This is a genomic window from Xanthomarina sp. GH4-25, assembly GCF_045363175.1.
Classification (GTDB): Bacteria; Bacteroidota; Bacteroidia; order Flavobacteriales; family Flavobacteriaceae; genus Xanthomarina.
This window is the reverse complement of the sequence record NZ_JBJFLO010000011.1, coordinates 1-52,866: the sequence shown is the minus strand read 5'-3', so window position 1 is coordinate 52,866 and position 52,866 is coordinate 1. Positions and strand designations below refer to the sequence as shown.

The following is a 52,866-nucleotide window of genomic DNA, read 5'->3' as shown; positions in this document are numbered from 1 at the left end:
GTTTAATAGTGGACCTTGCAAAAAGACTTTCGGATCGATCTTAATCTTCATACTCCCATTGATAAAGCCTTCGGAAACCTGAATGTTTCCAGCACTTAATTCTTGAACGTTCACCTCGCCTATCGTGTAGAGAATTTCTATACCTCCAGCTGTGGCACTGGCACCTCCACTATCGATACTGAATTTTTCGATGGTTTGAGTCATTCCTAAAAAAGGCACCAAAAGGCATAAAATTGCAGAGATTGTTTTCATGATACTACTTGTTTTTATGATTCTTTATAAAAGCAATTCTAATTTTATTAATCAAATATACTTATAAAATTAAATGTTACTTTACTAATTGTTAATTAATTGCAATCAAATTATGATTTATATAGCTAAAATATCTACTGAAGATTGACTAATACCAATACAAAACCTTGTCCAGATGGTAAAGACGACATTGCCTTTCCAACTATGGCTCCTTGTGCTCTTGAATACTCCGTTACTTTCATAGCATAACCAGGAGTTGTAGAGGACGTAAGCAAATCTCCAACTTCAATACTTCCATTAGATGCATCAGCATACACATAAACTTTACCAGTTAAGGCTAATGGATGTTTACCATCGCTAGTTGCATATCTATTCTCTGGACTTAAAGTACTTTCGTCTGAAGTCATTTCTCCTCCCATTAAAATTGCTGGCCGTATGCCATTAGCGCCACTAATAATACCTGCTACTTTTTTATCATAAGGTTGATTAGACACCATCATCTCGCCAGGCTTATTTGGATCTAAACAAAGGATCATGCCTGGTTTTGCTTGTGAAGCATTAGAAACCGCATAAAACTCGGCCAAATCAGCTCCTGTAACTTCAATTTCTTGAGTTATCACTCTTCCAAGACCTAAAAAATCGGCATCTAAAGATATTCCCAATAAACCATCGGCCTTATACATTTGTATTTGCGAGCCAGTATTGGCTGTTTCTGAAGCTTGCAATTCAAGTGTTCTAAATCCACTATTCATATAATATTCCGTTTCTCCACCGGTTCCTGCTCCAGAATATCTTGTTCTTACAGTGGTAGTATCTGCATTTCTAACGTAAAGATCTTTTTGATTCACATTAAGTCCTGTTCGTCCGTGTGAATCAGTTCCAATCATAAGTCGATCGGTAATTTGAGCTCTTCCATTAAAATATGCGGCATATCCCTGTTCACTATTACTATATGTATATATCCCATAACTACCAGGACCAATGGCATATCCATATAGTGCATAATGAGCTCCTGTACCGGCTGAGGATACGTTTGAGTAAATACCGTACATATTACCCGAAGCCCCAGTTGTGTTTAAATAATTATATATTCCGTAAGTTGGAGACGTAGCATTTTGGGAACTCACATTATTGTACAAACCATATTTGACTCCTATTCCATCGGATGTGGTATTATTGTAAATCCCATATTTAGAACCAATACCAGGATAATTGTTTTGAAAGTATGCCGAATATGTTTGGTCATCACTTATAACATGCAATTTTCTTGTAGGATTATTAGTCCCTATACCAACATTACCATTTAATCGGTGAATTCCGTTTCCATTATCTTCCCATTTGGATGTACTTGGTGCAGAGAGTGCATAAGGCACAGCTTTAAATTCGGTAGTACCCATATCTTGCAATCCGTCTCCTGTATTAATCTGCACATTTAAAAAATGGAGATTTCCAGCCCAATCAATATCATTAAAAACACCACTTAAAGGATTTCCTTCTCCTATATTAATTATAATAAGTCCGTTATCATCTGTAGTTGGTGTATGAGATTCTTGGTACGCAGTAGGTCCTACTGCGCTGGTAGAATGAATTGTAAACTCAACAACAATAAGGTCGTTTGCAATAACATTACCACTATTGTCTTTTACAACAGCTTTGTAATTAATGCCATTTTGAGCAAAACTTGTAAATGAAATAATTAAAATAAGTAGTAATAAGGTAGTGTTTTTCATAATTTAATATATTGATTAGCAACTAAATGTAATTGTATCTTGCAAGAAATTCATAAAAAAATGTATTGTTGGTCTATTTCCTTGTATGAATGGTAATAACTTTTTTTTTAATCTATAAAATATCTTTTGCGTTAAGTTATTGTTTTAGCTTTCACCAAATTTCTTTTATTTTTTAAAACTTCTATATAACATATGTAACTAAACATATCACTATTGTAACAATTATGGAGACGTGTTGTTTTCTATACGTTCTACACGTTCTAACAAGGCTTGAAATTGATTTTCTTGTTCTATATTTTTTTGTTTCTCACTAGTAATTAATTTTTGTTGCGCATCAATAACCTCTTGTTGTTCTTGAATGGCTTTTATTAATACAGGAATCAATTCTGTATAACTCACACTTAAAGTTTTATTTTCGTCATCTGCTGTGTGTACAATTTCTTTAATAACTGACTGCACATCTTGAGCAATTAAACCTAAAGATTTATTTTCTTGGTCTGGTTTTGCTATCCAGTTATAAGCTTTTGGTTGTAATTGTAAAACTTGGTCTAAACCATATGGAATGGATTCTATATTGTTTTTTAATCTAATATCACTACTATGTACGACACTTCCATTTACTAACACATTACCATTGCCTAAAATAGACATGATATCTCCAGCAGCTGAATGATAAAAGTTGAGTCTATCTGTTGATGGCGTATCGCTTATACTTCCTGCAATAGTCCAATAACCCGGTATGAATGAAGAATTAGAAAAACTGAGTCTTGCATAATCACCAGAGGTTTCTCTAATATTAATTTGTGGAGAAGTCTGCGAACTGGCATGATCGATATCTAATTTGGCATTTACAAAAGAACTTTTATTAATGCCTATATGACCATTTTTTAGAACAGTAAAGGCGTTACTTTTATTACTATTACTTGTTCCATTTCCTATTATAAACAGAGGGTCTGTTGCTATCCAAGATGTTGCGTTACCACTTCCTGTATTATACCTGCCAATTACTGTTGAAGCATATGCTGTTGCTGTTGTATTGTATCCCATTGCTGTAGAATAATTTCCTGTTGCACCACGTTCTAGACTAAAACCACTACTATAACTTAAATCTATGGCATTATTTCCTATAGTACCATAATAAGCTGGATTTCGCCCTATTATTCTATGACCTGTATTACTACCTTCTGTTAAAACTTCAAGTCCTGAAGATGTTAAATTTGCATCTGCATATTCCTTTGTTATTAAGGCTTTGGCATCAGTAATTTCATTTAAATCAAAACTTGGCGCAGTAATGGTCCCGTTTTTTAAAACCGTTAAGGCGTTACTTCTATTTACGCCACTTGTTCCATTTCCTATTTCAAATAATGGATTTGTTGAAATCCATGATGTTGCGCTTCCTCCTCCAACATTATATCTACCAAAGGCTGTAGAAGTATAAGATTCTGCTTGAGTAACAAATCCCATAGCTGTAGAGTATTTTCCAGATGCTGTTGTAAAAGCACCTGTAGCTGTAGAAAAATCTCCCGAAGCGCCATATACTCCAGATGGATTAGAACTCGAACTTAAATCCACAGCATTTTCTCCTATATTATTATAATTAGCAGGATTTTTATCTTTTAAACGCCATCCTACTCCATTACCTTCATCTATAGCTTCTAGACCCGTGACATTTGCAGCCTTTTCAGCTTGAATAGCATAAGGAACTGCCATAAATTGTGTGGTTCCTAAATCTGTTAAGCCAGAACCCGTATTAATTTGCACATTTAAAAAGTGGTCGTCTGTTCCCCAATCTATATCTGTAAATACATCAGATGTAGTGCCTTCACCTATATTTACAATAATAAGTCCGTTAGCATCGGTCGTTGGTGTATGGGTTTCTTGATAGACGTTAGTAGCTTGTTGGTAAATGATGAATTGAACATCAATAGTTTGATTGGCTACCACATTACCTATATTATCTTTTACAATGGCTTTGTAATTAATGCTTTGTTGGGCATAACTTGTTAATGTGATACAGAATGCGATTAAAAGTGATAGTTTTTTCATAATTGAATTTTATTTAAGCTATAAGCCGATAATATATAAATAATAAAATAACTAGTCACAGATAATGTATAGTTGGTGGAAAATCTCACTTAATTGGTCACTTTTTTATTATAACTAAAATCACTTATACTTAAACATAACTACTTATTTAATTGATTTGAAGTTTTAAGCTACAAGAGTTTGTATAAATTATACCATTATCTCCACAATAGTATATTCTATACCCTAAAACTATTGTAATTATTACTCGTTATTCCAAGATAACACTTTCTTATCTAATTCTTGAAGATGCTTTTTTATTTCACCTAATTCTTTCTTCAAAGATTCATTTTCCTCCTTTAGCATTTGTATGGTGTCGTTAGTTTCATTACTTGTTCTCGATGATGAGCTAGTTGAACCATTAACTACATTATCAAGTTGCGTTAAACCACCTGGTGTTTTGCCATAAAAATGGCCATCGAAATAGAATATCGTTCCATTATCTTCAGCCGCACCATTAGTGTGACCAAGCTTAAGGGTTCCATTGATATATACATTTTGACTTTTTACTTCCATAGTGTTATATAGTGCATTATTGATATTAATACCCCATGAACTAGTAGTCTGGTTATAAAAGGTATAGGCAGCTGGAACACCATTTACACTATATCCATAAAATGGTTTAGAATATAACCCTCCATCAACATCGATATACATTCCTCCAAATGTATTGACCTTTGTTGACTTAATCGTTAGGTCTGTATACTGGTTAAGCTGTGTATTTGTATTAATAGTGACGTCACCGTTAAGTATAGCCCCTTCGTTAACTTTAAGCGTTGTTTTTGCTACCAAGTTATTCAGAACATGTGTAGAATCTGGACTTACTTTTAATTTATCACCTTCAACATATAATCCCCAAAAGTTTTCTATTCCATTGTAATAATGCCAAGACTTTCCTGCATTTCCAACTGCATAACCATAAAATGGTATCGCAGCATTCGTACCCAATGAATTCACGTACATGCCACCATAGCCTTCACTAGGCTGTGTTAATGTAAAACTTGCAGCTCCTATCTGAGGACCAGAATGATTGAGCCTCATGTTTCCAGTGATGTCAATATCACCATTTACTGTTAATAAATTCGTGTCAAAATCACCATGTATTAAAGGGGTGTTTGTATCTGTATTTGCAATGTATAATTTGTTACTGCCTGTTTCATTATATCCAGCACGATATCCTAAAGCGACGTTTCCTTCTCCTGCAGTATTTGAAGACAGGGCTTGATATCCTACTCCAACATTCCTATTAGAGGTGCCGTTATCCTGGGCACCAGCATCTAAACCTAAAAATATGGAGGAACCATTTACGTCAGATTTCCCATCGTCTAAATCGGCTATTTTAGTAGCTGTATTTGCGGCACTTAAAGCATAAGGTACTGTCATAAACTGTGTGGTTCCCATATCTGTTAAACCAGAGCCTGTATCTATTTGTACGTTTAAAAAGTGATCGTCTGCACTCCAATCAATATCTGCAAACACATCTGTGGTTGTACCAGATCCTATTGTTACTATAATAATTCCATTAACATCAGTCGTTGGTGTGTGTGTTTCTGTATAAACAGCACTACCATTTGCGGTGGCTTCACGTATTTGAAACTGCACACCAATAGTCTGGCTGACTAGAATATTGCCTAAATCATCTTTTATAAGAGCTTTGTAGTTAATGCCTTGCTGTGCAAGACTTGATATTGTAATTAAAAATGCAATGATTAGTGTTATTGTGTTCTTCATAATGTTTTAGTTGGATGATTTAGATTCTATAAGTTCAATTCTAGATAATAGTGCTTGGTAATTTTGCTCTATACTTTTTAATTGAGATTTTTGATGACAATTATCTGTATTAAGTGTTTCTATAATACTTTGTTGTTCTTGAATAGCTTTAATGAGTACAGGAATAAGTTCTGAATAGCTAATCCCTAAAGTTTTATCGGCATTGTCTTTAGCAGTTACAATTTCTTTAATAATGGGCTGAACTTCTTGAGCTATTAATCCTAAAGATTTATAAGTTTGCTCTCTGTCTTTCCAGTTATAGGCTTTGGGTTGAAGTTGCATGACCTCATTGAGCCCGTATGCCAGAGTTTCAATATCTTTTTTTAACCTTTTATCTGAAGCATGGATTGTAGCACCATTTTGTCTGATCGCTCCTCCTTCACTCACCGAAAAGACTTCATTACCATCTCCATTTCTAACAATAAAGGAACCCGATTCATTGTCATTATAATCTAACTCTACAATTACACCATCATAGCTTCTAATGTAAAAATCACTACTTCCGTATTGTGGATCGGATGAGATAATCGCGTCATCCTCGGCATTAGCGTTGGAATCTCCACCAAGAATAATATCAGGATTTTGACTATTAGATGATCTAGTATATAGACCAGCATCGTCACCTCTAAATAGTCCTCCATATACACTTGCATTATTCACATAAAAACCCACGGAACTTCCACCACTTACATGAATACCGAAACCACTTCCATTAATTATCTCAAGACCATTTGTGAAGCTATTTAATCTCATTCTACCAGTTTTAAAAACAGTCAAAGCATTAATTCTATCAATATTAGAGGTTCCTCTACCAATTTCAAATACTGCGTCAGAGATGCTCCATTCTGTTGGGTTTCCTCCACCCATATTATAGCGTCCAATAGCAAAAGAACCAAAAGCATCTGCATTATTATTTAATCCAAAAGCCGTGGAGAAATTTCCGTTAGCATCATTTGAAGCTCCAAATGCTGTAGAACTTGTACCGCTTGCAATATTAAATTGTCCAGTAGAAAAGGAATAAGAACCAGAAGCTTCAGATGATACTCCAAAAGCAACAGAAGAACGTCCTGTGGCTCCTCTTACATTACTTTCAATTGGCTGGCGACTAAGATCAATTGCGTATTCGCCTATACTGCCAAAATTATCAGGATTACTATCAATTAGTCTCCAACCATTACCATTTCCCTCATCAATAGCTTCCAATCCTGTAACATTTGCTGCTTTTTCAGCTTGAATAGCATAAGGAACATGCATAAACTGCGTCGTGCCTAAATCGGTCAAACCATCTCCCGTATTCACTTGAACATTTAAAAAATGATCATCGCTTGCCCAATCAATATCTGCAAACACATTTGATGTTGTACCTTCTCCTATATTTACAATAATGAGTCCATTAGCATCTGTGGTTACCGTATGTGATTCTTGATAAACATTGGTTTGTGCTGCACCTTGCTGAATGATAAATTGTACGACTATAAGGTCGTTTGCAATGACGTTACCAGAATCGTCTTTTATAATAGCCTTGTAGTTAATGTTTTGTTGGGCAAAGCTTGACAATAAACTAAATAGAATAATAAATACTGTAATATATGCTTTCATAATATTTGACTTTTAATTAGTTGCCATTTCTAGATTTAACTATTACAGTTTATAAAGAACGAATTGAAAGGTTGTTGGCGTTATAGTGTCCGAACTATTAAAAACACGAACTTCCAGTTTATTATTTAAATAAGTTAATGTTGAAAACCGAGGATTGCCACCATAAGGTACAATGGTACAAGCACTATTAAATACAGTTAAATTTTCGTTATCAACTGTTATTGTAATGACACCAGAACTTATGGTAGCAGAAAAGTTTCCAGTACCACTTAATACATTTGCATTAGACTCAATAGTACCATAAGCAATAGGCATCATATTTGCAGTACCTGTACTTGTATGATTTAATTCGCCATCAAAAATAGCATCACCAGTATCCATTACTTTAAATGCTGTATTCGAATTTGTTTGTGTGCCATTACCAACCATTAATATGGCAGAAGCATCTTCACTATTCCATGCACCTAAAGCAAAAGAGTTGTCTCTAGATGCTACCGTATTATTGCCTACAGCGAAAGAATTATCTCCGACGGCAATTGTTTCCTTTCCCGTTGCAGTTGAATTCTCACCTTGTGCTACTGTGCTCGCTCCCATTGCTGTAGAAGTAATTCCTGAAGCTAAAGTATTATTACCCATAGCAATAGAAGAACTCCCTAGTGTTTCTGTATTATTGCCAATTGCTATTGAAGCAAAACCAGTTGCTACAGAAGCAAAACCTAGCGCAGTTGATCTTTCTCCATTGGCCACATTGCTACTACCAATTGCTGTAGAATATTTGGCATGAGCTTCAGAATATGCTCCCATTACAGTAGAAGATTCACCTAATGCTTTCGTTACAAATCCAGTAGCAAAAGATCTTTTTCCAGTAGCTCCATTTTCAGCAGAGCTAGCACCGGAAATGCTTAAGTCTACAGCATCATCTCCAATTGTTCCATAATAGACCGGATTTCTAGCTGTTAATCGCCAGCCATCATTACCATTTTCAGTAATTTGTTCTAAACCAGAACTTCTTAAATTTACATCTGCATATTCTTTTGTTATTAATGCTTTATCATCTGTAATTTCAGAAAGATCAAAACTTGGTGCAGTTATTGTTCCGTTTTTTTCAACTACAAACGCAGAATTTCTAGAAATATCATTTACACCATTACCTACCATAAATTGTGCTTCTGCATCATCTATATTATAAGCACCAACTGCCATAGATGAAGTGGTTGAAGCGACTGTTCCTGATCCTAAAGCAGTCGAAGCATAGCCTAAAGCATTAGTGTTGTTACCTGCAGCAAAAGATTGTCCACCATAGGCTATTGTTCCTGAGCCAAAGGCTGCAGAATAAAAACCAATATTATCAGAATTCCATTCATCACCTGTCTCAATTGAAACTTTACCAGCTCTAAAAGCACCATATTGTCCACTAAAAAAGAATTTAATATCGTCGTTTTCTGTTGTTGGGTCATCGTTAATTTGATGATTCCCAATAATAAAATCAACAGCATTTCCAAGACCTGCATTTAAGGTTAAAGCATTTTTTCTTTCAGGAACATCGAATCCAGGGGATCCATTTCCAACTGCAAAAATTGTATTTGCATTTTCTACGTTATAGGCTCCAAATGCAGTAGAATTATCCCTTGTGGCTAAAGTATTATTTCCCATGGCAATAGAATAAGAACCAGATGCTTCGGTTTCAAGACCACTAGCTAAAGAAGCAAAACCAGAGGCTCCATTAGTAGTTGAAGGTGAATGTGAATAACTCAAATCAACTGCTTGATTACCAATAGATCCAAACAAAGATAGATCACGCCCTTTTAATCGCCAACCAATACCATTGCCTTCGTCTAGCGCTTCTAGACCAGTTACATTAGCTGCAGATAAGGCATAAGGCACAGCCATAAACTGAGTGGTACCCAAATCTGTTAAACCAGTCCCTGTATCTATCTGAACATTAAGAAAATGGTCGTCTGCACTCCAATTGATACTTGAAAAATCATCAGAAGTAGTACCTTCTCCAATATTTACAATAATGAGTCCATTAACATCTGTGGTTGGTGTATGGGTTTCTTGATAGACATTGGTTTGTGCTTCACCTTCTAAAATACTAAACTGAATTTGAATTAAATCGTTAACAACCACACTGCCAAAGTCATCTTTTATTAAGGCTTTGTAATTAATGCTTTGTTGAGCATATGTTGCTAATGAAATTAATAATGTTAGAAGTGTGAGTTTTCTTTTCATGTGATTCCTTTTTGTATTAATAAACTTGCTGGTTTTTTAGTTTATTTTTTTATCAGTTTTCGATGAGTTGTATGACCATTAGATGTATTAATCAACCTAATGAGATACATACCTTCTTGTAGATTATTCAGATTAGTTATTTTTAATTGTGTGCTTTCTAATGTTTTAATCGTGTTTATGATTTCCTTTCCGTTTAAATCGTATAAGATGATTTGGAATCTGTTATTTAATAATTTGTTTGGAATTACAAACGTTACCTCTTGGTTGAATGGATTTGGAAAACTTGTAATAGCCTCTAATTCATTTTCTACTATTGTTAGAGTTGGATCATCTACAGTTACCGTTGCTGTACATTGTACACTGTTACCATAAAAGTCTGTAATTGTTAATGTTACTGTATTTTCTCCAACATTTGATGAATTAAAACTTGAAGGGCTGACTTCCATAGTATCAATACCACAACTATCATACGATCCATTATCAATATCTGTAGCTAATATGGTTGCATTACCTGTTTCATCCAGTTGAATGGTAATATCTTGAGTTAGACACACTGGACTGATCGTGTCCTTGTCATCTTCCATCCCATTACAATTTTCATCAATGTCATTACATTCAATTTCAGTAGCGTCTGGGTTAATCGCATTATTAGTATCATCACAATCTAAACTATTTTCTACATAACCGGTTGGTGTGGTGCAGTCTTGAATCGGATTATTAAAATCGCCATAGTTATCTCCATCTGAATCAGCATAATAGGTGTTTGTTCCAAAAATTGTGATACTGAAAGTTGTGTTATTTGAATTTCCAGAGTCATCAACGGCTGTTATAATAATTTCCTGAGTTGTTCCATGATTACTAATAACCGTTCCTGCTAGAGGTGATTGAGAAATGGTATTTACTGAACAATTATCGGAAATGGTTACCAAACTGGTATAATCAGGAATTGTGAAATCACATCCAGATGTTGGTGTCACATTAAAATCGGACACGGAAGTTAAACTTGGAGGTTCGTTATCTATAACTGTTATAGTAAAATTATCTGAATACGAATTGTTGCTACCATCAGTCACAACATACGTTATTGTAGTAATTCCTAAAGGAAACGTGCTGCCATTTGTTAAACCTATCGTTTGAACAAAACTCATAACTGAACAGTTATCTGTAGCTGTTGGTTCTGTCCAATTTACTATTGCTCCACAAACTCCTAAATCGTTATTAACAGATATGTTTGAAGGTAATCCTACTATACTAGGGTTTTCGGTGTCTGAAATAGTTATTAATGTTACATCAGATACTGAGTTTCCAGAACCATCCGTATTTGTATAAGTAATAGTAGTTTCGCCTAATGGAAAGGTATAAGTACCTATTTGCCCTGATCCAATATCACTTATAGCTCCTGACATTATCCACGATAAATTACTTTGACAATTGTCAGCTAAAGTTGCATCTGGAATTATTAAAGTAGCGCTACAGTCTCCGTTTGAAGTATCTGTATTTATATTTCCTGCCGAACTAATACTTGGTGCAATAGTATCTTCAACCGTTACAATAGCTGTTTCGGTAGTAGAATTATCACTGCCATCTGTAACGGTTAACACAACTGTATTTTCTCCTAGATGGCTACAATCGAACGTCGTGATATCAGTATCGAAAGTTAAAGGACCACAAGCATCTGTTGAGCCATTATTTACAGCATCTTCAGCTATAGTTGCATTTCCATTAGCATCTAATTGAATGGTTATGTTTTGGGTAATGATAGTTGGTGCTATAGAATCTTCAACTGTTACAATAGCTGTTTCGGTAGCAGAATTATCACTGCCATCTGTAACGGTTAACACAACTGTATTTTCTCCTAGATAGCTACAATCGAACGTCGTGATATCAGTATCGAAAGTTAAAGGACCACAAGCATCTGTTGAGCCATTATTTACAGCATCTTCAGCTATAGTAGCATTCCCATTAACATCTAATTGAATGGTTATGTTTTGGGTGATAACTACAGGTACAGTTTCATCAATAACCGTAACTGTGCTTACACAACTATTTGTATTTCCATAAGAATCGGTTGCAGTAAAAGTAACATCGTTTTCACCTAAATGAGAGCAATCAAACGCACTTATATCAATTTCCGACAGAACGATTCCACAGTTATCCGTTGAAGCCGAACCTACATCATCAGCAGTAATAGACCCATTTCCGTTAGCATCTAACACCACTTGAATGTTTTCGCAAATAACATTTGGAGGAGTAATATCACCTATAAGACCTTGCAAAGGTGTCATATTAAAAATAGGATCTTCCTCCGTACCATTATACTCGTATATATTGACATAATAATTGGTTAATTGTTGCAATAAATTAGGTGGAGCCAATTCTCCTGAACCTTTAAAAACAATAAAACCATTGCCAATAGCATCTCCAAAACCATAATCAAAACTTGCAGTATAATTTGTCGCATTTACTGGTGTCGTGTTTAAAAGCGATTCGCTTAAAATAACGATACGGCCTTCGCCATTTCCACCAATCCAATCTAATATCACATCACTATCACAAGGAGGTGTGTAATTTAAGTCACTACAAATAACTGTTGGTGGATTAGGTGTTGCTTGTGAAGCTGTACTTCCAGGTGTTAGATACAATTCACCATTTTGATTGATGGCATATTCAAAGAAAGCAAAATGATAATTGGTTGATAAATTTAAATCTGATAGCTGAAATTCATCGTCTGTACCATTGTATACCACAAAATTATTTGTGCCTATTTCTTCTCCGACACCAAAACTACCATCAGCCAAATAAGTTGTAAAATCTGATGGTTCTACATCAACTGGCGTGCCTTCTTTAGCAACAACTAAACGTGAAGAACCATTTCCTCTAGTAAATTTAACAAGCATAGAGGTCGCTCCAATATCTTCAAATTCTATATTAGAGACTTGAATGGTTGGTCTTTCTCCATAAGTTTCGGCTTCAAACGTATATCCAGGTCTTAAATAGGCTTTTCCAGAGCTTCCATTATATTCAAAAAGCGCAAAATGATAATTAGTTCCTGGTTGTAAATTATACACATTATCTGAAATGGCTGTTCCACCATACAAAACGTAATTTCCAGTTCCTATTTCATAATTTGAATTTCCATAACCTCCACTAAAGTTGCTATAACTCACTAAATCTTGTGGTTCTACATCAACTGGATTATTTGCACGTGCAATAAGTATACGTCCAGAACCATCGCCATTAGTCCAATTAACATTAAAGGATGTTGTGGTTTTACTATTAATAAAAATATTATTTGTTTGTACTGTTGGATAAGAAACTGTTGCCTGACTTGTTTCGTAAACCGGATCTCCATTAGCATCATTGTTTATTAAATAATAGGTATTTGTACCAGAGCCATTATACTCAAACACTTTAAAATGATAGGTTGTATGTGGTTGTAAATTAGTAAGTGTATGACCTATGTTACCATTACCACTAAATACCACAAACTCATCGGTTGCCAATTCATAACCAGTTCCAAACACTGTATTAGCAGTATATTCAAATCCATCTATGGGAACTGCTGTTACTGGACTTCCTAGTTTAGCAATCACGAGTCTTTTCTCACCATTTCCTCTTTGGCTACCACTTAAATAAAAATTAAACCTATTACCATCTATACCATTAAAAGTCATGATATTAGCATTGATTGTTGGATAGGATTGCGTAATTTGATTAGCAATTGCGCCTGGGATTGGATTGATTGTTGAAGATGAAGTTAAATATAGCTTTCCGTGGCTCCCATTATATTCATAAAGTGCAAAGTGGTAAGTAATGTTGGGTTCTAAATTGAATAAATCAACACTTGTTCCACCTCCAGCATATAATACATAATTACCTGTGCCTATTTCGTAAGTCGAAGTACCAAAACCACCACGATAATTATTATAATTCACTAAATCTTGTGGTTCAATATCTACTGGACTATTGGCTCGTGCAACAAGAATACGACCAGCGCCAGAACCATTGGTCCAACTAACCGTCATACTACTACCTAATACATTGTTAAAAGTAATATTACTAGCTTGTGTGACAGGATAACTAAGGGTGGATTGACTAGTCTCAAAAACAGGATCTCCATTACTATCATTTGTTGTTAAATAATATGTTTCTGTACCGGTCCCATTATACTCATACACTTTAAAATAATAGGTTGTATATGGCTGTAAATTAGTTAGTGTATGACCTATGTTACCAGTACCACTAAATACCACAAACTCATCGGTTGCCAATTCATGGCCGGTTCCAAACGTTGTATTAGCAGTATATTCAAATCCATCTACGGGAACTGCTGTTACTGGGCTTCCTAGTTTAGCTATCACGAGTCTTTTCTCGCCATTGCCTCTTTGGCTGCCACTTGAATAGAAATTAAACCTATTGCCATCTATACCACTAAAAGTCATGGTATTGGAATTAATTGTTGGATAGGCATTTGTTATTTGACTAGACGTGGTTCCAGGAATTGGATTGATTGTTGAAGATGAGGTTAAATATAACTTTCCATTACTTCCATTATATTCAAAAAGTGAGAAATGGTAGGAAATGTTGGGTTCTAAATTGAATAAATCAACACTTGTTCCACCACCAGCATATAATACATAATTACCTGTGCCTATTTCGTAAGTAGAAGTACCAAAACCACCACGATAATTATTATAATTTACTAAATCTTGTGGTTCAATATCTACTGGGTTATTGGCCCGTGCAACAAGAATACGTCCAACACCAGAACCATTGGTCCAGCTAGCTGTCATGCTACTGCCCAATACATTACTAAAAGTGATATTACTTGCTTGAGTGACAGGGTAGCTAAGGGTGGATTGACTTACCTCTAGAACTGGGTCTCCATTACTATCATTTGTTTTCAAATAATAGGTATTTGTTCCTGAACCATTATATTCATATACTTTAAAATAATACGTAGTATATGGATTTAAATTAGTTAGCGTGTGACCAATATTACCTGTACCACTAAATATTACAAATTCATCTGTAGCTAATTCATGACCAGCTCCAAATGAAGTATTCCCTGTATATTCATAACCATCTACTGGAATAGCTGTTACTGGACTTCCAAGTTTAGCTATTACTAGTCTTTTTTCTCCATTTCCTCTTTGACTACCACTAGAATAAAAATTAAACCTATTACCATCTATACCACTAAAAGTCATGGCATTGGTGTTAATTGTTGGATACGCAAGGGTAATTTGGTCAGCAATAGCTCCTTGAGTTGGATTGGTTACAGATGTAGAAGTTAAATAGACTTTTCCGTTACTTCCATTATACTCATAAAGCGCAAAATAATAGGTCGTGTTGGGCTCAATATTAAAGATGTTAACACTTGTTCCCCCACCAGCATATAACACATAATTACCTGTACCTATTTCGTAAGTACCATTCCCGAAACCTCCACCATAACTATTATAATTCACTAAATTTTGTGGTTCAACATCTACAGGGCTATTAGCTCGTGCAATAAGAATACGTCCAGTACCAGAACCATTGGTCCAACTAGCTGTCATGTTACTGCCCAATACATTACTAAAACTAATATTACTAGCTTGAATTGAAGGATTAGTAAGTGTGGCTTGATTACTTTCAAGATAACTGGATGTTAAATATTCCGTTGAAAAATCACTCCCATTAAACTCAAAAATCTTAAAATAATAGGTTATTGAATGTGTTAATCCCGTTATTGTAAAATTATTAGAAGTTCCTTCATAAACAACAAATTCACCTGGTGCAATCTCATTTCCTACACCAAAAGTACCAGCAAGGTAGTCCGTTCCATCAATAGGAATAGCAGTAACTGGAGTATCTGCTTTTACAACCATAATCCTTTTTGCGCCATTCCCTCTTGTAAAATTCACACTAAAACGGTTCCCATCAACACCTGAAATAGACAAATTACTAGAAGGTGTCGTTGGTGCTTGCGCAAAAACACAAGTTGACCATAAACTAAACAAGCTTAATAATACAATAAATGGTATTGATTTTAAAGTGGTTAGTCTTTTCATAATAATTATTTTAAAGTTGTAATAGAAAATGAGTTTATGATGAAAAGTCAGCCAAAACTCTTTCATGTTAATGTTGAAACCTGAAACTTTAATAGGTTTAAATGTTCTTTAAGGTAAAGCTTATAATTAATTGAGTTACAATTAAAATTATTGTCTCACCCATTTCTGGATATTACCTGCTCCACTGTTGTTTACATCAATTCTTAAAGTATCTGCAGGGCCTAATTCCATTTCAGCTGGATAATAATTATCATCACTACCTAATTCTTCATATATAAAACTATTACCATCTAAAGCATAAATATCTTTCCATTTAATATCATCAATATTAAAATCTGATAATGCAGCATCTGTCACTGTTCCTGTAACTTCATCCACTTCAATTACAATTCCGTTATTAACAGGGTTATTGCCTCCAACACGAATCCATTCGCCTTGCAAGACTTCCAAATACACACTTTGAGGTGTGAAATTAGCCTGACGTACCCATTTTTGTATATTTCCTGCTCCTGAATTATTTACATTGACGCGTAAAGTATCGTCCACTCCAAATTTTATAGTTGCAGGATAGTAATTATAGTCGCTTCCAAGCTCTTCATGTGTGTAATTTCCAGAACCTTGCCCGACAATATTATACCATTTAATGTCTCCAATCATAAAACCTGATTGTTGGGGATCTGTAATTTTCCCCAAATCTGTATTGACATTAATTTTCATGCCATTATTGACAGGGTTATTCCCTCCTATTCTAATCCAATCTCCTTGTAAATCATCCAATGGATATGTTTGTTGTTGCTCTTCCTCATTAGGATCAAGAGAATCTGTCGTACAAGACACAGCTAAAATTGATAGTAGTGCCATAAATAATGCTAAATGAGTATTTTTTTGTAATGTTTTCATAAGTGTATTATTTTAATTGTTTACATGAATTTTTTATAATCTTTTGTGTTTAATGAAAAATCAGTTTCATCCAATGCCACACATGTCATTTTTAGTGTTTCTGGTTTCTTTTTTGTGGTTACAGTCATGTCCATTTCAAGCATTAAACCATCCACATCTTTCATCCATTCTTGATTGGGATTGTTTTTATTATCCATATTATAAAAGCCTTTTGGAAACGTAATATCTGCTTCTTTAGTAATCCAAAAACTTCCGTGAAAATCTTTACTAGTAACTTTATATTCTCTACAGGTGTAGTTAAGTATGATTTTAGTATTGTTAGTTTTTTCAATTTTTACATCGTTATTAGACGATTGATCGTCGTCCACAAAGTCGTTTAGATTTAAAGATGTGGACATCAGCATTTTTCTTCCGCCAGCCTCGGTAAACATAAACATGGTTGCTTTATCTAAATCCATAACGTTTACCATGGTGCTGGCATTTTCAATAGTGTTACCAAAATAATTAGCATCTTTAGCTAAGTAATACGTGAAGGTTGTTTTGTATTTATCACTTTCCATTTGCATCACATATTTATGTGAAAAATTATAGATGCTTTCTGGAGTTTTATTATTTGTAGTTTCAGCCTCTTTTTTAGAAGGTTTAGATTTTTTAGAATTATTTCCTTCAAAAACGGAGTCGAAAGCTTTATCTGTTTCTTTTTGGGCCTTTTGCTCTACTTTTCTATCCAAAGCTCGTTCTGCAGAGTTTGCTGCTTTATTAGCCAATCTATCAAAGATTTGCGCCTTTGCTGTAAATACGCAAAAAACACAAATAATGATTGTTAGTATATTTTTCATAATATCTGTTTTTTTTTAATTGTTTCAAGTTTTTTTTATTAATAATAAATGCTACAAGTCCATAGAGAAACTATCTGCCTGTAGCTTTTAAATTGTTGTATTTTCATTTGATAATCTTAACCGATTTAATGACTTTATTATTTAATAAAATCTTAAGTTCATATTGCCCGTTTTTAAGATGGTCGATGTTTAAATAAATTTTATCGTCTTCTTCTTTTTGGCTGTTTGAAATACTTTTCATTCATCTATTCTTTAAGGAGTGATAAATGTATAGGAGAGTTCAACCTTTGAATACCAGATATGTTTCAAAAGTTAGAAGATATGTTTCAGAAGCTTTAAATTTCCTTATTTATTAGGAATTCGAGATGTATTCGCTTGGAGTTGTATTGTATGTGTCCTTAAAACATTTTATAAAATATGAAGGTGTGTTGAATCCAACTTGATAGGCAATTTCAGATACCGTAGCATCCGATTTTTTAAGAAGTTCTACTGCCAGTTTTAATCGTTGAGAACGTATAAACTCACTAGTTGTCATTCCTGTAATGGCTTTTAATTTTCGGTGTAGTTGTGTTCTACTTACATGCATGTATTTGCTAAAAGCATCGCTTGTAAATTCAGAATTGGTAATATGTTTATCTAAAACTAATTGCATTCGTTTTAAAAACTCTGCTTCTGTAGAGGTAATAGCCAATTCTGGATTAATACTTAAGGTTTTACTGAAATGTTTTTGAAGTTGCTGCCTACTTTCTATAAGTTTTTTAACTCTAATTTTTAATTTTTTGCTATTAAAAGGTTTTGTAACATAGGCATCTGCTCCAATTTTAAGTCCTTCAATTTCATTTTCTTCACCTACTTTTGCTGTTAGTAAAATAACTGGAATATGACTGGTAAGTTCGTTAGTTTTAATAGCATGGCATAATGCGATACCATCTTGAACAGGCATCATAATATCGCTAATAATAATATCTGGCAGGTTTTTTTGTGCTTTTTCCTCACCAATTTTACCGTTTGCAGCCTCAATAATTTGATAATCTGTTTTAAAGGTTGAAACGATGAAAGTACGAATATCGGTTTCATCTTCTACAATTAAAACTGTTGGCTTATCTGTATTTATATTTTTATTATTGTCTGAAAATTCAGGACTGTTTGGTTCTTCTGTATTAAGAATTAATTCTGTTTCATTAAAAGCCGTTTTATTAACTGGTAGCGATATGGTAAACTGAATTTTATTATCGTCAATATTATTTGCAATAATGGTACCCTTTGATAATGTAACTAAATCTCTAACTAATGCCAAGCCAACACCTACACCTTCAGATAATGTATTATCCTGATAAAAACGTTGGAATAATTTGCTTAAATCTGTTTTGCTAACATGTTGTGTTTCATTAATTATAGATACAACTAGCATACCTTCTTGTTTATTGGCTTCAAACTGAATAACACTCTCCTTTGGCGCATACTTTACAGCATTAGATAATATGTTTGAAATAACTTTTTCTATAATATCCTTATCGTACCAAACCAGGTCTAAATTCTGAATTTTAGATTTTATTTCCGTTTCATTTTTATTTGCCTTATACTGAAATGCGCTAACTATTTGTTTTAACAATACTCCTAGATTGCCTTGTGAGACTTTTAGTTTAATCTGTCCAGAATCTAACATGGATAAGTCCAGCATCTGATTGACAAGTTTAAGTAGTCTATCTGCATTTTGTTTGATCAATGACAATTCTTTTTTATCGGATTTTGAAAGTTCTGGTTTAGCCAATTGGTTATCAATAGGTCCCGAAATTAATGTTAAAGGCGTTCTAAATTCGTGTGAAATATTCGTGTATAATTTTGTTTTTAATTCGTCTAATTTTTTTAAACGTGCTGTTTCTTCATGCTCTAATCGTAATTGATTTTTAATGTGCCAACGCCACTTCAAATAATTATAAAGACTTAAAATAAAAATTATAAATAATAACAGATAGGTAATTTTAGCCAACGTATTTGCATACCAAGGTTCTAAAATTGTAAAAGAATACGTATCTGGATTGGTGTTCCAAACACCATCATAATTGCTTGATATTACTTGAAATTGATAATTATTGGGTGGTAAATTGGTATAATGCGCTTTATTATTATTTCCAGATGAAATCCACTGTTCGTCGTTATTAATTAATCGGTATTGGTATTGATTTCTTTCTGGTTGCGAAAAATGTAGCGATGAAAACGTAAAAGTAATGGTGTTCTCGTTATATTTTAATTTTAAATGGTCTTCTAATTTTCTTTTTTTGTTATAAACCTCAAAATTAGTAATGACTGTTTTTGGCTTTGTTGGATTAAATTCTAATTGATTTGGGTTAAACCAATTTAAGCCTTCTAAACCACCAAAATATAACGTGCCATTGGCATCTTTAAAATAGGCTCCTGTATTAAATTCAAAAGCTTGCAAACCGTCGTAATTACTATAATTCTCTAATGTTACATCTTGATTTTCAATATGAAATTTTGAGATTCCCTTATTAGAACTCAACCACAAATCCCCTTGATTATCTGGTAAAATACCATAAATAACATTGTTTGGCAACCCTTGTTCTTTGGTATAAGTTGTGACTTTTTTTGTAGAAATTTGATATTTAATTAAACCATTCCCATTGGTGCCTATCCAAAGGATGTCTTTATTAAAATATAAAGATTTTATTGGGTTTAAAACAATCTTAATGTCTTCTATAGAATTTGTATTGGTGTCTAATCTAAATACGCCTGCATCTTCTGTTCCAATCCAAAATGTATTTAAACCTCCTTTTTCAATGGTACGAATGTTATTTGATGTTAAATTTGAGTTTTCCTGATTGAATTGTTTTATAATTCCTTTTTCAGGATCAAATAAAATCAGGCCATTATTCCTAGTACATAACCATAACTTTCCTTCTGAAGCTTCATATATTTTCCAAATAGTAAACGACGCTATTTCTGAAAAAGAAACCATGTCTCCTGTCTGAGTTACTTTTTGAAGTCCATGTGTTTGATGTCCAATCCATAAATCTTTATTATAGTACAACAAGCTCATAATCCGGTTGCCGCTTAAATTCGAATTATCGGTTGTAAACGTAATAGGTTCTTGATTATTAGTGTTTATTTTTGTGAGTCCTTTTCCTGAAGTTCCTAACCAAATATCATCATCATTTACTGCAATAGCACGAATTACATCAACATGAATATCTTTAGGCATTTGATTATTAGTCAACACATTAAATTTCACTAAATATTCATCAAAATAACTTAATCCTGCACCATCTGTGCCCAACCAAATGGTTCCTGTAAAGTCTTTAAACAAACACAAAACATCATTATAATGCAAAGCATATGGATCGTTTTTATTAGCTAAAAAATGCTGTATGGTTTCTTGTTCAAAATCAATAATAAAAAGCCCTTGTCCATAGGTAGCCAACCATAATTTTTGATATTTATCAACTAATACATCTTGTATCATTAGATTCGTAGGCAAAACATCTGTTGAAAAACCTTTAAATTGTTTAAAAGCATCATCCGTTTTATGCTTTACAAATAAACCATCGCTAAAGCTGCCTAAATAAAGTGTTTCATCTATCGATAGAGCCAAGGAGCTAAAATTAGTGTCTTCAAAACCTGGAATTTGTTTAAAGTTATAGGCGTCCCCTTCAATGGTTAAAACACCTTTTGAAGTTGCTGCTAATTGATGCTCCCCATATTGAATAATATCGTAAGTATCTATTGTTTTATCTTTAGTTTGAAGCAACTGGATAGTATCTTTAGATTGATTATCAATCTTAAACAAACCACTTCCATAGGTTCCAATAAAATAATCTAAATTCTTATTTTGAAAAACAATACTTGAATTTTTAAACGTATTAAAAACTTTAAAACTATCTGAAGTTATATCATATTTCTGAAGAATTCCGGAATTACTGATAATCCAAAGTGTACCAGATTTATCTGTGTAAATTTTTCCTAACTTACTAAATGTTGGCCGTGTAACATCTTCAAATTGAATGTTGTAATGTGTAAACTCTCTCCCATCATATTTATTTAATCCATCTTGTGTAGCAAACCACATAAAACCCAAACTATCTTGAGCTATACTAACAACACTATTTTGTGAAAGACCTTGAGCAACTGTTAACTCCCTAAACGCTACTTGCTTATTACTTTGCGCAAAAGCAACACAAGAAAAACAACATATAAAAAGTATTCTAAAGTAATTCATCAATTAAGAGTTAATTACTTAAACATACTAAAAAAACTGTTGATAAAAAAAGTTATAAAACAGAAGTGAATATAGCAGTCATTAATTGTGTATTATTTTTCATTTTTATAGAGGCTAAAAAAATTTTATTATGTAGAGAACATTCCAGCTTTTAAAATGATTTGTTAGAACAATATTAAATACTTTACTATTAATCATGTACATTAAAAACTTTAAATAAGCCTTTACTTTTTGAGTTAGGAACCTCTGAAATAAATGCATATTTACCTGGTTTTAGATCGGCATAAAAATAACCTGTACTTCCTGCAGGCATGTCGTTAACACCTCCTAAAAAGATCACCCCTTTAGGAACTGGTGTTATTAACCCTTTTGGGTCTGACCAATCCAGCCATGCTTCTAAAGTATCTTCATTGGCAGTTTCTTCTAACTTTACTAGATTGACATCGTGCCAAATAAAATTTTCATGTGGTTTTTGGTCTTTTACAAAAACAGAAAAAATGTGTTTCCCTTTAGTTATAGGCTTATCATAACTGATACCATCTTCACCAGAAAGTGTTATGTTAATGTTTGCTTCTGGAGGTAAGTGATCATTCACTTCATCAGTTACAATAATAGGTTTTGCCATTCCCATGGCTGAATGAAATGTGCCATTTGGCATTTTTACATAACATTCCATGATATAATAGCCAGGCTCTAACTTAATTGTTGTTATAGCAGTATGTTTAGGCGCTATTAAACCAACACCTCCACTAAAAACAATATTAAAATACCATTGTGGCAATGCGCTAAAAGCAGCAAACCCTTCTTCAGATTTCCCTTGATTTATTAAATCCATGCCTTTTACAAATACTGGCACAACATCAGTAATCGTGTTTTCTATCGTTTTGCCTTCAGGGTATTTATCTAATAAAAAGAAATGTGTTTCGTTAGAGAGATTTTGGTACTTAAACGTATTCCACCCTGAAGAAATGGTATCTACCGACTGAAATTCCATGCTTCTAGTAATGACATCGATAACAATTGAAGCTTCAGTTACAACTTCTTTTATCTCAACCTGAGGCTCTAAAATAGATTCTACTTTTTTTTCGTTTTTGCAATTGTAAACAAAAAGAACTACTAGTAAAAAAAGGAGTTTTAATATATTTTTTTTCATTTTTACTCTATTTTTTAGTTTTTAACTAATTTCAAATGAGTATTTGAGGTGTTTTTCTCTAAAGCTTCTACTCTATCTAAAAGTGTTTGTAAAACTACCGCTTGGTCTGTACTAGCTTGGTTTTGGTTTGCTAGTAAAGTTTTTAGTTTTATATTTTCTTCTGATAGTGATTTGACTTCCTTCTTTAATTCTTGTATGGCTTTTATAGCTACCACTCCAAATCCTGAATAATTAAGTTGATAAAGGTCAACTTCTTTATTGTAATTCACCAATTCTGGGTAAATTGACTCTACATCTTGGGCAACAAAACCAATTTGTGATTGGTTATTTTTATCGGTATTATAATGATAGGTTAAGGGCTTTAACTGCATAAAATTTTGCCAGTTAAAATACAGGTCTTTAAAATTGTCTTTAACGCGTCTATCAGACAAGGCAGAATACACACCGGAAGTGCTGTTAAAAGAACCTACTGGATTGGTATTACCACCAGCTTTAGAATACAAATAAAGGGAACCGTTACTATTAAGCGTATAAAAACGCCACCAATTTTTGTTAGCACCTTTGTTTAGTAATTTAAACCCATTCTCAGTCCCTCCATTATCATGATATACTTGAAAATCTGTAGTAGGCTCTTCATTATGTTTACCTACAGATGTATAACCATTTTGTAAAACCGTGATTACATTGCTGCGATCTGCTGTACCAGTACCATTTCCTACTTGAAACAATGTTTGAGATGATATATTAGCGTCATTATACCTGCCTATTACTGTAGAATAATAATCGTCTGCTATGGTTCCATATCCAAATGCCATAGAATTACTTGCTGAAGCATTTGCATACACCCCTATAGCTACAGAGTTTTCTCCAGCAGCATCAGAATTAAATCCGAACGCCATTGAACCATATGCTGAAGCATTTGCGTAAGTTCCCATTGCAATTGAACTAATCCCAGTTGCACTTGGCTCATTACCTATTGAAAATGAATTAATTCCCAATGCTCCGTTTGTGTCTGAAGCATAAAAAGAGTAACTTAAATCAACAGCATTCGATCCTATATTTCCATATTTTTCAGGATCTCTACCTTTTAACCTCCAACCTATACCATTACCTTCATCTATAGCTTCTAAACCAGTTGCTGTTGATGCATTTACTTCTAAATACTCTTTAGTAATTAGCGCTTTATCATCAGTAATTTCTGAAATATCTAAACTTGGAGCAGTAATAGCACCATTTGAATCTATGTTAAAAGCATTACTTCTAGTACTCGTACTGCCACCATTACCAACTTGAAATAAAGACGTTGTAGATGTTGTATTATCGTTAAATGTTCCCACAACTGTTGAATATATATCATCTGCTATTGTTCCCCGTCCCATTGCTGTGGCACTTCTACTAGAGGCATTTGTTGTTTCCCCTATTGCTGTTGAATTTATTCCAGAAGCTACTGTAAAAGATCCTATTGCAGTTGAAGTTGAACCAGATGCTAATGTACCGTAACCCATAGCTGTAGAATAACTTTCAGATGCAGTCGTTTGAAAACCCATAGCTGTAGAAACATCATTAGACGCAATTGTTTCTCTTCCCATTGCTGTGGAATAATCTCCAGAAGCATTATTAATCATACCTAATGCTGTTGACGTATTTCCTGAAGCAATAGCTCTTCTTCCAACAGCAAATGAGTTATTACCTGTAGCACCATTAGTTGTAGAATTGATATCGCTAAATGAAACATCAATACTATTCAATCCTATACTACCATAATTGTTAGAATTCCTACCTATCATTCTCCAACCTATGCCATTCCCTTCATCTAAAGCTTCCAAACCTGTAGGATTACTACCAGAACCACCTCCAGAATAGTTAGCATCTGCAAACTCTTTAGTAATTAAAGCTTTATCATCTGTTATTTCTGCTATGTCGAAGCTTGGTGCTGTAATTATCCCATCATTATCAACCACAAAAGCATTAGATCGATTATTGGTATTTGTACCATTCCCTATTTGAAAAAGAGTATTACTTGCTGTTGTGTTATCATTAAAAATTCCCAACACCAAACTATTTTGATCATCGGCTATGGTACTGCTTCCAAATGCTGTTGAGTATGGAGCTGATGCTGTTGTATAAAAACCAGCTGTTGTTGAAAATAACCCCGATGCTGTGGTTACATTTCCCATAGCTGTTGCATATTGTCCAGACGCAGTTGAATTATAGCCCATAGCTACCGATCCATTACCTGCTGAAGTGTATTGACCCATGGCAACTGATCCTGTGCCATAAGCGCCAAGTCCTGCGTCATAACCTGCATCTCCTCCATAACTTAAATCGACTGCTCTATTTCCAATATTATTATAATATGTAGCATCTGTACCTACTATTCGCCAACCAATACCATTACCTTCATCTAGAGCTTCTAAACCAGTAGCATTCCCACCAGAACCCGAAGTTTCGGCATAAAGTGCATAAGGCACTGCCATAAATTGTGTAGATCCTAAATCTACCAAGCCAGAACCTGTATCTATTTGTACGTTTAAGAAATGATCGTCTGTTCCCCAGTTTATAGAAGAAAAGTCATCCGATGTAGTGCCTTCACCAATATTCAGAACGATTAATCCATGAGCATCTGTTGTTGGTGCATGAGTTTCTTGGTAAACGTTTGTTGTTCCTTCTAAAATAGCTAATTGTACGTCTATGGTTTGGTTCGCTATGACATTGCCTAAATTATCTTTTATGATGGCTTTGTAGTTTATAGCCTGTTGTGCAAAACTTATTACTGAAATTAATAAGGTGATGAGTAATGTGATGAGATGTTTCATAACTTTATGTGTTACTTGTAGATGTTATAATTAATTTATTGAATAGATTTATTAATAAAAACCCTCTCTAAGCGGTAATGATTCAAGTAGATATCTAATGTTTAGTAAAAGTAGAGGTAAACAAATAAGAAGTATAACACGTATGTTACAAAAGGTGCAACTATTGTTACATTTAAAATAAAAATTTGAATGTAAGCAGTGACACCTCTATAAAAAAATAATAAAACACGTTTTAGTGCTTTAGTAATTTACGATTGCAAATTCTATTTAAAACACACTGAAATTATGAGGAGAATTTAGTATTAGAATGTTATAAAAAAAACAATTCAATACCATTATATGTAAAAGGTAAAAAATACATGATTCTGTAGTCAGTAGATTAATTGCTAATTTGGAATTTTTAAAGACTGTTCTTAATAGCCTCAACCATCTTTTCCAATCGTACTTTAACTTCTGCTTCGGTCCAAGATAATTTTATTAAACAGGAAATGTTTCTTCCAATATAATGGTCTGATTGTTCAAAAGTTTTCGTTTGAAGATAATCAAGTCCGTCTTTCACCTCTTGAGATAAAGGGTACAACGTTTTTAACTTTTTAAGATGTTGCCACTCACGAATATAATGCCAACTATTATCGTAATAATGAAAACAGGCATCTACTCCAGCTTCTTTTAATGCAGCAGACGCTTTTCTGGTTGTTTCTAAATTTGGCAAAAAGAAACTTAAAAACGAATAACTTTCTTCACCTCCTATTGGAACAGTTCTAAAAGTAACCTCAGGAATTGTCGAAAGTCCTTCACGAAAAATGGTATAGTTTTTCTTTTGAATGGCTACAAACTCATCCAAACGTCTTAATTGAGCTAATCCAACAGCTGCATGCAATTCTGAAATTCTAAAGTTATATCCTAAAAACGGGTGGGTTTCTGCACCACGATCATTGCCTTTATGATCGTGACCATGATCTGAAAAATGGTCTGCATGGGTATGGAATTTTTCATTATTTGTTAAGACTGCTCCTCCTTCACCAGCTGTAATAATTTTCACAAAGTCTAATGATAAACAACCCAAATCACCAATACTACCAAGAGGCTTACCATTGTATGTTGCTCCTGTTGCCTGCGAAGAATCTTCTATCAAAAGCAAATGATGTTCTTTACAAATGGCTTGCAATGCATCCATATTTGCCATACTACCACACATGTGTACTGGCATGATGGCTTTTGTTTTTGGAGTTATTGCTGCCTTTACAGCTTTTGGATCTAATGTTAAGGTATCATCAATATCTACTAAAATAGGGACGGCTCCAAGCATCATGATAGCTTCAAAACTAGCCACAAAAGTAAAGGTTGGCATAATAACTTCATCTCCAGATCCAATACCAGCAGATGCTAATGCTACAGAAACTGCTGCTGTTCCACTAGATACTAACTGAGCATGTTTTACTTGTAATTGATTTTCAAGTTCGAGTTCGAGTTCTTTAGCTTTCCAATGACCATTTCGCATTCCATCAAAACCATAGCGCATTAAAACACCATTGTCTAAAACATCGTTTAATTCGTTTCGTTCTTTATCTCCAAATAATTCAAATCCTGGCATAGTTTCTTTATTAATTTTTAAAATTAAATTAATTATAGTGAATTACAGAGTTTGGTAATTCTTTTCTAACTTTTTTAAAATCGGCAAACATATCATCCTCGTCTCGATAACCAATTGGCAACAATAAAACGGATTTTAATCCTTGTTGTTTTAGCCCTAAAATTTCATCGTATTTTTCAGGAGCAAAACCTTCCATTGGACAAGAATCAATACCTTCCAAAGCACAAACAGTCAACAGATTACCCATAGCTAAATACGCTTGTTTGGTTGCCCATACTTCAATTTCTTCCAAAGGTTTATTTTCAAAATCTGAAATTAAAAAATCTTGAAATGGTTTTAAGATGTTTTTGGGGGTTTGACGTAATTTATGAACCCGATTAAAATATTCTAAAACAAATTCTTCATCTATATTGGTTTCAATACAAAAAACTAGAACATGCGATGCTTGTGCTATTTGTAATTGATTCATGGAATGTTCAACCAACTTTAATTGTATTTTTTTATCTTTTATAACAACCAATTTAATAGGTTGTAACCCATACGAAGTAGCAGTTAAATTAAACGCTTGACAAAGCACACTTAACTTTTCTTCAGGTAAATATTTAGTAGAATTAAATGATTTAGTGGCATATCGCCATTGCAATTGATGTATTATATCCATTTCATTTCAATAATAAGAATAGCAAAAATACTACTTGCATTTTGTTTCAACTAGCAGATAATCAAAATATTCTTTGATCTTTAAAAAATCTTTAAAAATTTTCAGTTTATTTATTTGAAAGAATCAAAAAAGGGTTCTATATTTGCACCCGCAATTAGGGATACCTAATGAGACACTCAAGGAGAAATGGCAGAGTGGTCGAATGCGGCAGTCTTGAAAACTGTTGAGGGTCACACCTCCGGGGGTTCGAATCCCTCTTTCTCCGCTAAAACCCTTGTAAATATTTGATTTACAAGGGTTTGTTTTTTTTGTTACATTTTAGTTGACAGTTTAATTTTAAAAATTAAATCGATTTAGCTGTACAATATTTATCAATCTCTTAATGGTCAATTTTTAAACTTTGTTTACATTTGATGGTTAAATAAATTAATATGAGGAACTCTTTATCATTAATTAGCAAAACAACTTGTGTACTTTTGTTCTTTCTTGTTTATAATCCTGTATTTTCTCAAGATATTGAACCAAGACGTTGGACATCCATGCCTTTAGGTAGCAATGCTATTGGTGGTGGGTTTGGCCATGTCTTTGGCGATATTGCATTTGATCCTGTTTTACAAGCTGAGAATGCTACAGTAACCGTAAACTCTTTTGCGTTACAATATGTACGCCCTTTTAGAATTGGCAATAAACAAGCGAGAATTGATGTTCTAATTCCTTATACGTTTGCTAAATGGGAAGGCTTATTAAATGGAGAACCTAAAGAAATCTCTAGAAATGGATTTGCGGATCCTCGATTGAGACTATCACTTAATTTTATAGGACCAAAAGCCATGAGTTTAAAAGAATTACAAGAGTTTTTGAAAGACAATCCTACGTATACAACAGTAGGTGCTTCAATTGCTATTAGTTTTCCGTTTGGACAGTACTATGGTGATAAATTATTAAACATAGGATCTAATACCTTTGTTTTTAGACCACAAATTGGAATGACGCATAATTGGGGAGCTTGGTCTTACGAACTATCTACCTCAGTCTTTTTGTATACTAATAACAACGATTTCTATATTGATAAAACAAGAAAACAAGAACCTCTTTTTGCCATGCAAACACATCTTACACGAAAATTCAAAAAACGCATATGGACAACTGTTAGTTTTGGTTATGGATTGGGAGGTAATTCTATCGTGAATAGACAACATAAAGACGATGAACGTGGAAATTTTCTTGGAGGTCTTTCTGCCGGAATGCCTATTACTAAAAAGCAATCAATTAAATTTGCTTACGGCACAACACTTACCTTAAAAGATGTTGGAGCAAATACAAATGGTTTTATTTTAGGATGGTCTGCCATTTTCTAAAATAAGAATAATTATTTTCGGCACAATAAATGATAATACCTACGTTATAAAAAAAACATATATCTAAATGCAAAAATCCTATTTCATTTTAGCCTTAATTATTTCCACAATTGGCTATTCACAAAACAATGCTTTTAAAGCTGGTGAAAACTTAACATTTACAGCTTCATATAATATGTCTGGTGTTCTTACAGAACTTGCTCAAGTAAATATGGTAACTAGCGAGGTTAAAACTTCAAAAGCCACTTTATTGCGTTTGAAATGTACAGCTACAACGTATAGCAAATGGGACAGCTTCTTTAAGATTAGAGATTTATACGAAAGTTATGTTAGTCCTACTTCTGTTAGACCTTATCTTTATAAAAGAGATATTTATGAAGGTGGTTATTCAAAATTTGTTCAGTACAAATACAGTCATTCCAATGGAACTGTTGCTAGTTTAATAAAAAAGAAAAAGAAATCTGGAGGAACTTACGACCAAAATAAAACCTTAAACATATCGAGTAATACCAAAGATATTGTTTCAACTATTTATTATTTAAGAACTTTAGATTTAAAGAATTATTCTGTTGGGTCTTCAAAAACATTAACTGTATTATTCGACAACAAACCTACAGAAGTTGTTTTTAATTATTTAGGCAAAGAATCGATTTCCACTAATATAGGAAGCCAAACGTGTTATAAATTATCTATTTCTATAAAAAATAGCAATGTTTTAAAAGGTAATAACGATAACATTCTTTGGTTGACAGCAGATGAAAACAAAATCCCAGTTTATGCAAAATTTAAAGTAGCTGTTGGTAATGGAGAATTAAAAATTAAATCTGCAACGGGTCTTAAAAATTAAATATTATGAAAAAATTATGTATCGTTTTAGGTCTTATTGCAGCAGTATTAGCACTAATATTATCCGTTTTACCCGTTTCTAATTTGGCGTTTTTCCCTGCCATTGTAGCTTTTATTTTTGCATTAGGTGCTTTCTATTTTTCTAATAAAGAGAATAGCTCAAAAAAAACCGTTCAACTTATCTTTTTATTAACTATCATATCGCTTTCAATCTCAACTTATAAATCCTTATTTAATACTGTTGAAGTTGGTAATACGGAAGAACTACAAGAAAGAGAGCAGAAATCTGAAGAGAATGCCATTGAGGAACTTGAAGGATTAGATTTTGATGAAATGGACCTCGAAGATGTTCCTGTAGATGAAATTGATATTGAAGAAGCTGGTCTTGAAGAACTTGAAATAGAATAAAACTAAAAATAACTTTTCTTTATCAATATTTTTTTAGTTTATTTGAATGATAAGTAAGCTATTTATTAATGAAAGTTTTATTAATTGTTACCGTATTCTCACTTGTAGGTTCTTGTGCTACGTCTAAGTACAGCACAAAAATTGAAACACTTAATAATAATATTAAGATAAACGATAGTACCACTATTAGCAGATATGCTAACACCATTACTGTACCAGAACTAAGAAAACATTTATACAAATATGCAAGTGATGAATTTCAAGGTAGAGGAACTGGAGAAATAGGACAAAAAAAAGCTGCCGAATTTTTAAAAAATTATTATATTTCTGAAGACATCACTTCACCGATTAATGATTCTATCTATTTTCAAATCATTCCAAAATCTTATTTTCTTGATGAAACAAAAGCTTCAGAAAATGTTTTAGCATTTATTAAAGGAAATGAAAAACCAGAAGAAGTTGTTATAGTATCTGCCCATTATGATCATCTTGGAATAAAAGACTCCATAATCTATTATGGAGCAGACGATGATGGCTCTGGAACTGTTGCTCTAATGGAAATTGCTCAAGCTTTTAAGTTAGCTTCAATTGAAGGGCATAGACCAAAACGTTCAGTTTTATTTCTTCATTTAACTGCTGAGGAAATTGGTTTAGAAGGCTCAAGATTTTATACAGAAAACCCTATTTTTCCTTTAAATAAAACCATGGCCAATTTAAATATTGATATGATTGGAAGAGTAGATAAACATCATGAAGATATAAATCAAGAAAACTATATCTATCTTATAGGAGCAGATAGATTAAGTAAAGAATTACATTTAATATCTGAAAAAGTAAACAATGCATTTGTAAATTTAGAATTAGATTACAAGTATAATGCAGAAACAGATAAAAATCATTACTACTCTAGAAGCGACCATTATAATTTTGCCCAACATAATATTCCAGTCATTTTTTATTTTAATGGCGTTCATGAAGACTATCATAAGCCCACAGATACACCAGATAAAATAAACTACAACTTACTTCAACAAAGAACCAAGTTAATTTTTGCAACCGCTTGGCAATTAGCAAATCGGGAGAACCGATTAATTTTAAATGAAAACTTGTAAAATACCATATTTTGGTGTTAAAGTTTGTTAAATACTCCAAACCAACCTACTTGGTTTGATTATTTTTGTCTGAATACATAACTAAATAGAATTTCAATGAAAAAAGCTTTATTAATTATTTGTTGTACTGGGCTTATTTTTGCTTGTGGTACTCAAAAGAGCGACACAACATCTCAAACAAGCTCAACCGTAGCATCAAAACAATTAGATGTTACTGAATATGCAGAAACGATTACTTCTGAACAGCTCAAAACGGACTTATACATTTATGCTTCAGATGAATTTGAAGGAAGAGGAACTGGAGATCCAGGACAGAAAAAAGCAGTTAATTTCTTAAAAGAAAGATACATCGCATTGGGTATCCCTGCAGCTCAGTCTAATAACGATTACTTCCAAAATGTTCCATTAGAAAAATTAGGAGCACCAGATGTTTCTTTTTCTGTAAACAATAAAGATTATAAAACTGTTGATGATTTTGTTTCAATATCATCTCCAAAAGATGGTTCATTAAATACTAATGAAATAATATATGCAGGATACGGAATTGAAGACGATGCATATTCAAGCTATACAGATTTAGATATCAAAGGTAAAATTGTTTTCATTAAATCTGGAGAGCCTATAGATGCAGATGGAAATTATGTTATTACAGGAACAAAAGAAGGCTCGAAATGGTCTAACTTTAGACAAGCTTATGCTTCTAAAAGAGACATAGCTAAAGAAAAAGGAGCAGCAGCTTTATTAGTATATTATCCTGAAATTTATGCTATGGCAACAGCTCGTTTTGGAGGAGCTAGTGGCGCTATATCTTTAAAAGGGAATGCAGACGACATGTATTACTTTTTAGTCAACACCGATTTAGCAAAAAACATCTTACCAAGCATTGAAACAGAAGAAAAAAATCAGACTATCAAGATGCCTGTACGTTTAGAATATAAAAATGTTTCTGAACAAATTAGTTCAGAAAACGTTGCAGCCATAATTAAAGGTTCAGAAAAACCAGAAGAATACATAGTTATTTCTGCCCATTTAGATCACGAAGGAATTAAAAATGGAGAAATATACAATGGTGCCGACGATGACGGTTCTGGTTCGGTTGCGTTGTTAGAAATAGCAGATGCTTTTAAAACAGCAGTTAAAAACGGACAAGGACCAAAGAGATCCATTGTGTTTTTACATGTTACTGGAGAAGAAAAAGGCCTTTTAGGTTCTCGTTACTACACAGATATTGATCCTATTTTTCCATTAGCAAATACGGTTGCAAATTTAAATATTGATATGATTGGTCGTGTAGATCCAAAACATGAAGATGGTGATGGGAATTATGTATATTTAATTGGAAGTGATAAATTAAGTTCTGAATTGCATACGATTTCAGAAGAAGTAAACAATAAGTATATGCAAATGGAATTTGATTATACATTTAATGCAGATGATGATCCAAATCGTTTTTACTACAGAAGTGATCATTATAACTTTGCTAAAAACAATATTCCTGTTATCTTCTATTTCAATGGAACTCATGCAGATTATCATAAACCGACAGATACACCAGATAAGATTAGATATGACTTATTACAAAACAGAACAAGATTAATATTCTATACAGCGTGGGAACTAGCAAATAGAGACAATAGAATTGTTGTAGATAAAGCAACTGAATAACAATATTTAGTAGAATAAACCTTAAAAGCTGTTTAAAAAGTATTCTTTTTAAACAGCTTTTTCTTTTAAAAAAATAAATGAATGCTCTTTAGAAGTAGTTGAAATTATAAAAATAAATTACTTTTACAAGTATATTAAACGTACACACTAATCTTATAGAAAAGAATTATAAATGCACATACCCTTATTACAAGACATACTCATTTTATTAGGTTTTTCAGTAGTTATAGTTTTTCTATTGCAACGTGCCAAACTCCCATCTATTTTAGGCTTTTTAATTACTGGAGTTATTATTGGACCTTATGGTTTAAGTCTTGTTAAAGCTGTTGAAGAAGTTGAAATTATTTCTGAAATAGGTGTAATATTATTACTGTTTGTTATTGGCATGGAACTTTCTATAAAAAAATTAGCTTCTATGAAAAAAACAGTTTTCATTGGAGGCTCTTTACAGGTTGGGGTAACTGTTTTAATTGCTGGAAGTTGCTATTATTTTTTAGGGAATACTTGGAACGAATCTGTATTTATTGGTTTCTTGTTTTCACTTTCCAGTACAGCAATTGTTTTAAAAGTGTTTCAAGATAGAAACGAAATGTCTACACTCCATGGTAGAAATGCTTTGGCTGTTCTAATTTTTCAAGATATTATTGTGGTACCCATGATGCTCTTTACTCCTATTATTGCTGGAGAAAGCACCAATGTAACAGCTAGTATATTAACTTTATTATTAAAATCGGTTGTGGTTATTGTTATTACTATTTTAAGTGCTCGTTATGTGGTTCCAAAACTTATGTATGCTATTGCTAAAACTAATAATAAGGAGTTGTTTTTATTAACAACCATAACCATCTGTTTTGCAGTTGCCTTTTTAACCTCTCAGGCTGGATTATCATTAGCATTGGGAGCATTTATGGCAGGACTGATTATTTCAGAATCCGAATATAGCCATCAAGCAACAAGCATCATTTTACCCTTTAGAGAGTTATTTATTAGTTTCTTCTTTATTTCAGTTGGAATGTTACTAGATTTAGATTTCTTTATTCACCATGTTGGTGTTATTATGCTACTGGTTTTGGTGGTTTTAATTGTCAAATCGTCCATTACAGCATTGGCAATTGCTGTATTAAAATACCCATCCAGAACCGTTTTAATAACAGGTTTGTCTTTATTTCAAGTAGGTGAATTTGCGTTTATACTTTCAAAAGTAGGTATCGAATATAACTTATTATCAGCTGAAACCAATCAATACTTTTTAGCTGTTTCTATTGTTACCATGTTGCTCACACCTTTTGTAATCATTTTTTCTGAAAATATTTCAGACCGGTTTTTAAATTCCAAAATAGCTAAAGCTTTAGCTTCAAATTCAAAAGAAAACACTGAAGATGTAAACGCTAATGTAGAAATCGATTTAAGCAATCATCTAGTAATTATTGGTTTTGGAATTAATGGTTCCAATCTAGCAAAAGCATCGCAATTTAGTAACATTCCATATGTAGTGATCGAATTTAATGCTGAAACTGTAAAACGAGAAAAAGCTAATGGCATTCCCATTTTATATGGAGACGCCACGCAACCTCACATGCTGGAAACTGTCAATTTATCGAAAGCACGTTCTGTGGTGGTAGCCATTTCAGATGCCGAAGCAACAAGGACTATAATAAGAAATATTAGAGACATCAGCCACTCGGTGTATCTGGTTGTAAGAACACGCTATGTCAAGGAAATCCCAGATCTTATAGCTTATGGTGCAGACGATGTTATTCCAGAAGAATTTGAAACTTCTATAGAAATATTTTCTCGTGTTTTACACGATTTTTTAGTGCCAGAAAATGATATTTCCGAATTTATTGAACGAATTAGAGCCGATAACTATGGGATATTTAACTCTAAAAAGAAACTCCCAAACACCTTTACTTCTAATAAAATTCCTAATATAAATATTACTTGTTTACGAGTAAACATCGATAGTGGACGAATAATAGGAAAAACACTTCAGGAGTTAAATATTAGAAAAAAATATGGTATTAACATCTTAGCAATTGAGCGTAAAGATGATGTTATTGAACACATTGAACCTAACGAAAAACTATATCAAAATGATAGGTTATATGTAAGTGGAAGACAAGAAGCTATTGAAGAATTTCATAGAATTCTAAATTAAAATACGCAATAATAAGCTTGAACAAAATAAACCACATAACAGTAAACACACTAGATGGCGAAGCAACAGACTTAATAAAAGCATACAAAGGTAAACCCATTTTAATTCTGTTTTATAACAACCAGTGTTTGGGTTGTACTGGTCGTGCCATTCCATTAGCTTATCAATTCTCAAAAGAATATCCAGAACTTTCAGTACTTGCCATTCATAGCACCTTTGGAAATCAAACAATAAGTAAGCAAGATATATTAGATGTTTTTACGTCAAAAGAAATACCTTTTCCTATTTACTTGGATCAACATCATAAATGGTTTGATTTTTTTAAATGCGAAGGCACACCACATTGGATTATATTGAATGTCGAGGCCAAAGTATTTAAATCCTTTTATGGCTCTCAGGAAAACTCTCAAAACAGATTGTATTACGCTCTTGAAGAGCTTTTAAACAGTTAGGAAAAAAAGGTTGTTAGTCTAGTAATACAAACAAAAAAAGCTCCACATTTCTGTGAAGCTTTTGTTTTTTGGGTGGAAGACGGGATTCGAACCCGCGACCCTTGGTACCACAAACCAATGCTCTAACCAACTGAGCTACAACCACCATTTTAAATTGGACTGCAAATGTAATTTATTTCCCTTTTTCTACAAAGACTTTTATAAATATTATTTTTTTATTTTTTTACTTCAAATCAAACAGACTGTTAACCACAGGATAACGCTCTACAGTAAATCCTTCTCCATATGCTACTCCAACTATTCTGCCTATATCTTTTGCTCTATATTCTATACTATCGGTAAAATTTTTGCTTGAGATAGGCGTTTCAGGAGCCTTACTACCTGGATTATAAAATTGTGTTTTATAAGCCATAACACACTCTATCTTTTTAGACATAAAATCTGATACATCTACAACAAAGTCGGGTTCTATATTTTGCCATTGAATATAATGATAAACTTGTTTAGGTCTCCAAGGGGCTTGCCATTCAGTATCATGGTCATCAAACTTGGTGTCTATTTTAATCAACCCACTTAAAAAACAGGCATCACTTACTAATTTGCTGCCTTTACCATGATCAATATGCCTATCTACAATAGCATTACAAAGCACAATCTCGGGCTTATATTTTCTTAACATTTTAATGATTTCCAATTGATGTATCTTGTCATTTACAAAAAACCCATCAGCAAATTCTAAATTATGGCGTATGGAAGCTCCTAGAATTTTTGAAGCTGCTGCAGACTCTTCATCTCTAGTTTTTGCAGTACCTCTAGTACCAAGCTCTCCTCTAGTTAAATCTATTAAGCCCACCTTTTTACCAGCAGCTATCTCTTTCGCTAAAGTAGCTCCACAGCCTAATTCCACATCGTCTGGATGTGCTCCAAACGCAAGTATATCTAATTTCATTTTTTTATTTTTTCTGTTCTTTAATTGCTTTTTCAATTCTCATGTCAGGAATCAACCAGATGATTGCAACTAATATATAAATAGCACCACTAATCCATGCGTTAACAAAAGCAAAAACAATTCCTAAAACATATAACACAGGTGAGATTTTACCTTTAACATCATTCCCTAATGCTTTTGCTAAAATAGCATCTTTGCCATGACTTTCAATAATGAATTTTTGAAGTATAAAATATGCTATTGCCGCTCCTAGTAATACTACTCCATATAAAGATAGAGTGGCATTAGTGAAATGATTTTCTCCCATCCAACCAGTTACAAATGGAATTAAAGATAACCAAAATAAAAGATGCATGTTTGCCCACAAGATTCTACCAGAAACATGATTAACAGTTTGCATCATATGGTGATGATTGTTCCAATATATAGCAATATAAATAAAGCTTAAAACGTAGCTTCCAAAAACAGGAAGTAAAGGTTTTAAACTTTCGAAATCTCCACCATGTGGCACTTTTAGTTCTAGTACCATAATGGTAATAATAATTGCTAAAACTCCGTCTGTAAATGCTTCTAATCTATTTTTAAACATGTATTTAGTGTCTTATTTTATTTAATGCTTGTTCTATATCTTTTATTAAATCTTTTTTAGATTCTATTCCAAGTGAAAAACGAATCAGACCATTACTAATTCCTAATTTATCTCTTTCTTCTTGGCTTAATAACGCATGAGATGTTAGTGCTGGAAGCAACATGGTGCTTTCTACTCCTGCTAAACTCATCGATGGTTTAATTAACTCTAAAGAGTTTAAGAATTCAGAAGCATTTAAGTTATTGTTCAACTCAAAAGACAACATAGCTCCATAACTTTTCATTTGAGATTTTGCCAATTCATGCTCTGGATGGTCTTTTAAGCCTGGATAATAAACATGTTCTACATCTGGGTGATTTTGTAAAAATTTTGCCAGTTTCTTTGCGTTTTTACTTTGAGCCTTTACTCGTAAGCCAAGTGTTTTCATGCTTCTTTCTAACATCCAAACCATAAAATCACTCAAACTACCTCCTAAGTTAATACCAACTTCCCAAATTTGATGAATATGTTCTTTAGATGCAGCTACAGCTCCTGCTAAAATATCACTATGACCTCCTAAATATTTAGTAGCAGAATGAATCACAATATCTATTCCTAGATCAATTGGGTTTTGTAATATTGGACTTGCAAACGTATTATCAATTGAAGCAACAATGTTATTTGATTTTGCTAAACTTGCAACAGCTCTAATGTCTGTAATAGTTAATAGTGGATTTGATGGCGTTTCTAAATGAATTAATTTTGTGTTTGACTGAATGGCTTTTTCAAAATCAGAAACCTGATAACCATCAGTAAACGTGTATTCTATACCATATTTTGGAAATTCTTTTCTAATAAAATTACTGGTTCCACCATATAACGGATTTTGGATCACCAAATGATCACCGGATTTTAAAAAGGCTAGAAATGTCGTACTTACTGCTGCCATTCCAGAGCCAAAAATCAGAGCTGATTCGGCATGTTCTAAGGCTGCAATCTTTTTGGAAAGATATTCTTGATTTGGAGTATTATAATATCTTGGATATCTTTTAACTTCTACATCTTCAAATTGATAGGATGTGGACATGTAAATTGGCGAAACGGCACCTTTAAACTGCTCGTCTTTAATTTCTCCTGTATGTGTACAGATAGTATTTAGCCCTAATTTTCCTTTTGACATGATATGTATTTAAGTGTACATAAAATTAAGAAAATAAGGGCTAAAAACTACTTTAATAATGTATTAAAGTTTTATTATTTTTTTAATATCTACTCCTTCATCTGTTGAAATTCTAAAGAAATACATTCCGGATGCTAGTTCATCTAAACGAATTGTTTCCTTAATTACATTATTAAATCTGAAGGTTTTAATTGTTTTTCCTTGCGTGTTTAAAACTTGAATTTCATTTAGTTTTAATCCGTTTGCTAAAGAAATTGTCATTTGATTATTAGTAGGATTAGGATACATAGATATGTTAGACGCTAAGCTTACTTCATTTGTTGAAAGGACGTCACTTTCATATAATTTTACATTTCTAAAAAATGACGTAGCATCGTTATACCTTCCTCCTCCTGGATAATACAAACCATTATACCATACTTCACTATAGATATCATTTCCTGCTGTAAAGAATAAATAAGGTGCATTTCCATTAAACAAATCACCAATAGGAATGGAATAATGTTTATATGTAAATAAATCGGCATCTTGATAGGTGTCGTAATCTACATTGTAATTAACTGTGGGAGTTATAGATTCAGTTCCATAAAGTTTAAAAGCTAAAATGGGATCTAGTTGTAAATCGTTATCTATACCAATATAATGAGTCTCTCCATCTATAGTACTTTTAAAATCGAATTCTAATATGGTATTTGGAGTGATATTGTAATTTAAAGGTATGGCTTTCCATGCATTTACAGACACATGAATGGTAGCTCCTTGGTTATAATTTATGGTGACACCCCGATCTTCAGAAACATCGTAAGGTAAAACAGTTTCTGTATTGAAATTTATAATTGGCAATAATGGATCGCAGGCATCTGAAGCTGCAGGATTTGCATCAAGGTTCACATCTGTAAACCCATGACATTCATCTACATCATCGCAAATACCATCTTCATCGCTATCATTATAATAATCATTAGGACAAGTATCGCAAGCATCTGGAATCATATCTAAATCTGAATCTACACCACCAGAACAGCCATATAATGTTTCTAAAACATTGCTAACAGACCATAAATTATTTCTATCTGCCACAGAAGAGTTTAAAGTAGCTTCCATTCGTGCTTTTTGACCTTCAGTAAACATCGCATAAGTAGAAGATGTATAATCCATCATATTCGTATAATTATCTTTGGTCCCACAAGTAGAAACAGCACCTACACCAGGAAAATAATCTAAATCGCTTAACGAATTTCCTTGTGTATTTGGCGTGTCTGCAACAGCATCGTCAAAATTACAATAATATGGATCTCCATTACCACCAGCATTAGCCCAAATATGATACACATTTAACCAATGCCCTACTTCATGAGATAAATTATGATACCAAGTTTGCCACATTTCTCCATGTTCTCCAAAAGCCCATGCAGACATAACATGTCCATCTAAATAAGCATTAGCAGGGCTATCGACACTTGGAGGAAATGTTGCAAATCCCGAGCTTGTACTATTGGTCCAAGATTGCGCAACAACATAAATATTGAAATATTTTTCTCTAGGCCAATGGTATAACAATCTCATATTGCTATTATCTCCTTGATATGTATAGGTTGCATCTACTTGCCGATCGATACCATTTGTAGGGTTTCCATCTGGATCAAATTTAGCCAATACAAATTTTAATTTTTTAGCTGTAAAGGCGCCACGAACTGGAACAAAATCTGGATCTATATTTTGATCGAAAGCAGATTCTCCAGCATAAAACACATTTAAAAGTTCAAGAGCTCTTTCAACTGCTTGATCTGAAATATTTTCTACTCCGTTATTATGAATAATATGAACAACGACTGGAATAATGTAATCTGATCCAATTTCAAGACCTCCTATATTTGAATTTCTTTCATATGAAGATGAAGGTATAAAGTTTTTAGTGAATTCTTCTAACTCTTGATAAGCTGGATTGTTTTCAGGTCTTAATGAAGGGTTTTCATTATAAATTTTTTGCTGATATTCTTCTTGAGCACATTGTTTTTGTGCAGAAACACCATAGCAGACTAAAACACTAAATAATAGTAATAGTTTTTTCAAAATAGCTGGTTTTAAATTAATAATTCGTTTAAATAATACTATTGTATTTCAGTAAAAAATAGATTCTTACAGAAATATTATTATGGAATAAAGCTATAGCATTACATCTATAACAAAAAACGCTATTAATTTGAAAATGGAGAAAATTAATTATTAAGAGGATTTCAAATATACTAAATTCATTTAAATACCACCATTGCTATATAAACAATTATATAAAAACAACAATTTATTGGTTTACATATAAAAAATTATACAGTTTCTAATGTAGAGGACTTTGTGTACATGGACAGTCGCTAATCCCTTGTAAAAAGTCTAAACCAATAGTTACCATATGTGTTCCTGAATTATATCCAGCTAAATCATTGGTTGTAATTTGATATGCATACGCAAAATAGAAATTAGATTTCTTTACTCCAACCATAGGGCCAATATTTAATGGTTTTAACACCTGGTCATTTAGGAAGCGATATGAAATACCTCCCCAAAAATAATCTTCTCTTCTATCGTACTTTCTAATCTTGATATTAATATCTGTACTTGAACGATTGTCACTATCGAAGTATTGAAAAAAGACTGAAGGTTCAAATTCCAGTTTTTTATTGGTTTTACTTTGAATTCTTATTCCTGAATATATTTGATAGTTTAAAAGTAAATCGGGTTCAATTCCTGTAAAATCATCAATATCTTTTGGTAAGAGGTTATTCGCATTTAAACTAAAGTAGAACCCTTTATTTCTATATAAAACACCAACATCAAAATTATTATTTGAGATGGCTCTATCATCCGTAACACGTGGATCAATTATAGGTGTTTCATAAGTTGGTTCAAAGTTATTAATATCAATTCTGAAACTATTTAAATTATATGAAATACCAAAAGACAGATATTGCTTTGAATAATAGTCTAAAATTAAGTGATGCGCAAAAGACACTTTTAATCCTTTCTGAATGGTATTTCCATTCTTATCATTATACAATGAAACTCCAACTCCAGAACGACTAGCTATTCTAAAATCGGCATAAATAGATTGGTTGTCAGGGGCTCCTTTAATACCAACCCATTGTGTTAATCCGTTGGCTCTTATTTTTAAATTGTCGCCAATTCCTGCAAATGTTGGAGAAATTACAAAAGGATTATCTGCTAAGTATTGAGTAAATACCGGTAAATTTAACTCTTGACTATAACTTTGTGTTATAATTAGAAAAAGAGAGTATATAATTAGTTTTTTCATTTTGATTCGTTTTTAATTATAAATATTAACCCGTATTTAAATTATCTGTAAAGTGTAAAGTGACCTACAAAACTTCTATCGTCTTTAGGGTCGTTTAGCCTAACAACATACCAGTAATCTCCAGTAGGGAGTTCTTCTCCGTGATACATCCCATCCCAAGTCTGACCTATTCTTAAGCTTGCAACTTTTCTACCATAACGATCGAAAATATCGAAATCTAAGTTTGGATAATGAATGGTACATCCAGGCGCCCAACCATCTAAAACACCATCGCCATTTGGAGTGAAGTAATTAGGTATACAAACATCTACAAAGTCAAAATGTCTTGAAGCAACAGCCATACAACCATTACTGTCTGTAACCGTTACTGTGTATGTTCCAGATTCAGTAATAACAAAGACATTGGTACTTCCATAATCCTCTCCATTTAATGTGTAAACATAATCGCCAGAACCACCAGCTGCTATTGCTACTATTTCGTTTATTTCACCATCGTTTAATACTAAGGTTACAGGGTCGAAAGTAGTTATGTCGAAAAGAGGAGTTCTTTGTATACAACCATTGGTATGTCTAACATCTATAAAATGTCCAGTTCCAGGAATTACATCCATAAAAATATTACTCGCTTGGTAAGTGCCCCCATTTAATGAATAATCTAAATCGTCAAGATTCACATTACTATCATCAACAGAAACTCTAACAATATTACTAGGTGCATTATTAACACATTCATATTCTATAGTAACCAAAGGATTAATTCTTACAGATTCAGGGAAAGTAATATTCCATTCAGATTCACAACCAGAACTATCACGAACATAAACCATATGATCTCCACCACTTAATCCAGTAAAATCAAACTGAGTTTGTCCTGGAGCACCTGTAGTATAAGGCCCATTATAATCGTCTATACTTACAGAGTAAGGAGGAGTTCCTCCAGCAATATCAATACTAAATTCACCATCTAAATCTCCCTCACAAACTTCTGGAATAATCGTTGAAGGAACGATAGTAATTATTACAGGTGCTGGTTCGTTAATTGTAAAATTAAGTGTTAAGTAGCATCCTAATTCATCTTGAACAATCACATCATAAGTCCCTGGTTCTAAGTTTTCAAAAACATTAGTGTCGAAAAACTGATTCAATTGTGGAGAAATAGCATATTTAATAATACCTGTTCCGCCTGAAGCATTGATTGTTACAGATCCATCATTAGCTCCGAAACATGTAACATCTGTTACTGTAAATGGCGCTATCAAAGGTGCCGAAGGCTCTGTAATTGTAAAAGGAGCTGTCGTCGTTAAACAATCACCACTTACTACTTCTACTTGATATGTTCCTGCAGGAAGTAAGGTAAATACACCTGGGCTATTTTGAGTAGCAGGAATTGGGTTACCTAAGGTGTCTTGTAAAGTATATATATAATTTCCTAAACCACCTTGAGCTGTTGCTACAACAACTCCTGTAGAATCTCCTGCACAATTAATAGTTGCATTAGTTAAAGATAAATTTAAAAGTAAATCTGGTAGTGGATCAATAGTTATTTCATTAGAAACAATCGCCAAACAACCATTCGCATCCTGAACATAATACTCATGTGTTCCTACTGGAACAGAGAATGTTGTTGAAGTTGCAAACGAACCTAAAATTGGTGTAAAACTAGGGTTATCACTATAAGTATATGTACCAGTTCCTCCAGTAGCACTTAATGTAAGTGTCGCTTGTGTAAGACATGTTTGAGATGTTTCACTTACTAAACTAGCTTCTATTGGTGTTGGTTGTGTGATTACTATATCTGCTGAAGTAAAACTACAGCTGAATGCATCTGTAACAACAACTTGATAAATTCCAACTCCTAACCCTCCAAATATTGGTGAGGATTGAGGTCCAGAAGAACTAGTAGTAGGCGAAATCATGTTAAGTGTATATAAATAATCACTACCTGAACCACCTGTTGTAGCTGATACCGTTATAGTTGCATTGGCATCATCAAAACAAGATAATAAAGTGGTACTTGCTGTAGCAGTTGCATCTATAGGATTTGGTATATCTAAGGTCACAGTGTCGGAAGCTATACAACCACCAGCATCCATAACATTTACTGTATAAGTGCCAGCTGCTAAGTTTTCAAACGTGCCATTTGTAGAGTAAGGGACGGTTGCTGCTCCTGTTAATTCATATTGATAAGTTCCCCAACCACCAGTGGCAGTTGCTGTAATGGTTCCTAAATCATTGGTACAGGTCACGTTTGAAGTCTCTAATGCCACAACAGCTAAAGGCTCAATTGGTGACATAATAGTTACAACATTAGTTGTTGTAACACAAAACGGACTCGCTGTTTCTGTAACCTCAACGGTATAATTTCCTGCCAATAATCCTGTAATAGCTTGAGGGTTTGTACTTGTATTAGCTGCAATTGGTCCTAATACTGATGTAGCAGTGTTATCAAAAACTTCATAAGTATAAGCTCCAGAATAACCACTTACATTAATTTCTATGGCACCATTATTATCTCCAAAACAAGTAACAGCATTAGTAGCTGTCGCAACAACATCAACCGTATCGAATGGCGAAACTGTATATGCTGCAGTAGCCATTGTACATCCTGTATCTAAATCGGTTACTAAGAAATAATAATCTCCTGGCATTGTAACGGTAAAGATGTTTGAAGCTTGTGGTGTACCACTTGGCAACATTTGATATTCAAAATTCCCAGAACCTCCAGTAACAATAATTTCAATAGAACCTGTGTTATTACAGTCTATAGGGGTCGATTCAACAACAGTTGCAGCAGTTAAAGTAGGTAAAGGTAAGATAGATACTGTGTTTGTAGCAATACACCCATTGGCATCTTTCACATAAATAGTAATCGTTTGTGTACTTCCTGTATCAATAATATTGAACACATTTGAAGTAAAATAATTCGTTCCATCAATACTATAAGTATAAGTACCTGTTCCTCCAACTTCAGTGATTGTTAAAACAGAGGTGTTTACTGTACCATCGGCAGCACATGCAAAATCGGTTGCTGTTCCCGAAACGGTGAGCATTGTTGGTTCTCCAACTGTAACATCCATAGTATTTGAACAACCTCTACCAGAATTTACTTGAACTGTATAAGTTCCTGCAACTAATCCAGTAAACACATTCGAATTTTGAGGAGCTACAACAATTGGAGCTGTTATTTCATAAGTATAAATAGGGTTGTCGTTTCCAGCATCTAAAGTAACTGTTATCACGCCTTCGTTACTTCCATTACAACTCACATCTGTAACAGATGTCGTAAAAGATACAGGAATTGCAGCATCTAAAGTAATGGTCGCATCCTCAGTACAACCTGTTGTTGCATCAGTAATCGTTACCGTATATGTTCCCGAAGGCACTCCAGAAAACACATTACCTAATAGTGTAATAGAAGCAGGATTTGGACTAATAGAATAAGTATATGCACCTGTTCCTCCTAGAGCTGTCACTGTTATTTCACCATCATCATCAGAACAGGTTGTAATTCCTGTTACTGCTGGAGTAATACCTAATGGTGGCTCAATAACAACACTTACAGCATTTTCACATCCATTCACATCTCTTACTACAATTGTATGACTTCCAGAGTTTAAATTTGAGATTGTAAATGGAGTCGTTTGCGATTGAAATGCGCCCCCATCAATACTAAAAGTATAAGGTGGCATTCCAGCAGTAGCTAACGTAACATCAATTTCAAAATTACCTTCAGAAGTATTACATTGATTATTCACTGTAGCCGAAACAACTGGTGAAGGGTCCATTGGTAATACTAAAACTGGTGTTGTTTTAATACATCCGTAAGCATCCATCGCATGCACATAATAACTATTAGCATCCATATTGAATACATTGGCAGAAGCCCAAGAAGGGTCTGTTGCAACTGGTGGCGTTGCTATGGTTGTGATTTGATACATATATGGTGGTGTTCCATCTGTAGCAATAGCGCTTATAACACCAGAATTTGGATGACAATTCGCATTTTGATCGACTGTAGCAGTCAAGCTTAATTCTATAGCCGACTCAGTAATATTAAAAGGTACTGTTACCACACTACATCCTGTATTAGGTCCAGAGGTTTCACTAATTAATACAAAATAATTCCCAAAAGGTAAAGGCCCTAAATTCGCAACAGGTAAAGTACCATTGGCTGGTACTGTTCCAGTTCCACTAATTCCGGTTGTTACTAATGTAAAAGAATCAAATATCTCATAAGTCACATTAGTAGCTGAAGCATACGTACTATTGATAGTAAATGATACATTACCATCTGCGCTACCAGTACATGTAATATTATTCGCTGTTACAGCTGTTGCTGTTAATGTGGAATTTGTTGGAATTGGACTCGTTGCTGTTTCATAGTAACTACAACCTGTAGAAGCATCAAATACAATAAACGTATAAGTAACTCCCGGTAATAAATTAGAAAAAGTAGCACTTCCTGGAGTCAATTCTGGAATCCATGATCCACCAGGAGGAGTACCAACTGCTGGATAAATACTAAAGTAGAATGGGCCAGGACTAATTAAAGTGGTTCCAATAGTTACAACGGCTTCACCACCTAAAAGACAGTCGGCTGTTGCGGTAATATTAATATCTAAATCATCTGGTGGAGATGCAACAAGTACATCTTGAACCAAAATAGAACAGCCATTAGCATCAACCACATTAATTTGATATAATCCGAAATCAACAACATCAAAACTAACCGATGTTGATCCTGTAGTATTTAATTCAGAATTAGAATAACCATTCGTTCCTGTTACAAAATAATTATAAGGAGGTGTTCCTCCTGTTACACCATCGACTATAACAGATCCTTGTGAAACACCTAGAGGTCCACAAGTAATATCTACAGCATGATAATTTACTACAATTGGTGTTGGTTCTGCAATGATTATAGTTGCAGTATCTGTACATGAATTATTATCGGTTAAAGTAATGGTATAAGAACCTGCTGAAAGACCCGAGGTTTGTGTACCATAATCAGTTCCTGTTGTTGTATTAAACACATTAATAACATAAGCTGGCTCACCAACTGTTGTATTTATAACCACATCTATAGCTGCATTTTCATCACCATGACATAAAATAGGTTGGATTTGAGTTACAGAAATAATTTCAGGCAGCGTAAGAGCATCAATTGTATTGACACCTGAAAGTGACGTACAACCTTGAGCATCTGTTATTTGAAATTGATATGTTCCGTTTGTTGCTGTAGTATATGTAAATGGCGAACCTGTTGTACCTAAGGCAGTGAATGCTCCTCCATTTATAGAAACTTCGTAGGTATATGGAGCATAACCACCAGAAATAGTTCCAGTAATAACGGCATCTGGCGATGAAGTACAATCTAAGTCTTTAGTAACAATAGTATTAACTGTTAATTCTGAAGCTATAGTTTCAGCTGGTAGTGTAAAAGTACAACCAAATGCATCTCTTACTATAATTGTATAAGTACCAGGAACTAAATTGTTAAAAATATTATTTGAAGTAAATGGTGCACCATTAATACTATACTGATAAGGTGGCTGACCACCAGATGCAGTCACTTCAAGTGTTGCTGCATTGGTTGCATCATAACAATAATCTGATGTTACATCAATTGATGCTGTTGGGCTTGTAGGAACTGTTAAATCGAATGTTGTTGAAACCGTACATCCTTGAGCATCAATAACTGTTGCTGTATAAGTTCCTGTTTGCGTTAAATTAACAAAAGTATTACTAGCCTGTGCAGGAAGAACTGTACTATCTGGCAAAGTAAGACTATAGGTGTTTCCTCCCCATCCTCCAGTAGCATTAATAACAACTTGTCCATTTCCATTACAGGTAATTGGACTAATTGTAGTTGTGATACTTAAAGCAGAAGTTGGTGCATCTACAGTTAAGGTTGCAGTCGCATCACAGTTTGTTGTGGTATCTGTAACAACAATGGTGTAACTACCAGAAGCTAAACCTGTTAAAATTATTGGTGAAGTACCAGCTGTTACACTTCCTCCATTTATAGTATAATTAAATCCTGTTGAACCAGATACAGTAAATTGAATTGAGCCATTTAAATCTCCAAAGCAAGTTACATCACTCATATTCTGTCCTACTACCGTTAATGCTGGTAAAGGATTAATTGTATAAGATTCTGAATATGTACAATCATTTTCATCAATCACTTGGAAAGTGTAAGTTCCAGGAGCTAAATTGGCAAAAACATTTGATGTCTGGTAAGGTGTCGCAGCAGAAGCTGGAGCAATAATTTGGTACTGCAGAGTACCAGTACCTCCTGTTGTACCAGTAATTGTTATTGATGACGTATTTAATGGACAACTTAAAAGGGTATTATCAAACGTTAAATCTGTTGGAGGATTTAATGGATCGATGGTTATAGTATCCACAATAAAAACACAACCACTATCATCTTGAACTGTTACTGTATAAGTTCCATTTGATAAGCCAGTAAAAACGTTACCATTTTGAAAAGTGATTCCATCAATACTATAGGTAAAAGGTGGTGTTCCTCCTGTAACTCCTGTAACTGTAATTTCACCGTTAGTAGTACAAGTATATGGCGCTGTTAAAGTGGCTGTTCCTGTTAGTGGATCACTTTCGGTAATTGTTATTGTTTGTGGGTCAGTAAGGCATACATCCGTTCCTATTGTATATTGTACTACCACATCATAATTACCAACAGAAAGTCCCGTAAATACATTTGAATTCACAAAAGTTATACCTCCATCAATACTATACATCAAACTGTTTCCATTAGTATTGGTAACATTTATTGTAATAGTTCCATTATCTGATCCTGCACAAGAAATATTTGTTTGATCTACAGTAAATTCTGGAGCTAAAGATGCATCGACTGTAATGGATGTTGTTGCTTCACAGTTATTAGAGTCTATAACTGTAATGTTATAAACTCCTGGAGCAGTAACAACAATTTCTGGCACTGTTTGGAATACTGTTGTACTATTTACAAAGTAAAAATATGGTGGCGTTCCTCCAGTGGCATACACCGTAATTTCACCATCCGTACAAGTTAATGGACTTGTAAGTGCTGAGGTTGCTGTTAATAGAGGTGGTTCTATTATTTCAACATCTTCAGTATGTGTACACCCGTCTTCTGTTTCCACTAAAGTGGTATAAACTCCAGGATTTAGGTTAGAAAATGTATAATTATTTTGAGTGATTGGTCCTACACTATTTACAAGTGTAGCGCCATCGTAAATTGAAAAGAAATATTGTGGTTCAACATCATTAGCTGCCAAAGTAATACTTCCTTTATCTCCATAACACAAAGGTTGAGCTACAGTTAAAGAAACTGTAAAGTCTCTTTCTCTTATTTGAACATCTGGCACTGTAAAAATACACGGGTTAGTTGGTGCCCCAACTTGTCTAATATAAATTGTATAGGTACCAGCAACTGTTACTGTAAAAATATTACTTGTTTGATAGGTGATTCCATCAATACTATATTCGTAACCATTTGGTACACCACCAACAGTAATTTGTCCTGGTGTTGTACAAATAATATCGTTGCTTGTAACCGTTGGGTTTAATACATTTTGATAGACATTAAAGTAGAACTGATTAAAACAACCGCCTTCATAATTTAAGGTTAGTCTAAATTGTCCAGATGTGTTTGCGTTAAAAGTTGGACCTGTTCCTACTTGGTTCCATGAACAAGCGGCATTTTCATTTGCACAGTCTGTATTACTAACAGGTGTACAACTACCTTCATCTAGTTGCTCCCAAATAATAGATGAAGCATCTGTAATATTTGTTTCAATTAATCTAAAGTCATTAGCACCACATAAAAAGATGTTTGGCAATAGTTTTCCATTGTTAGGACAAGTAACCACTTGATCTGCAAATGGAATAACAGGATTTGTTAATGTTGTACCTCCATAATTAGTAACAACAAAAGTTTGATCAATAGACTGACATGGAGCAACAGCTGTATTATGAACATAATAAGTTCCAACAGCAGTAACTGTAATCGTTTGAGTGGTTCCTATTACAGGTGTTCCAGTAGGACTGGTAGACCAGGAATACGAATCGTAACCATTAGCAGCTGTTAATTGAACACTATCTCCACAAAGAATAACGTTTTCTATAAATTCGCAATCTAAATCTACTAAAAAATTGGTTGCTTGAGGCGTAATTAAACAGCCTGTATTAGAATTTAAACTTGGATCATCTGAAATTACAAAAAATGGATTAGTAACACCACTGTAAGTTGCAAATGCTTGATTATTAATAATATTCGAACAGGCATCTGCAAGTTCGTTACAACTATCTACAACTTGAGCATGAATTCTAATTTCTGTAACTGGGTCACCTTGTTCAACTATGGAATTATCAACACTAAAAACTATCTCCCTTGTTGCTGGAGTGTAACTAAGTACTGTTACTCCAGGTGGTAATACTCCTAAATCTGCTGGATAATTAAAAATAATATTTACAGGTAAAATATCCCGAATGATCAAGTTATTTGCGTCATCATTCCCTGAATTATGAAAACCAATAATATAATTTAAAGGTTGTCCTAAGCCAATAGCTAAACCGCCAATATCATTTCCAAGATCATCTTCAACAATTTTAGTAAGAACAATCTTGGGCTCAATAATATCTACAGCAAATGCACAGAAATATGCAAAATATTGATCCTGATTACTCTCCATCCGGATAGTAGCAGTTGTATCATCATTTCCAATAACAGTATTGCCAGGGTTTGGAACTACCATAACTCCTGTATCAAAACCTAGAGTATTTGTACTATTTGGAACTCTATTGTTAACAGGTAAAGCACTTAATTGTGTAACCGAAGAGTTGAAAAAGTTATTTGCTGGTCGATCGACAGCAGACATGGTCACACCATTTAATATCAACCTATCATTCTGAATTGGGCTATCTCCTTCTAAGGCAGCAAAAGCAAAGTTTGCTCGAACTGGTATTGGGGCTGGAACTGTACGGAATCCAGACACTGGAATATCGACATTTACAGAGCTATTTATAGAACTAAAACCATCAAAACTTGTAATTGATTTACCAGGTAAAGTTGGGTCTTCGAAAACAATAAACAGAGACCATCCTGCCGAATAACCTGTTCCGTTATATGGATTAAATGTTGAGGTTTCCCCAACTGCTGTGGACACATTTCCTACTGTATATGTTCCTAAATTAGCAGCCAAACCTGTAACAATTGATGTTACATCCGCAAAACAAGAATAAGGATAACTATTTCCAGTTTCTACGCCATTGGCTTCGTAAATGACAGTACCTACTACATCATTATAACCGCCAGTGGGTCCTTTAAATTTTACTTGAGTTATTGGATCATTTCCGTTAGTAACGGCTCCCCAATATAAACCTGCATGAACAATTTTATAACATCCTGGGTTTGGTATTTCTAAATCCGCACTTGAGGAATTAAATGTAGATCCATCGCCGTCAATATCAATATATTGCATATCAACATTATGGTTATAAACAGAATTGTCATTAAATGGACTATTGCTTGGTCCTAGAATGTTATTCCCAATTAAGCGAATATCTCCTTTTAAATCACTATTAAATCTCGGTGTGAAGGGCACAAAGTTTTGAGCAAATGTTTGCATGCTCAACAGTAGTATGATTACAACAATGCCAATCTTAAAAAAAGTAGGTTTTTTCATGATATTTTTATTTATATATAATCATTTCATCTTTTTAAGGGGCATTAAAAAGACCAAATGGGGGCTTTCATATTTTTACTATTCTTCTATTTTAACAACAGACATTTTTTCATTATATGGTAAATTTCCTTTGTTTTCTAATCCTCTCATAGCTTCTTCTACATATTCAAATTTTTGAGAATAGATATAATACTTACTGGTATTAACATCATAGAAGAAATTAATATTTGATTGTCCAGCAGATACCACTTTTTCTAAAAATTCATCTCTATCATTTATATTTTCATGTACAGCTAATATCATATAGTAGCCTTTTTCTACATTTTGTACACCTTTTAATATTTGAACATTACTACTTTGTTCTTCTCCAAAATTAAAGTCTTCTGCAGTTAAAGGCTCTGTACTTAATGGCGTGCTATTAATAATTCTTTCTAAGCTAGCCATATCTTTTTGATGTCTATCCTTTTCATTATCATAAAGAGCTCTTTTAATTCTTCGTTTTCTCTCTATTTCTGTAGCTACTTTAATAGACTCTAAAGACGAAACTAAACTGGCTCTTGTTCTTTCAAATTCTGCCTGTTCTTCTTTTAAAGTTTGAATTGTTTCTAAATAATATTGACTTGTCTCATCATTTCTGTTTGATCCTTTTTTAATACGTTGGTTATATATATTTTCTAATTCAGTAATGGTCTTGTTACGTTCTGAAATAGCTGCATCTAAATCTGATTTTAAAGCTTCTAAAGCTCTATTTTCTGCTGAAATACTCTTAAACGGTTTTGGTTCAAGATAAATACCTTGCTCACTTAAATCGTTTTCTTCTTTTAAGTCTTTAAGATCTTTTTCTTTGGTAACAACAACCTCATTTAACCTTATTAATAAAGCGTCTTGTTCTTCTTTAGATGCTTTTGTTTCCTCTGTCAATGCATACATAGATTTAGCTAAAGCATCTTTTTGAGTTACCTCAATATCAGCTTGAGCTGCTGCTGCTTCGGCCGCTAATCTAGCTTCTTCATCTGCTTGTGCTTGAGCTGCTGCTTCGGCTGCTAATCTAGCTTCTTCATCTGCTTGTGCTTGAGCTGCTGCTTCGGCTGCTAATCTAGCTTGTTCGTCTGCTTGTGCTTGAGCTGCTGCTTCGGCTGCTAATCTAGCTTGTTCGTCTGCTTGTGCTTGAGCTGCTGCTTCGGCTGCTAATCTAGCTTGTTCGTCTGCTTGTGCTTGAGCTGCTGCTTCGGCTGCTAATCTAGCTTGTT

Annotated in this window: 27 protein-coding genes, 2 tRNA genes and 2 pseudogenes; 8 read left to right on the top strand and 23 right to left on the bottom strand. The window is 33.6% G+C overall.

Features of this window, described 5'->3' with window-relative positions:
* The 15 genes and pseudogenes from ACI5KZ_RS14275 to ACI5KZ_RS14205 form a co-directional block, all read right to left on the bottom strand.
* Positions 1-252, bottom strand: a pseudogene (locus tag ACI5KZ_RS14275) (hemagglutinin protein); the annotation flags it as partial.
* Positions 253-386: 134 nt separating this feature from the next.
* Entirely contained in the window at positions 387-1,982 is a 1,596-nt protein-coding gene (locus ACI5KZ_RS14270; RefSeq protein WP_406848010.1) for a hypothetical protein, read from the bottom strand.
* Positions 1,983-2,204: 222 nt separating this feature from the next.
* The gene (locus tag ACI5KZ_RS14265; protein WP_406848009.1) at positions 2,205-4,028 is read right to left on the bottom strand and encodes a tail fiber domain-containing protein; all 1,824 of its coding nucleotides are present in this window, start codon (positions 4,026-4,028) and stop codon (positions 2,205-2,207) included.
* A 243-nt stretch (positions 4,029-4,271) separates the two neighbouring features.
* Positions 4,272-5,798 (bottom strand): hypothetical protein, encoded by a 1,527-nt coding sequence (locus tag ACI5KZ_RS14260; protein WP_406848008.1) that lies wholly within the window; start codon positions 5,796-5,798, stop codon positions 4,272-4,274.
* 6 nt (positions 5,799-5,804) lie between these two features.
* Positions 5,805-7,436 carry a tail fiber domain-containing protein gene (locus ACI5KZ_RS14255; protein WP_406848007.1) on the bottom strand — a complete coding sequence of 544 codons (1,632 nt, stop codon included), beginning with the start codon at positions 7,434-7,436 and terminating at the stop codon, positions 5,805-5,807.
* Positions 7,437-7,478: 42 nt separating this feature from the next.
* Positions 7,479-9,668 carry a hypothetical protein gene (locus tag ACI5KZ_RS14250; protein WP_406848006.1) on the bottom strand — a complete coding sequence of 730 codons (2,190 nt, stop codon included), beginning with the start codon at positions 9,666-9,668 and terminating at the stop codon, positions 7,479-7,481.
* Between the two features lie 41 nt (positions 9,669-9,709).
* Complete coding sequence (locus ACI5KZ_RS14245; RefSeq protein ID WP_406848005.1) at positions 9,710-15,724, bottom strand: HYR domain-containing protein; 6,015 nt, start codon at positions 15,722-15,724, stop codon at positions 9,710-9,712.
* A gap of 147 nt (positions 15,725-15,871) precedes the next feature.
* Entirely contained in the window at positions 15,872-16,624 is a 753-nt protein-coding gene (locus ACI5KZ_RS14240; protein WP_109310162.1) for a hypothetical protein, read from the bottom strand.
* Positions 16,625-16,644: 20 nt separating this feature from the next.
* A complete protein-coding gene (locus ACI5KZ_RS14235; protein ID WP_109310163.1) occupies positions 16,645-17,463 on the bottom strand; it encodes a DUF4412 domain-containing protein in 819 nt (272 codons plus the stop codon).
* Between the two features lie 103 nt (positions 17,464-17,566).
* Complete coding sequence (locus tag ACI5KZ_RS14230) at positions 17,567-17,704, bottom strand: hypothetical protein (protein WP_165815853.1); 138 nt, start codon at positions 17,702-17,704, stop codon at positions 17,567-17,569.
* 111 nt (positions 17,705-17,815) lie between these two features.
* Positions 17,816-21,697 (bottom strand): two-component regulator propeller domain-containing protein, encoded by a 3,882-nt coding sequence (locus tag ACI5KZ_RS14225; RefSeq protein WP_406848004.1) that lies wholly within the window; start codon positions 21,695-21,697, stop codon positions 17,816-17,818.
* 190 nt (positions 21,698-21,887) lie between these two features.
* The gene (locus ACI5KZ_RS14220; protein WP_109310165.1) at positions 21,888-22,850 is read right to left on the bottom strand and encodes a hypothetical protein; all 963 of its coding nucleotides are present in this window, start codon (positions 22,848-22,850) and stop codon (positions 21,888-21,890) included.
* Between the two features lie 14 nt (positions 22,851-22,864).
* Entirely contained in the window at positions 22,865-25,666 is a 2,802-nt protein-coding gene (locus ACI5KZ_RS14215) for a tail fiber domain-containing protein (protein WP_406848003.1), read from the bottom strand.
* A 400-nt stretch (positions 25,667-26,066) separates the two neighbouring features.
* On the bottom strand, positions 26,067-27,260 hold the full coding sequence (locus ACI5KZ_RS14210) for a DegT/DnrJ/EryC1/StrS family aminotransferase (protein WP_406848002.1): 1,194 nt from the start codon (positions 27,258-27,260) through the stop codon (positions 26,067-26,069).
* 28 nt (positions 27,261-27,288) lie between these two features.
* Positions 27,289-27,921 (bottom strand): NAD(P)H-dependent oxidoreductase, encoded by a 633-nt coding sequence (locus ACI5KZ_RS14205; RefSeq protein ID WP_406848001.1) that lies wholly within the window; start codon positions 27,919-27,921, stop codon positions 27,289-27,291.
* A 180-nt stretch (positions 27,922-28,101) separates the two neighbouring features.
* On the opposite strand from ACI5KZ_RS14205, the gene ACI5KZ_RS14200 reads away from it, so the two are divergent.
* From ACI5KZ_RS14200 to ACI5KZ_RS14165, 8 genes are all read left to right on the top strand, one after another.
* Positions 28,102-28,186: transfer RNA gene (locus ACI5KZ_RS14200), tRNA-Ser, on the top strand.
* Positions 28,187-28,352: 166 nt separating this feature from the next.
* On the top strand, positions 28,353-29,279 hold the full coding sequence (locus ACI5KZ_RS14195; protein ID WP_406848000.1) for a transporter: 927 nt from the start codon (positions 28,353-28,355) through the stop codon (positions 29,277-29,279).
* A 67-nt stretch (positions 29,280-29,346) separates the two neighbouring features.
* Positions 29,347-30,126, top strand: a complete 780-nt coding sequence (locus ACI5KZ_RS14190; RefSeq protein WP_406847999.1) for a DUF3108 domain-containing protein — start codon at positions 29,347-29,349, stop codon at positions 30,124-30,126.
* Positions 30,127-30,131: 5 nt separating this feature from the next.
* A complete protein-coding gene (locus ACI5KZ_RS14185) occupies positions 30,132-30,533 on the top strand; it encodes an FUSC family protein (RefSeq protein ID WP_109310169.1) in 402 nt (133 codons plus the stop codon).
* A 68-nt stretch (positions 30,534-30,601) separates the two neighbouring features.
* Positions 30,602-31,645, top strand: coding sequence for a M28 family metallopeptidase (locus ACI5KZ_RS14180; protein WP_406847998.1), 1,044 nt, complete (start codon positions 30,602-30,604; stop codon positions 31,643-31,645).
* A 96-nt stretch (positions 31,646-31,741) separates the two neighbouring features.
* Positions 31,742-33,310: a M28 family peptidase gene (locus tag ACI5KZ_RS14175; protein WP_406847997.1), complete on the top strand. Its 1,569-nt coding sequence runs from the start codon at positions 31,742-31,744 to the stop codon at positions 33,308-33,310.
* A 172-nt stretch (positions 33,311-33,482) separates the two neighbouring features.
* Positions 33,483-35,468, top strand: a complete 1,986-nt coding sequence (locus ACI5KZ_RS14170; RefSeq protein WP_109310172.1) for a monovalent cation:proton antiporter family protein — start codon at positions 33,483-33,485, stop codon at positions 35,466-35,468.
* Positions 35,469-35,485: 17 nt separating this feature from the next.
* Entirely contained in the window at positions 35,486-35,920 is a 435-nt protein-coding gene (locus ACI5KZ_RS14165; RefSeq protein WP_406847996.1) for a TlpA family protein disulfide reductase, read from the top strand.
* A 70-nt stretch (positions 35,921-35,990) separates the two neighbouring features.
* On the opposite strand, the gene ACI5KZ_RS14160 is transcribed toward ACI5KZ_RS14165, so the two are convergent.
* The 8 genes and pseudogenes from ACI5KZ_RS14160 to ACI5KZ_RS14125 all read right to left on the bottom strand — a co-directional run.
* Positions 35,991-36,066 (bottom strand) — tRNA-His (locus ACI5KZ_RS14160).
* A gap of 77 nt (positions 36,067-36,143) precedes the next feature.
* Positions 36,144-36,869 (bottom strand): bacillithiol biosynthesis deacetylase BshB1, encoded by a 726-nt coding sequence (gene bshB1, locus ACI5KZ_RS14155; protein ID WP_406847995.1) that lies wholly within the window; start codon positions 36,867-36,869, stop codon positions 36,144-36,146.
* Positions 36,870-36,873: 4 nt separating this feature from the next.
* Positions 36,874-37,458, bottom strand: coding sequence for a TMEM175 family protein (locus tag ACI5KZ_RS14150; RefSeq protein WP_109310173.1), 585 nt, complete (start codon positions 37,456-37,458; stop codon positions 36,874-36,876).
* Positions 37,459-37,462: 4 nt separating this feature from the next.
* A complete protein-coding gene (locus ACI5KZ_RS14145; RefSeq protein WP_109310174.1) occupies positions 37,463-38,617 on the bottom strand; it encodes a PLP-dependent aspartate aminotransferase family protein in 1,155 nt (384 codons plus the stop codon).
* A gap of 63 nt (positions 38,618-38,680) precedes the next feature.
* A complete protein-coding gene (locus tag ACI5KZ_RS14140; protein WP_109310175.1) occupies positions 38,681-40,690 on the bottom strand; it encodes a M43 family zinc metalloprotease in 2,010 nt (669 codons plus the stop codon).
* Positions 40,691-40,952: 262 nt separating this feature from the next.
* Entirely contained in the window at positions 40,953-41,924 is a 972-nt protein-coding gene (locus tag ACI5KZ_RS14135) for a type IX secretion system membrane protein PorP/SprF (RefSeq protein ID WP_406847994.1), read from the bottom strand.
* A 41-nt stretch (positions 41,925-41,965) separates the two neighbouring features.
* Positions 41,966-51,616: a T9SS type B sorting domain-containing protein gene (locus tag ACI5KZ_RS14130; RefSeq protein ID WP_406847993.1), complete on the bottom strand. Its 9,651-nt coding sequence runs from the start codon at positions 51,614-51,616 to the stop codon at positions 41,966-41,968.
* A gap of 78 nt (positions 51,617-51,694) precedes the next feature.
* Positions 51,695-52,866 (bottom strand): annotated as a pseudogene (locus ACI5KZ_RS14125) (hypothetical protein); the annotation flags it as partial.

Bases quoted from the DNA above. Each gene is read 5' to 3' on its own strand.
- ACI5KZ_RS14195 (WP_406848000.1), top strand. From the start codon at position 28,353: ATGAGGAACTCTTTATCATTAATTAGCAAAACAACTTGTGTACTTTTG.
- ACI5KZ_RS14225 (WP_406848004.1), bottom strand. From the start codon at position 21,697: ATGAATTACTTTAGAATACTTTTTATATGTTGTTTTTCTTGTGTTGCT.
- ACI5KZ_RS14265 (WP_406848009.1), bottom strand. From the start codon at position 4,028: ATGAAAAAACTATCACTTTTAATCGCATTCTGTATCACATTAACAAGT.
- ACI5KZ_RS14170 (WP_109310172.1), top strand. From the start codon at position 33,483: ATGCACATACCCTTATTACAAGACATACTCATTTTATTAGGTTTTTCA.
- ACI5KZ_RS14145 (WP_109310174.1), bottom strand. From the start codon at position 38,617: ATGTCAAAAGGAAAATTAGGGCTAAATACTATCTGTACACATACAGGA.
- ACI5KZ_RS14235 (WP_109310163.1), bottom strand. From the start codon at position 17,463: ATGAAAAATATACTAACAATCATTATTTGTGTTTTTTGCGTATTTACA.
- bshB1 (WP_406847995.1), bottom strand. From the start codon at position 36,869: ATGAAATTAGATATACTTGCGTTTGGAGCACATCCAGACGATGTGGAA.
- ACI5KZ_RS14205 (WP_406848001.1), bottom strand. From the start codon at position 27,921: ATGGATATAATACATCAATTGCAATGGCGATATGCCACTAAATCATTT.
- ACI5KZ_RS14255 (WP_406848007.1), bottom strand. From the start codon at position 7,436: ATGAAAGCATATATTACAGTATTTATTATTCTATTTAGTTTATTGTCA.
- ACI5KZ_RS14150 (WP_109310173.1), bottom strand. From the start codon at position 37,458: ATGTTTAAAAATAGATTAGAAGCATTTACAGACGGAGTTTTAGCAATT.
- ACI5KZ_RS14260 (WP_406848008.1), bottom strand. From the start codon at position 5,798: ATGAAGAACACAATAACACTAATCATTGCATTTTTAATTACAATATCA.
- ACI5KZ_RS14250 (WP_406848006.1), bottom strand. From the start codon at position 9,668: ATGAAAAGAAAACTCACACTTCTAACATTATTAATTTCATTAGCAACA.
- ACI5KZ_RS14185 (WP_109310169.1), top strand. From the start codon at position 30,132: ATGAAAAAATTATGTATCGTTTTAGGTCTTATTGCAGCAGTATTAGCA.
- ACI5KZ_RS14135 (WP_406847994.1), bottom strand. From the start codon at position 41,924: ATGAAAAAACTAATTATATACTCTCTTTTTCTAATTATAACACAAAGT.
- ACI5KZ_RS14270 (WP_406848010.1), bottom strand. From the start codon at position 1,982: ATGAAAAACACTACCTTATTACTACTTATTTTAATTATTTCATTTACA.
- ACI5KZ_RS14130 (WP_406847993.1), bottom strand. From the start codon at position 51,616: ATGAAAAAACCTACTTTTTTTAAGATTGGCATTGTTGTAATCATACTA.
- ACI5KZ_RS14180 (WP_406847998.1), top strand. From the start codon at position 30,602: ATGAAAGTTTTATTAATTGTTACCGTATTCTCACTTGTAGGTTCTTGT.
- ACI5KZ_RS14220 (WP_109310165.1), bottom strand. From the start codon at position 22,850: ATGAAAAAAAATATATTAAAACTCCTTTTTTTACTAGTAGTTCTTTTT.
- ACI5KZ_RS14210 (WP_406848002.1), bottom strand. From the start codon at position 27,260: ATGCCAGGATTTGAATTATTTGGAGATAAAGAACGAAACGAATTAAAC.
- ACI5KZ_RS14190 (WP_406847999.1), top strand. From the start codon at position 29,347: ATGCAAAAATCCTATTTCATTTTAGCCTTAATTATTTCCACAATTGGC.
- ACI5KZ_RS14245 (WP_406848005.1), bottom strand. From the start codon at position 15,724: ATGAAAAGACTAACCACTTTAAAATCAATACCATTTATTGTATTATTA.
- ACI5KZ_RS14215 (WP_406848003.1), bottom strand. From the start codon at position 25,666: ATGAAACATCTCATCACATTACTCATCACCTTATTAATTTCAGTAATA.
- ACI5KZ_RS14175 (WP_406847997.1), top strand. From the start codon at position 31,742: ATGAAAAAAGCTTTATTAATTATTTGTTGTACTGGGCTTATTTTTGCT.
- ACI5KZ_RS14240 (WP_109310162.1), bottom strand. From the start codon at position 16,624: ATGAAAACATTACAAAAAAATACTCATTTAGCATTATTTATGGCACTA.
- ACI5KZ_RS14230 (WP_165815853.1), bottom strand. From the start codon at position 17,704: ATGAAAAGTATTTCAAACAGCCAAAAAGAAGAAGACGATAAAATTTAT.